The sequence below is a fragment of the Halobellus ordinarius genome (genome assembly GCF_031823395.1).
Taxonomy (GTDB): domain Archaea; phylum Halobacteriota; class Halobacteria; order Halobacteriales; family Haloferacaceae; genus Haloquadratum; species Haloquadratum ordinarius.
The window spans coordinates 276,355-329,962 of record NZ_JAVQKJ010000005.1; the positions used below are offsets into that span (position 1 = coordinate 276,355).

General features: G+C 63.0%; 63 protein-coding genes, 1 tRNA gene and 3 pseudogenes (2 of these 67 running past the window's edge). 43 read left to right on the top strand and 24 right to left on the bottom strand.

Annotation, left to right across the window (positions count from 1 at the left end; translation table 11 throughout):
* Positions 1-1,343 carry the 5' portion of an ABC transporter substrate-binding protein gene (locus RJT48_RS08000; RefSeq protein ID WP_311171744.1) on the bottom strand. The gene continues 67 nt to the left of window position 1, outside the view, so only the first 1,343 of its 1,410 coding nucleotides appear in the window; it begins with the start codon at positions 1,341-1,343; its stop codon lies beyond the left edge, outside the window.
* Between the two features lie 275 nt (positions 1,344-1,618).
* On the opposite strand from RJT48_RS08000, the gene udk reads away from it, so the two are divergent.
* Positions 1,619-2,311 (top strand): uridine kinase, encoded by a 693-nt coding sequence (udk, locus tag RJT48_RS08005; RefSeq protein ID WP_311171745.1) that lies wholly within the window; start codon positions 1,619-1,621, stop codon positions 2,309-2,311.
* A 67-nt stretch (positions 2,312-2,378) separates the two neighbouring features.
* Entirely contained in the window at positions 2,379-3,404 is a 1,026-nt protein-coding gene (locus RJT48_RS08010; RefSeq protein WP_311171746.1) for an AIR synthase family protein, read from the top strand.
* Between the two features lie 45 nt (positions 3,405-3,449).
* Here RJT48_RS08010 and RJT48_RS08015 read toward each other — a convergent pair whose 3' ends face one another.
* Complete coding sequence (locus tag RJT48_RS08015; protein ID WP_311171747.1) at positions 3,450-3,944, bottom strand: DUF309 domain-containing protein; 495 nt, start codon at positions 3,942-3,944, stop codon at positions 3,450-3,452.
* A 62-nt stretch (positions 3,945-4,006) separates the two neighbouring features.
* Here RJT48_RS08015 and RJT48_RS08020 point away from each other — a divergent pair, with 62 nt between their 5' ends.
* The 5 genes from RJT48_RS08020 (at position 4,007) to RJT48_RS08040 (ending at position 7,473) form a co-directional block, all read left to right on the top strand.
* Positions 4,007-4,825, top strand: coding sequence for a M14 family metallopeptidase (locus RJT48_RS08020; RefSeq protein ID WP_311171748.1), 819 nt, complete (start codon positions 4,007-4,009; stop codon positions 4,823-4,825).
* 139 nt (positions 4,826-4,964) lie between these two features.
* Complete coding sequence (locus tag RJT48_RS08025) at positions 4,965-5,540, top strand: pyridoxamine 5'-phosphate oxidase family protein (protein ID WP_311171749.1); 576 nt, start codon at positions 4,965-4,967, stop codon at positions 5,538-5,540.
* A gap of 179 nt (positions 5,541-5,719) precedes the next feature.
* Positions 5,720-6,070, top strand: coding sequence for a DUF8159 domain-containing protein (locus tag RJT48_RS08030; protein ID WP_311171750.1), 351 nt, complete (start codon positions 5,720-5,722; stop codon positions 6,068-6,070).
* Positions 6,067-7,041 carry an alpha/beta hydrolase gene (locus RJT48_RS08035; RefSeq protein ID WP_311171751.1) on the top strand — a complete coding sequence of 325 codons (975 nt, stop codon included), beginning with the start codon at positions 6,067-6,069 and terminating at the stop codon, positions 7,039-7,041. The genes RJT48_RS08030 and RJT48_RS08035 overlap by 4 nt, the downstream gene beginning before the upstream one ends.
* Before the next feature lie 156 nt (positions 7,042-7,197).
* Entirely contained in the window at positions 7,198-7,473 is a 276-nt protein-coding gene (locus RJT48_RS08040; RefSeq protein ID WP_311171752.1) for an HPr family phosphocarrier protein, read from the top strand.
* 3 nt (positions 7,474-7,476) lie between these two features.
* Here the strand turns inward: RJT48_RS08040 and RJT48_RS08045 are convergent, their stop codons facing one another.
* The 7 genes from RJT48_RS08045 to RJT48_RS08075 form a co-directional block, all read right to left on the bottom strand.
* On the bottom strand, positions 7,477-7,929 hold the full coding sequence (locus RJT48_RS08045) for a PTS sugar transporter subunit IIA (RefSeq protein WP_311171753.1): 453 nt from the start codon (positions 7,927-7,929) through the stop codon (positions 7,477-7,479).
* A 27-nt stretch (positions 7,930-7,956) separates the two neighbouring features.
* Positions 7,957-9,492 (bottom strand): PTS galactitol transporter subunit IIC, encoded by a 1,536-nt coding sequence (locus RJT48_RS08050; RefSeq protein WP_311171754.1) that lies wholly within the window; start codon positions 9,490-9,492, stop codon positions 7,957-7,959.
* 217 nt (positions 9,493-9,709) lie between these two features.
* Positions 9,710-10,012 carry a PTS sugar transporter subunit IIB gene (locus tag RJT48_RS08055; protein ID WP_311171755.1) on the bottom strand — a complete coding sequence of 101 codons (303 nt, stop codon included), beginning with the start codon at positions 10,010-10,012 and terminating at the stop codon, positions 9,710-9,712.
* 67 nt (positions 10,013-10,079) lie between these two features.
* Positions 10,080-10,757, bottom strand: a complete 678-nt coding sequence (locus tag RJT48_RS08060) for a triose-phosphate isomerase (protein WP_311171756.1) — start codon at positions 10,755-10,757, stop codon at positions 10,080-10,082.
* A gap of 3 nt (positions 10,758-10,760) precedes the next feature.
* Positions 10,761-11,546 (bottom strand): class I fructose-bisphosphate aldolase, encoded by a 786-nt coding sequence (locus RJT48_RS08065; RefSeq protein WP_311171757.1) that lies wholly within the window; start codon positions 11,544-11,546, stop codon positions 10,761-10,763.
* Between the two features lie 46 nt (positions 11,547-11,592).
* The gene (locus RJT48_RS08070; protein WP_311171758.1) at positions 11,593-12,018 is read right to left on the bottom strand and encodes a secondary thiamine-phosphate synthase enzyme YjbQ; all 426 of its coding nucleotides are present in this window, start codon (positions 12,016-12,018) and stop codon (positions 11,593-11,595) included.
* A 151-nt stretch (positions 12,019-12,169) separates the two neighbouring features.
* The gene (locus RJT48_RS08075; RefSeq protein ID WP_311171759.1) at positions 12,170-12,574 is read right to left on the bottom strand and encodes a universal stress protein; all 405 of its coding nucleotides are present in this window, start codon (positions 12,572-12,574) and stop codon (positions 12,170-12,172) included.
* A 104-nt stretch (positions 12,575-12,678) separates the two neighbouring features.
* Here RJT48_RS08075 and RJT48_RS08080 point away from each other — a divergent pair, with 104 nt between their 5' ends.
* Both RJT48_RS08080 and RJT48_RS08085 read left to right on the top strand, forming a co-directional pair.
* Entirely contained in the window at positions 12,679-13,995 is a 1,317-nt protein-coding gene (locus tag RJT48_RS08080) for a phosphoribosylamine--glycine ligase (protein ID WP_311171760.1), read from the top strand.
* Between the two features lie 145 nt (positions 13,996-14,140).
* Positions 14,141-14,695 carry a DoxX family protein gene (locus RJT48_RS08085; RefSeq protein ID WP_311171761.1) on the top strand — a complete coding sequence of 185 codons (555 nt, stop codon included), beginning with the start codon at positions 14,141-14,143 and terminating at the stop codon, positions 14,693-14,695.
* Between the two features lie 280 nt (positions 14,696-14,975).
* Here the strand turns inward: RJT48_RS08085 and RJT48_RS08090 are convergent, their stop codons facing one another.
* From RJT48_RS08090 to RJT48_RS08100, 3 genes are all read right to left on the bottom strand, one after another.
* Positions 14,976-15,335: a DUF8147 domain-containing protein gene (locus RJT48_RS08090; protein ID WP_311171762.1), complete on the bottom strand. Its 360-nt coding sequence runs from the start codon at positions 15,333-15,335 to the stop codon at positions 14,976-14,978.
* A 68-nt stretch (positions 15,336-15,403) separates the two neighbouring features.
* Complete coding sequence (locus RJT48_RS08095) at positions 15,404-16,234, bottom strand: ZIP family metal transporter (RefSeq protein WP_345784738.1); 831 nt, start codon at positions 16,232-16,234, stop codon at positions 15,404-15,406.
* A gap of 190 nt (positions 16,235-16,424) precedes the next feature.
* Positions 16,425-17,207 (bottom strand): SDR family NAD(P)-dependent oxidoreductase, encoded by a 783-nt coding sequence (locus RJT48_RS08100; RefSeq protein ID WP_311171763.1) that lies wholly within the window; start codon positions 17,205-17,207, stop codon positions 16,425-16,427.
* Positions 17,208-17,384: 177 nt separating this feature from the next.
* Here RJT48_RS08100 and RJT48_RS08105 point away from each other — a divergent pair, with 177 nt between their 5' ends.
* Genes RJT48_RS08105 through cruF form a run of 3 tightly spaced genes read left to right on the top strand, consistent with a single transcriptional unit; the run spans position 17,385 to position 20,600 of the window.
* A complete protein-coding gene (locus tag RJT48_RS08105) occupies positions 17,385-18,887 on the top strand; it encodes a phytoene desaturase family protein (RefSeq protein WP_311171764.1) in 1,503 nt (500 codons plus the stop codon).
* A 2-nt stretch (positions 18,888-18,889) separates the two neighbouring features.
* Complete coding sequence (locus tag RJT48_RS08110) at positions 18,890-19,726, top strand: prenyltransferase (RefSeq protein ID WP_311171765.1); 837 nt, start codon at positions 18,890-18,892, stop codon at positions 19,724-19,726.
* Positions 19,719-20,600 carry a bisanhydrobacterioruberin hydratase gene (cruF, locus tag RJT48_RS08115; RefSeq protein WP_311171766.1) on the top strand — a complete coding sequence of 294 codons (882 nt, stop codon included), beginning with the start codon at positions 19,719-19,721 and terminating at the stop codon, positions 20,598-20,600. Before RJT48_RS08110 ends, cruF begins: the two co-directional genes overlap by 8 nt.
* Before the next feature lie 54 nt (positions 20,601-20,654).
* Here the strand turns inward: cruF and RJT48_RS08120 are convergent, their stop codons facing one another.
* Complete coding sequence (locus RJT48_RS08120) at positions 20,655-21,677, bottom strand: phytoene/squalene synthase family protein (protein ID WP_311171767.1); 1,023 nt, start codon at positions 21,675-21,677, stop codon at positions 20,655-20,657.
* A 241-nt stretch (positions 21,678-21,918) separates the two neighbouring features.
* Positions 21,919-22,065, bottom strand: coding sequence for an HVO_2523 family zinc finger protein (locus RJT48_RS08125; RefSeq protein WP_311171768.1), 147 nt, complete (start codon positions 22,063-22,065; stop codon positions 21,919-21,921).
* Positions 22,066-22,191: 126 nt separating this feature from the next.
* On the opposite strand from RJT48_RS08125, the gene RJT48_RS08130 reads away from it, so the two are divergent.
* Positions 22,192-23,181, top strand: coding sequence for a hypothetical protein (locus RJT48_RS08130; RefSeq protein WP_311171769.1), 990 nt, complete (start codon positions 22,192-22,194; stop codon positions 23,179-23,181).
* Position 23,182: 1 nt separating this feature from the next.
* Positions 23,183-23,857 (top strand): hypothetical protein, encoded by a 675-nt coding sequence (locus RJT48_RS08135; RefSeq protein WP_311171770.1) that lies wholly within the window; start codon positions 23,183-23,185, stop codon positions 23,855-23,857.
* An 81-nt stretch (positions 23,858-23,938) separates the two neighbouring features.
* On the opposite strand, the pseudogene RJT48_RS08140 reads toward RJT48_RS08135, so the two are convergent.
* From RJT48_RS08140 to RJT48_RS08145, 3 pseudogenes are all read right to left on the bottom strand, one after another.
* Positions 23,939-26,539, bottom strand: a pseudogene (locus RJT48_RS08140) (adenosylcobalamin-dependent ribonucleoside-diphosphate reductase); the annotation flags it as partial.
* Between the two features lie 24 nt (positions 26,540-26,563).
* Positions 26,564-27,241: pseudogene (locus RJT48_RS20765) on the bottom strand (LAGLIDADG family homing endonuclease); the annotation flags it as partial.
* A 792-nt stretch (positions 27,242-28,033) separates the two neighbouring features.
* Positions 28,034-29,794 (bottom strand): annotated as a pseudogene (locus tag RJT48_RS08145) (LAGLIDADG family homing endonuclease); the annotation flags it as partial.
* A gap of 500 nt (positions 29,795-30,294) precedes the next feature.
* Here RJT48_RS08145 and RJT48_RS08155 point away from each other — a divergent pair.
* Complete coding sequence (locus RJT48_RS08155; protein WP_311171771.1) at positions 30,295-30,519, top strand: DUF8029 family protein; 225 nt, start codon at positions 30,295-30,297, stop codon at positions 30,517-30,519.
* A gap of 55 nt (positions 30,520-30,574) precedes the next feature.
* Here RJT48_RS08155 and RJT48_RS08160 read toward each other — a convergent pair whose 3' ends face one another.
* Genes RJT48_RS08160 through trpD form a run of 4 tightly spaced genes read right to left on the bottom strand, consistent with a single transcriptional unit; the run spans position 30,575 to position 34,764 of the window.
* Complete coding sequence (locus tag RJT48_RS08160) at positions 30,575-31,294, bottom strand: aminodeoxychorismate/anthranilate synthase component II (protein WP_311171772.1); 720 nt, start codon at positions 31,292-31,294, stop codon at positions 30,575-30,577.
* Positions 31,291-33,051: an anthranilate synthase component I gene (gene trpE / locus RJT48_RS08165; protein ID WP_311171773.1), complete on the bottom strand. Its 1,761-nt coding sequence runs from the start codon at positions 33,049-33,051 to the stop codon at positions 31,291-31,293. Before trpE ends, RJT48_RS08160 begins: the two co-directional genes overlap by 4 nt.
* On the bottom strand, positions 33,048-33,737 hold the full coding sequence (locus RJT48_RS08170) for a phosphoribosylanthranilate isomerase (RefSeq protein ID WP_311171974.1): 690 nt from the start codon (positions 33,735-33,737) through the stop codon (positions 33,048-33,050). The genes trpE and RJT48_RS08170 overlap by 4 nt, the downstream gene beginning before the upstream one ends.
* 4 nt (positions 33,738-33,741) lie before the next feature.
* Positions 33,742-34,764, bottom strand: a complete 1,023-nt coding sequence (trpD, locus tag RJT48_RS08175) for an anthranilate phosphoribosyltransferase (RefSeq protein ID WP_311171975.1) — start codon at positions 34,762-34,764, stop codon at positions 33,742-33,744.
* 256 nt (positions 34,765-35,020) lie between these two features.
* Between trpD and RJT48_RS08180 the strand changes: the two genes are divergently transcribed.
* From RJT48_RS08180 to RJT48_RS08230, 11 genes are all read left to right on the top strand, one after another.
* Positions 35,021-35,095: transfer RNA gene (locus RJT48_RS08180), tRNA-Val, on the top strand.
* Between the two features lie 199 nt (positions 35,096-35,294).
* Positions 35,295-35,693: a hypothetical protein gene (locus RJT48_RS08185; RefSeq protein WP_311171774.1), complete on the top strand. Its 399-nt coding sequence runs from the start codon at positions 35,295-35,297 to the stop codon at positions 35,691-35,693.
* A gap of 262 nt (positions 35,694-35,955) precedes the next feature.
* Entirely contained in the window at positions 35,956-36,879 is a 924-nt protein-coding gene (locus RJT48_RS08190; RefSeq protein ID WP_311171775.1) for a ribbon-helix-helix protein, CopG family, read from the top strand.
* Positions 36,872-37,345 carry a hypothetical protein gene (locus RJT48_RS08195; protein ID WP_311171776.1) on the top strand — a complete coding sequence of 158 codons (474 nt, stop codon included), beginning with the start codon at positions 36,872-36,874 and terminating at the stop codon, positions 37,343-37,345. Before RJT48_RS08190 ends, RJT48_RS08195 begins: the two co-directional genes overlap by 8 nt.
* Positions 37,338-39,092 carry a DNA cytosine methyltransferase gene (locus RJT48_RS08200; protein WP_311171777.1) on the top strand — a complete coding sequence of 585 codons (1,755 nt, stop codon included), beginning with the start codon at positions 37,338-37,340 and terminating at the stop codon, positions 39,090-39,092. The genes RJT48_RS08195 and RJT48_RS08200 overlap by 8 nt, the downstream gene beginning before the upstream one ends.
* Positions 39,085-39,522, top strand: a complete 438-nt coding sequence (locus RJT48_RS08205; RefSeq protein ID WP_311171778.1) for a hypothetical protein — start codon at positions 39,085-39,087, stop codon at positions 39,520-39,522. Before RJT48_RS08200 ends, RJT48_RS08205 begins: the two co-directional genes overlap by 8 nt.
* Positions 39,519-40,145 carry a J domain-containing protein gene (locus RJT48_RS08210; protein WP_311171779.1) on the top strand — a complete coding sequence of 209 codons (627 nt, stop codon included), beginning with the start codon at positions 39,519-39,521 and terminating at the stop codon, positions 40,143-40,145. The genes RJT48_RS08205 and RJT48_RS08210 overlap by 4 nt, the downstream gene beginning before the upstream one ends.
* Positions 40,142-40,414, top strand: coding sequence for a hypothetical protein (locus tag RJT48_RS08215; protein WP_311171780.1), 273 nt, complete (start codon positions 40,142-40,144; stop codon positions 40,412-40,414). Before RJT48_RS08210 ends, RJT48_RS08215 begins: the two co-directional genes overlap by 4 nt.
* A complete protein-coding gene (locus tag RJT48_RS08220) occupies positions 40,411-41,145 on the top strand; it encodes a DUF6884 domain-containing protein (RefSeq protein WP_311171781.1) in 735 nt (244 codons plus the stop codon). Before RJT48_RS08215 ends, RJT48_RS08220 begins: the two co-directional genes overlap by 4 nt.
* Positions 41,142-41,396 carry a hypothetical protein gene (locus RJT48_RS08225; RefSeq protein WP_311171782.1) on the top strand — a complete coding sequence of 85 codons (255 nt, stop codon included), beginning with the start codon at positions 41,142-41,144 and terminating at the stop codon, positions 41,394-41,396. Before RJT48_RS08220 ends, RJT48_RS08225 begins: the two co-directional genes overlap by 4 nt.
* Positions 41,397-41,399: 3 nt before the next feature.
* A complete protein-coding gene (locus RJT48_RS08230) occupies positions 41,400-41,522 on the top strand; it encodes a hypothetical protein (protein ID WP_311171783.1) in 123 nt (40 codons plus the stop codon).
* Between the two features lie 44 nt (positions 41,523-41,566).
* Here RJT48_RS08230 and RJT48_RS08235 read toward each other — a convergent pair whose 3' ends face one another.
* Together RJT48_RS08235 and RJT48_RS08240 are read right to left on the bottom strand one after the other, a co-directional pair.
* A complete protein-coding gene (locus tag RJT48_RS08235) occupies positions 41,567-42,844 on the bottom strand; it encodes a hypothetical protein (protein WP_311171784.1) in 1,278 nt (425 codons plus the stop codon).
* 103 nt (positions 42,845-42,947) lie between these two features.
* Positions 42,948-43,220, bottom strand: coding sequence for a hypothetical protein (locus RJT48_RS08240; RefSeq protein WP_311171785.1), 273 nt, complete (start codon positions 43,218-43,220; stop codon positions 42,948-42,950).
* Positions 43,221-43,334: 114 nt separating this feature from the next.
* On the opposite strand from RJT48_RS08240, the gene RJT48_RS08245 reads away from it, so the two are divergent.
* The 9 genes from RJT48_RS08245 (at position 43,335) to RJT48_RS08285 (ending at position 49,604) form a co-directional block, all read left to right on the top strand.
* A complete protein-coding gene (locus RJT48_RS08245) occupies positions 43,335-43,523 on the top strand; it encodes a hypothetical protein (RefSeq protein ID WP_311171786.1) in 189 nt (62 codons plus the stop codon).
* Between the two features lie 9 nt (positions 43,524-43,532).
* The gene (locus tag RJT48_RS08250; RefSeq protein ID WP_311171787.1) at positions 43,533-43,766 is read left to right on the top strand and encodes a hypothetical protein; all 234 of its coding nucleotides are present in this window, start codon (positions 43,533-43,535) and stop codon (positions 43,764-43,766) included.
* Positions 43,767-43,909: 143 nt separating this feature from the next.
* Positions 43,910-44,548 carry a rhomboid family intramembrane serine protease gene (locus RJT48_RS08255; protein ID WP_311171788.1) on the top strand — a complete coding sequence of 213 codons (639 nt, stop codon included), beginning with the start codon at positions 43,910-43,912 and terminating at the stop codon, positions 44,546-44,548.
* 87 nt (positions 44,549-44,635) lie between these two features.
* Positions 44,636-46,081, top strand: a complete 1,446-nt coding sequence (locus RJT48_RS08260) for a lamin tail domain-containing protein (RefSeq protein ID WP_311171789.1) — start codon at positions 44,636-44,638, stop codon at positions 46,079-46,081.
* Positions 46,081-46,383, top strand: a complete 303-nt coding sequence (locus RJT48_RS08265) for a DUF3006 domain-containing protein (protein ID WP_311171790.1) — start codon at positions 46,081-46,083, stop codon at positions 46,381-46,383. Before RJT48_RS08260 ends, RJT48_RS08265 begins: the two co-directional genes overlap by 1 nt.
* A gap of 550 nt (positions 46,384-46,933) precedes the next feature.
* Positions 46,934-47,539, top strand: a complete 606-nt coding sequence (locus tag RJT48_RS08270; protein ID WP_311171791.1) for a site-specific integrase — start codon at positions 46,934-46,936, stop codon at positions 47,537-47,539.
* 48 nt (positions 47,540-47,587) lie between these two features.
* Entirely contained in the window at positions 47,588-48,040 is a 453-nt protein-coding gene (locus tag RJT48_RS08275; RefSeq protein ID WP_311171792.1) for a hypothetical protein, read from the top strand.
* A gap of 29 nt (positions 48,041-48,069) precedes the next feature.
* Positions 48,070-48,729 carry a hypothetical protein gene (locus RJT48_RS08280; RefSeq protein ID WP_311171793.1) on the top strand — a complete coding sequence of 220 codons (660 nt, stop codon included), beginning with the start codon at positions 48,070-48,072 and terminating at the stop codon, positions 48,727-48,729.
* A gap of 302 nt (positions 48,730-49,031) precedes the next feature.
* Entirely contained in the window at positions 49,032-49,604 is a 573-nt protein-coding gene (locus RJT48_RS08285; RefSeq protein WP_311171794.1) for a DUF7093 family protein, read from the top strand.
* Between the two features lie 15 nt (positions 49,605-49,619).
* Here RJT48_RS08285 and RJT48_RS08290 read toward each other — a convergent pair whose 3' ends face one another.
* Positions 49,620-49,811 (bottom strand): AbrB/MazE/SpoVT family DNA-binding domain-containing protein, encoded by a 192-nt coding sequence (locus RJT48_RS08290; RefSeq protein ID WP_311171795.1) that lies wholly within the window; start codon positions 49,809-49,811, stop codon positions 49,620-49,622.
* Positions 49,812-50,093: 282 nt separating this feature from the next.
* Here RJT48_RS08290 and RJT48_RS08295 point away from each other — a divergent pair, with 282 nt between their 5' ends.
* From RJT48_RS08295 to RJT48_RS08330, 8 genes are all read left to right on the top strand, one after another.
* The gene (locus RJT48_RS08295) at positions 50,094-50,237 is read left to right on the top strand and encodes a hypothetical protein (protein ID WP_311171796.1); all 144 of its coding nucleotides are present in this window, start codon (positions 50,094-50,096) and stop codon (positions 50,235-50,237) included.
* Positions 50,234-50,383, top strand: a complete 150-nt coding sequence (locus tag RJT48_RS08300; RefSeq protein ID WP_311171797.1) for a hypothetical protein — start codon at positions 50,234-50,236, stop codon at positions 50,381-50,383. Before RJT48_RS08295 ends, RJT48_RS08300 begins: the two co-directional genes overlap by 4 nt.
* Complete coding sequence (locus RJT48_RS08305; RefSeq protein ID WP_311171798.1) at positions 50,380-50,778, top strand: hypothetical protein; 399 nt, start codon at positions 50,380-50,382, stop codon at positions 50,776-50,778. The genes RJT48_RS08300 and RJT48_RS08305 overlap by 4 nt, the downstream gene beginning before the upstream one ends.
* Positions 50,778-51,020 carry a hypothetical protein gene (locus RJT48_RS08310; RefSeq protein ID WP_311171799.1) on the top strand — a complete coding sequence of 81 codons (243 nt, stop codon included), beginning with the start codon at positions 50,778-50,780 and terminating at the stop codon, positions 51,018-51,020. Before RJT48_RS08305 ends, RJT48_RS08310 begins: the two co-directional genes overlap by 1 nt.
* A gap of 109 nt (positions 51,021-51,129) precedes the next feature.
* Entirely contained in the window at positions 51,130-52,572 is a 1,443-nt protein-coding gene (locus RJT48_RS08315) for a hypothetical protein (RefSeq protein WP_311171800.1), read from the top strand.
* Between the two features lie 4 nt (positions 52,573-52,576).
* The gene (locus RJT48_RS08320; protein ID WP_311171801.1) at positions 52,577-53,005 is read left to right on the top strand and encodes a hypothetical protein; all 429 of its coding nucleotides are present in this window, start codon (positions 52,577-52,579) and stop codon (positions 53,003-53,005) included.
* Positions 53,006-53,049: 44 nt separating this feature from the next.
* Positions 53,050-53,391 carry a hypothetical protein gene (locus RJT48_RS08325; protein WP_311171802.1) on the top strand — a complete coding sequence of 114 codons (342 nt, stop codon included), beginning with the start codon at positions 53,050-53,052 and terminating at the stop codon, positions 53,389-53,391.
* Positions 53,384-53,608, top strand: the start of a protein-coding gene (locus tag RJT48_RS08330; protein WP_311171803.1) for a hypothetical protein. The gene runs 264 nt beyond the window's last position; 225 of the gene's 489 nt are visible here — the first part of the coding sequence; it begins with the start codon at positions 53,384-53,386; its stop codon lies off the right edge, out of view. The genes RJT48_RS08325 and RJT48_RS08330 overlap by 8 nt, the downstream gene beginning before the upstream one ends.

Here is a 53,608-nt window from a genome sequence, read left to right on the forward strand (position 1 = left end):
GCCTCCTGGCGGTAGACCTCGCCGTCGAACTCGTCGGCAAAGACGTTGCTGAAGCGCTCGGAGAGCTGCTGGCCGTAGTCGTTGTTGACGTACAGCGTCGAGACGGTGCTGACGCCGAGCCGTTCGGACATCACCTGCGCCATCACGCGCCCCTGCAGGATGTCGGACGGAGCCGTCCGGAAGATGTAGTCGTTGTCTTCGAGGTTCGACACCGACAGCGCGGTCGAGGAGGGCGAACAGCCGACGACCTCGTTCGGGATGAACACTTCCTGGGAGACAGGGACGTTCACGCCCGACGACGCCGACCCACAGACGCTGGGAACGCCGGCGCTCACGAGCGACTGCGCGGCCGACGTCCCGGCGCTCGGGGAGGTCTGGGTGTCCTCCAGTTGCGCGTTGACCGACAACCCGGCCGGGTTCGCGTCGTTGACCTGCGTTACCGGCAACTCGGCGGCCTGGATCATCGGTGCCCCCACCGAAGCCAGGTCACCCGTCTCCGGCAGGAGGATGCCGACCGACATCTCGCGGTCGCTTCCGCCGGGACTGCTGTCGGCCGAGGGACCGGCACCGTCGGGGTTCTCGCCCTCGAAGTTCTGCACCTCGACGTTCTCCGCGGCTCCCTCGTCGGCGTTGAACTCCCAGATGGCGTACGCCGCCGAGGCCGGGTCGCCGTCCTCGTTGAAGTTCGTCGCCGAAGACGCACCCTGGTAGTTCACGTCCTCGCCGTTGGCCGCCGCCTCGATGCCCTCGACGAGGTTGTCGGGAGTGACCTCCATTCCTCCGGGGTTCGCGACTCGGCGCATCTGATCGCGGATCGCCGTGCCGTCGTTCTCCCCGGCCGCGGCGTTCGCGAGCAACTGGATCGCCACCGAGTCGTACGACTGGGAGGTGAACACGCCCGGCGAGGCATCGTACTCCTCTTGGAACAGTGAGTTGAACGCCTCCTGGTTCGGACCGCCCGCCGCCGGCGCGGTGCCGGTGACGTTTTCCATGTCGTTTCCGACCTGTCCCGGCATCGAGCCGTCCCGGAGACCGTCGGGAACGAGGATCTCCTCGCTGCCGTCCGACTGGCTGTAGTAATCGCGGAACAGCTGGATCCCACTTTCGGGGTAGCCGATCACGACGAGCCCCTCCGGCCCCTCGCCGGAGGAACCGCCGCTGTCCATATCGGTGCTGCCGCCGCTGTCACCGCTGTCTCCGTCGCTGTCTCCGTCGCTGTCCCCGCCGCTGTCGCCCTCCTCTTCGTCTGGGCTGCCGATACAGCCAGCCAGTCCACTCGCTCCGATCGCTCCTGCCGCGCCGACGCGCTTTATAAAGTCACGCCGGACGATATCACGTGCCATATGGGTTGGATTGTGTCTCCTCATTATAAATGTATCCGTTACGACACTGGCCGTTCAGGAATCTCCAACGGTCGATAACCGACGTTATCAGACGACCGTCGACCCTCGCTCAGCATCTCCGGGACCCGTCACGATCAGCTCCACACCCCATTACGTCGAGCATCTGGCAATTCTTGTTTCGACAGATCGGAGTCGGAATATCTCGACGGTCGTGCGGGACGGTTCGATCGACCGAATCGCCACGCTGAAGCGCTCCGAGGTATCTCCTCTACTGGATGACCATCCCCTCGTTCGTCATCGGCATCGCCGGGGGAACCGGCGCGGGGAAGACCACCGTCGCACGCCTCATCACGCGGAACGTCGGCGACGCGGTCACCCGCATCCCCCTGGACAACTACTACGAGGACCTGAGTCACCTGACGCTCGAAGAGCGCGAGGAGGTGAACTACGATCACCCCTCGGCGTTCGAGTGGGAACTGCTGCGGGAGCAGCTCTCGACGTTGCTGTCCGGACAGCCCATCGAGATGCCGACCTACGACTTCGAGATCCACAACCGGACGGACGACCCTGAACGGGTCGAACCCACCGACGTCGTCATCGTCGAGGGGATTCTCGCGCTCTACGACGAGGAGATCAACGAGATGCTCGACCTCCGCCTGTACGTCGAGACCGATGCGGACGTGCGGATCCTCCGGCGCATCCAGCGGGACGTCATCGAGCGCGACCGCGATCTGGAGGGCGTCATCGAGCAGTATCTCTCGACAGTCAAACCGATGCACGAGCAGTTCGTCGAACCGACCAAGCGACACGCCGATCTCATCGTCCCCGAAGGAGCAAACAGCGTGGCGGTGAACCTCCTCGAGGAGAAGATCAAAGCCGAGGTCGCGAGTTCGGACCGCCGCAACTGGGAGCGGGAGACGGTCGAGGACGATCTGCTGGATGAGCTATCGGCCGAGATTGACGAATAGGGATCGTCTGCGCTCACACTCGCAGGCAGGGCGTTATGTTAAAATCGACCGGCCGAGACGATCCTCTATGGCGGAACTCGGCAAGGTCGACCGGTCCTTTTTCGAGCGGCACGTCTTCCCCCGACTCGGTGCCGACCGCGACGACGTGACGCTCGGACCGACGCACGGCGTCGACTTCGGACTCCTGAATCTCGACGGAACGGCCGTGGCGATCGCGACGGACCCGGTCTCGATCCTCCCGGACCTCGGATTTGCCCGCGCCGGCCGGTTCGCGCTCGATTTCGTCCTCGCGGACGTCGCCGTCTCGGGGCTCGCCCCGTCGCATCTGGCGATCTCCTTTACGTTTCCGCCCGACCTCTCGGAGGACTCCTTCGCGACGCTGTGGGAGGCGATGCACGAGGAAGCCGAAGACCTGGGCGTCGCCATCGTGACCGGCCACACCGCGCGGTACGACGGCTGTTCGTTCCCCTGGGTCGGCGGCGCGACCGCGCTGGCCGTCGGCGACCCGGCGGACGTCATCCGCCCGGACGGCGCCCGGGTCGGCGACGACCTGCTCGTGACGAAGGGGCCGGCCGTGGAGACGGCCGGGCTTCTGACGACGCTTTTCCCGGATGCGTTCGACCTGCCCCCCGAAACGCTCTCGACCGCCCAGGAGCGACTCGACGAGGCCGCCTGCGTGCGCGATGCGATGACCGCGAGCGCGGTCGGCGGCGTCCACGCGATGCACGACGCCACGGAAGGCGGCCTCTTCGGCGCGCTCGTCGAGATGGCCGAGGGGTCGGGCGTCCGGTTCGACGTCGACACCGATCGGATTCCGGTTCGACCGGGCGTCCGGGCGGTCTGCGAGGAACTGGGGATCGACCCCTGGACGTCGACCACCGGCGGCACGCTCGTCATCGCTGTCAGTCCGGACCGCACCGACGACGTCGTGACGGCGCTGGAAGCCGAGGGAACGCCCGTCGGCGTCGCCGGCACCGTCGAGTCGGGATCGGGCGTCGCCGTCGACGGCGCGGAGATCGCCCATCCCGAGGTCGATTCCTCCTGGGCGGCCTACGCGGAACTCGCCGCACAGGCCGACAGCGAGGAAGAGTGAGCGACGCGACGACGGACGGACTGTGTCGCCGACCGCTCCGTCTCCTTATTCCAGCCCCGCCGCGTACTCGCGGTCCAGTCGATCCGCTTCCGGCCGTGCGCCGTCGAGTTCGATCCGCCACCCGCTGAGAGCGTCTGGATCGTCGATCGCGACGGCGAGCCGGTCGCGAACCTCGACAACGTCGACGCCGTAGTAGTCGTCGGGCACCCCCCTGAGATACTGCAGTGCGGTTCGAAACAGCGATCGCATCCCGTCGTCGTCCTCGAAGTCGAAGTGCTTGTACGCGCCCGCTGCGACCTGCACCATCCCGTGGAGAAAGGCGCTCTCGGTCGTCCCGGCGCCGTAGTTGTACCACTCGATCTCGAAGCAGTCGTGCGCTTCGTGGAACGCACCCGCGTTGTACAGGCGAACGCCGTGGACCGTCGCGCGCCGGAGGGTCCCGTGTTCCCACCCGTTCGACGCCGCTCGTTCGGGATCCCAGCCGGTGGGCTGGCCAGTGGTCGGCGGGCCGACGGCGTCGTCGCGGGTGTGATCGGTCACTACTAGGGAGTACGAGCCGCACAAATAAAGAGATTTGACCCTCCGTCGTCTGACACCAGATAATGCGAATCTACGAACTCGGGGAGGGGACACCCGAGGTCGCCGTCGTCGGATCGATCCACGGGGACGAACCCTGTGGGGAGCGGGCGATCGAGCGGCTGTTGGCTGACGAACCCACCGTCGAGCGACCGGTCAAACTCATCGTCGCGAACGAGGAAGCGCTCGATGCGGGTGTTCGGTACCTCGATGAGGATCTCAATCGGGCGTTCCCGGGCGATCCGAACGCGGAGACGCACGAAGGCCGGCTGGCACACGACCTGCTCCGCGAGGTTCGCGGAACGACGGTGCTGTCGCTGCACTCGACGCAGTCGTACGCTGAGCCCTTCGCGCTGATCGACGAGGTCGACGCCGTGTCGCGGTCGGTCTGTCCGCACCTGCCGATCGAACACCTCGTCGAGACCGGGAAGTTCTCCCGCGGACGGCTCATCGAGCACGCCCACACCATCGAGGTCGAGTGCGGCCTCCAGCGGAGCGACGAGGCGGCGACGAACGCCTATTGGATCGCCCGGGCGTTCCTGGCGGCGACCGGAGTGCTCGCCGCCCCCATCGAGGGCGACGCCGAACCGCCGCTGTCGCTGCACCGCCGCGACGCGGACGAGGTGACCGTCTTCCGCCTGCTCGATCAGATCCCGAAGGCGCCCGCAGAGCGCTATGAGGTGTTCGTGAACAACTTCCAGCGGGTCCGGCGGGGCGATCCCGTCGCCGCCGCCGACAGCGACACGTACAGCGCCGACAGCGAGTTCTATCCCGTGTTGCTCTCGGCGAACGGGTACGAGGACGTCTTCGGCTACGCCGCCGATCGCGTCGGCACGCTGGCCTGAGGACGGGGCGCGTCCGGTCGCCTCGACCACGGCGGACCACGGGGAGCCCCGAATCGAGACGGAGAGGCCATCGGGGCCTCGTCCGGAGTTCGACGTCAGCAATGCGTACCGTTATAGTTCCATTGGTACTCTGTGGCATATGGGCGGGACTCCACCCGAGGACGTGTCCGACTCGATCCGGTATCAGGGAAAGGCGGTTCGCGATTCGAGCTGGATCCCCGAATTCCTCACAGACCAGGAGTCGGGGGTGCTCGGTCTCGTCGACGGCGACACGCCGCACCTCGTGACACAGCTCTTCGTCTACGACGGCGACGAGGGGGCGATCTTTATGCACGGCGCGCAGGCGGGACGAGCGCACGGCCTCGTTGCGGACGGCGACCAGCCGCGAGCCACCTTCACGACCAGCGAAAAAGGACGGTATATCCCGGCCGAGGAGCCAGTGAACTTCACCGTCGAGTATTCCAGCGTGGTCGCGTACGGAACTATCGGCCTCCTCGGCGACGACAAGCGGAAACGACACATCCTCCACCAGTTTATGGAGAAGTTCGCGCCGCAGTTGACCGAGGGGGAGGATTACGAGGCGATGACCGACGAGTCGGTCGACCGGACGGCCGTCTACCGTCTCGACGTTGAATCCTGGAGCGGCAAACGCGGCTGGAAGGACCCCGAACGACAAGGTGCCTACGACCTCGATTCGGTCTCGAAGTCGGAGTGATCCCCCAGTGATACTGATTACGCTCACTGTTTACCGCCGAGCGCCACCCCCGGTGGCGGCGCTCGGCGGTAAGAGACGAGAGTAATCATTATTAGGCGACACCGTGGGTGCCGGGCACCGGACAGATCTACCCGGTTGCCGCGGCAACTGTTTACTCCCTCCGTGTCGAACAGGCAGGTATGCCCGGCGTCATCTCCGGACTCGAAGGAGAGCTCAGGTCTAACGGGGTCAACGTCGAATCGATCGATCTCGACGGCGACACCGTCGAGTTGATCTACCTCACGGCGTTTCCCGACGTCGACGTGAACCACCAAGAGATGGGACGCGCGCTGAACACCTTCATCGCCGCCGCCGAGGAGGACGAGTGGGAGCCCGTACGCGTCGAAGCGACCGTGCTCCGGCACCAGGAGGACGTTCAGGGGACCTGGTACGCCGAACCGGAGTGGTTCCGGCAGTACATCGAGTACGACATCAGCGCCGAGGAGTTCTCGGCGCGCGTCATCGACACGCTCTCGGAGGACGAGCCGTGACGTCGCCGCCGTCGGTGGGAACCACTGCGAGCGGCGAAAGCGCGGAGCGAAGCGGTCGGAAGACTCGATACGGCCGCCCGTCCCGCGATGCGTTTTCGACCGTCACGCTGACCTTCCGGAGTGACGGCGTCAAGTGTGTTGGCCGGCTCTACCGTCCGGACCGGCCGGCCGATCCCGCCCTCGTCGTACTCTCCGGCGGGCCGCTCGGCGTGGGAGCAGCCACCCTCGAACCGTACGCCGAACGGCTCGCGGCGGCGGGCTACGCTGTCTTCCTCTTCGACGGTCGCCATCTGGGCGAAAGCGAGGGGGAACCGCGGAACCTCCTTTCGCCGACGCGGGGCCGGGCCGACTGGGAGGCGGCACTCGCCGGGCTTCGCGCTCGCCGGGACGTCGCCACCGATCGGGTCGTTCTCTGGGGCGTCGGCCTCGCCGGCGGGATCGCACTCGACGTCGCGGCCGACGATTCGCGCGTCCGCGGCGTCGTCGCACAGACGCCGATCCGGTCCGGGCGGGCGTTCCTCCGTTCGCGCGGCCTCGGGACCTTCACGAGAGGCCTCCTGGCCGGCGTCCGCGACGTGGCCCAGTCGCCGCTGTTCGGTACACATACGGTGCCCGTTGTCGACGAGGGGGAGGGCGGTCCGGCGCTGGTTTCGGCGCCCGCCGCAGCCCATCGGTATCGGGATCTCGCTGGCGGAGACTGGGAGAATCGAACGCCTGCGCGGTCGTTTCTCGCGCTCGCCCGGCACACGGGCGGCGACCGGGACACGCGGCTGACCTGTCCCGTCCTCGTCGTCGGCGGGACGCGCGACGACGTCGTTCCCGTCGAATCGGTCGAGACAGTTGCCGATTCGATACCGAATGCGACGCTCGTTCGGCTCCCCGTCGATCACTTCGATCCGTACGACGGCGCCGGGGTCGCCCGGACGGTGGGGCACGGGCTCGCGTTCCTCGACAGCGCCGTCGACAAGTGAGTCCGGACGAGGAGGCGGGACGCTCGATCCGGTCAGTCACCGCCGATTGTCCCGCGTATGCAACGCAAACGGGTAGCGAGCCTTCCGAGCAACGGCGGAACGACCGATCCGGGAGGGAGAAGGTTTACTATCGCGTCGGCGGAGTTGGCAAGCGAGATGGCAACGGCAGAAGGAAGCGTCGTCGTTCACCACGAGACAGGGCTCCACGCACGCCCGGCGTCGAAGTTCGTCCAGACCGCATCGCAGTTCGAGAGCGAGATACAGATCCGAAAGGACGGCGAGGAGGCCAACGCCAAAAGTAGCATCGCCGTCATTTCGCTCGGTGTCGGACCGGGCGAGGAGATACAGATCACCGCAGAGGGCGACGACAGCGAGGCAGCCATCGAGCGCCTCGTCGAACTCGTCGAATCGGACTTCGAGCTCGACTCGTAGGCGTCAGGTCGAGTCGAGACAGCGGTCGGTGATGAGGTCCAGGAGGGCGTCGCCGTCGCGTTCGCGTGCGAGGCGGACGAACTCATCGTCCTGGAACAGTTTAGTCAGACTCGAGAGGAACGTCGTATAGCCCTCGGTTTCGGTGACCAAGAGGAGAATGACGACGTCGACGTCGACTGTCTTGTCGGGGTCGTCCATACTCTGGAACGTGAGCGTGTCCTCGGGAAACCCGACGATGACAGCCTGTTCGGAGACGTACTCCGGGTCGGCGTGCGGGATGGCGAGTCCGAACTCCGCCGTCGGAATGTCCAGACCCGTGGGATACGACGCCTCGCGTTCGAGCAGCGCGTCGACGTACTCGGATTCGGCGTACCCTCTCTCGACGACGTACGCGCCCAGTTCTTCGAGTGCTCGTTCGTGCGACGCTCCGGTGAGTGTGAGGTGTTCGGTGTGCATCGAATGACAAAAAGGCGCAGACAGCCGTTAGTCGTCGGTGGCCGGTTCGTCTTCGGGTTCTGGTTCGGGTTCGACGATCTCGGGCTCCCCGCCGATCTTGTTGGGCAGGATACCCGCAGAGGGGCCACTGTGCCGGATACGAACCGTCTCTTGGGCTTTCTCCTCGGACGCGCCGGCGACCATGTACATCCGCTTGGGCCACGTCCGGAGTGCGAGCCAGCACGCAAGCGTGACGACGAGGCCGGCGATGAGACCGGCAGGTTCACCGAGCATCAGGAGTCCAGTCGCTGGGGACCCCGGGTCGCTCCCGGCCGTGATGAGGTTGTTACCGCCCAGATCGAATCCGGCCTGGCCAGCTGCTCGCGTCATAGCCGGGGCAACCTGACTCGCGACGTAGTGGAGCGGTATGAGGAGGACGGTCATCGAGATGACCATCTTGACTACGTTCCCGTCCATAATGGGCACCATCAGAGCGAGCAGGAACGGGAAGGTAGCGAGGTCGACTCCCCACAGCATATCGTTGAAGGGGAGGATGATCGACATCACGATGGCGATGGGGACCATAATGAGACTCGCGGCGATGGTCGACTCGTGGCCGATGAGGATGGCCGAGTCCAGACCGATAGCGAAGTCCCGCCCCTCGAACCGGGAAGTCATGTAATCGCGGATGGACTCCGAGAGCGGCGTCAGTCCCTCCATCAGGATGCCGACCATCATCGGCAGGATGTACATCACGGCGGCGAACGCGACACCGGCACCGAGGATGGTGTACCAACTGCTCGCCTCAAACAGCGCGTTGCTGTAGGCGGCGATTCCGAGGAGGATACCGAGGATGAGGCCGACGAAGATCGGTTCGCCGAACAGGCCGAGTTTGTCCTGGACCGAGTCGGGGTCGGCGTCGACGTTACCGAGCGGCGTCTGGTCGATCACCCAGTTTATCGGAATCGCAGCGATCGCGAAGGGGACGGACCCGCCGTGTGGAATGGAGATTCCCTCGGTGTCGAACGTCTCCTCTACCGCCGGTTGCGTCCAGTCGGCCGCCACGAGGACGAACAGACCGAGCGTCAGCCCCGTCGCGAACGAGTAGAGAAGCGAGTCCGTCACCATATAGACGAGGCCGGCGATGAACGCGAAGTGCCAGTAGTTCCAGATGTCCACGTCGAGCGTGAACGTGAACCCGATGGCGAACAGGGCGAGGTTCAAGACCACGAAGACGGGGATCATCCACACGCCGATCTCTGCGATCCCGAAGGCAATGGCGGCCGCGGCGGGCCACCCGACGTCGACGGCGGGCAAAGAGATGCCCGTGACCTCCACCATCCGCTGTGCGAGTGGACTGATGTTGTCCGAGAAGAGACCCAGTACGAGGAATATCCCCTGAAAGCCGACACCGATGAGGACGGACGAACGGACGGCCCGTCCCAACGGGACGCGAAACACCATCGCGATGACGAAGATAATGATGGGCAACAGGACAGTCGGTCCGAGCCCCTGAATTACGTCGTTGACTGTGTTTAGAATCGAGCTCAACCCCGCTTGCATCGCCACGCTTTGTAGTGCCATGGGTATTGCCACCCAATTTCAATATCCATAAACATATGTGATAAACATTACCACTGAATCCGGGAGTATGTGTCATTTCTGATACGCGAACGGCGCCGGTGTCGGATGGCGGATCAGTGGCTTGGAACGCCGCTGACGTGGGGTTCCTCGTCCCCTTTGACCCTCGAATCGGCAGGCGCCCCTACCGACACGCCCCGAAGAACAGAGCAGTAGCCGACTACGAGTTCTTGAGGGCCTCTGCGATGTTGTCCAGTTCCTCGTCTTCCCCGATTCCCGTCATAAACGCCGTCGTGTGGATGATCGGGATGTCGAATTTATCTTCGTTGAGCGACGTCGTCGTGACGATGAGATCGAAGTTGCCGGAGGAGACTTTCCCCCGGGCTTCGGTGGCTTTGGCCTTCACGATGTTTCCGATTTCGACCCCCCGATCCGGCAGTTTGTTCTTCAGAGCCTCTTTGACGACGGTCGACGTTGCGACTGAGGTACCACAGACGACGAGGATATTCTTCTTGTCGGGCATACTTCACGCTCATTGTTATCGTATACCGCGAAAAAGATTGCGTCGGTACACCCCGGGCGGGAACCTGCTACGGAAAGACGTTCCCGATCTCGGTCAAAAGCGTCTCGGGGTCGTCCGCGAGTGAGACGGCCGAGGCGGCGCCGGTGGCGTCTGCCCCCTGTTCGAAGGCGAGGCGGACGTCGTCGGCCGATCCGATGCCCCCGCCGACGAGCACTTTCGTCCGTTCGTTCTCCGAGGCCATCACATCGATGAACTCCCGGACGAGGTCCGGATGGGTCTGCGTGATGGCGCGGTCCGTCGAGATGTCCTCCGGTTTCTCGAAGACCACGGAGTCGGGGTCGAACGGCGCGACGGCCTCGCCCATCGCGATGCTGTCGACACAGACAATGGAGTCGAGGCCGACCTCCCGACAGCGCTCGATCTTTCGGGCGAGATCCGCGAGCGTCTCTCGGTTTTCGGCGTGGTTGATGACGACGCCCTCCGCACCCGCCTCCCGAATGGTCTCCGGGAGGATACGCCCCATCCCGCGGCCGGGTTCGACGGCGTCCATATAGGGCGCGGTCACCGTGAGGTCCGTCTCCTCGGCGATGAGTCTGATGTCGGGGATCTGTGGTGTCAACACGAAGTTCGCGCCCGTCTCCCGTTCGACGCGTTCGATGAGACGGGCGAATTCGAGGCCGTCCTCGCCGGTCGTGCCGGGGTACACCTTGAAATTGATCTGGAAGTAGGGGTACTCGAGGTTCATGGATTACTCCGTGAGGTGAGTCGCCGCGTCGTCGACTGTCGCGTCGTCGTGGACGATGGCTTTGAGAGCGTCGATGATGGCCGAGGGGTCATCACGTTGCCAGACGTTGCGGCCGAACATCACGCCGCGCGACCCGGCGTCGACGGCCCCGCGTACCATCTCCAGTACCTCGACGTCCGTCTCGACAGGGGGACCGCCCGCGATGTAGACGGGCAGCGGCGCGTTCTCGACGATCGGATCGAACGCTCCTTCGCCCGGGTACGGACTCTTGAGGATGTGGGCGCCGAGTTCGAACGCGATCCGGTTGGCGTCGGCGAGATACGACGGGTCGAGTTCGTCGTCGGCCCGTTGGCCCCACAGAGTCGGTTCGACGACCAGTGGAATCCCGAGTTCCTCGCCGCGTTCGGCCGCATCAGCGACGAACTGAACGTTCTCTTCGAGGACGCCGACGTCCTCGCGGCCGTAGACGAGCGCGACTTTCATCGCGTCGGCACCGAGTTCGGCCGCGGCATCGACGCTGAACACCTGGCGGTGGATCTCCTGGTCCTCGTGGTCGCCCGGAAGCGTCGAGTCGTGGAGCAAATCGAGCGTCGCGATCGTCGCGACGTCGTAGTCGTTTATCGTTTCCTCGAACCGACGCAGGAACGGAACGCTCGCCAGGATTCCGTCCGGGCCGCTCTCGAGGACGAGCTCGAGCGTTTCCTCCGGGTTCTCGAAGCCCTCGAAGACGCCCCAGTGGAGGCCGTGGTCGATCGCAACGACGACGGAATCGCCGAATCGTGTGAACATATCTCAGGGGTAACTGCACGGGCAGGAAAAGAAAAGCTATCGGTGCTCAGCGAAGTACTGCGACGTCGACGGTGCGAGTGCGCGGGCCACACAGCTCGTAGAACATCACTTCCTCCCACGTGCCGAGATCGAGTTCACCGTCCCGGAGCATCAGGAGGACGGGCCGCTTTATCATCGCCGAGAGGATGTGGGCGTGGGCGTTGGGTTGTTCGTCGCGTTCGTAGTGGTCGACGTCGTGGGCGTATCCCGCATCCGGGGGTGCGAGTTCCTCGAAGAAATCGATCATATCGTAGAGCAACTTCGTCTCGTACTCGTTCGTCGAGAGGGCGGCCGACGTGTGCGGCGTCGAAACGTACACGAGGCCGTCTTCCGCGCCGGTGTCTTCGACGACTGCCTCGACCTGTGGCGTGACGTTCTGGATGTCGAAGACGTCGTCCGTCTCGATCTCGAAGCTCCCTTCTGTGATTTGCATACACACTCTACAACCGAGGACTGGACCTTAGATGTTACCCGTCGACGGGACACCATCGCTGGGTTCGTTACGGTGCGACCGACCGGGCGCCGTCGCCCACCAGTGAGCGGGAAGACGGCGTCAGTCGATCTCTTCGAGCGGGAAGACGGCGTCAGTCGATCTCTTCGAGCGGGATGACGACGATGGGTCGATCGGAGTGCAGCAGCGTCCGTTGGGCGGTGCTACCGAAGACGACCTTCGCGGTCGGGTTGCGCTTGCGGATGCCGATGACCAGTTCGTCGGCGTCGACGTCGTCGGCCTTCGCGAGGATGTCCTCGTAGGGATCTTTGCCCCGAACGAACTGGTGGGTCTCGACCGTCGTGAGCGCGCCGAGACGCGACGAGACCACGGTCAGCGCCTCCTCGCCGTCCCGGACGTCCTGGCTGTCGGTGTCGTCGCCGCCGGGCAGGGAGTTGACCGCGTGGACGGTGTCGCTCCGGGAGACGCGGTCGACCAGGTAATCACACACCCGGGCGCTGGTGTCGACGTGGTTCGTCGCGAGTACGTAGGTCGTCATACTACGAGGGGCGCGTGGCGAGACCAAAAAGCCACCCCCATCCGACCGGTACTTCCCTCCCTCTCCCGGATCATACTCAAGGCACTTCCGGCCGAAAGACCAGTATGGAACCGAAGCACTTCCTGTTCGTCTCCGCCGACGCGGCTCTCATCACCGACCTCGCGTGGCAAGTCCACCGGGAAGGTCACGACGTGAGATACTACATCGAGGCCGAACGCGACCGGGAGATCGGAGACGGGTTCGTCCCGAAGACTGGCGACTGGCGCGCGGACGTCGAGTGGGCCGACGTGATCGTCTTCGACGACATCTGGGTCGGCGACGACGTCGGGACGGGTCGACTCGCTCGGGAGCTCCGCGAGCGAGGAAACGCCGTCGTCGGCGGCACGCCGAACACCGACCGCCTCGAAGAGGACCGCGGCTACGCGATGGAGATGCTCGAAGCACACGGTGTGAATACCGTCGAACACCACGTTTTCCACGACTTCGACGCCGCTATCCAGCACGTTCAGGAGAACCCTGCTCCGTACGTGATCAAACCGCTCGGCGAAGTCCAGAACGTCAAGCGCCTGCTGTACGTCGGAAACGAGGACGACGGCAGCGACGTCGTCGACGTCCTGACGGCGTACAAGAAGGCGTGGGGTCACCGGATGAAGGGGTTCCAGCTGCAACGCAAAGTCGAGGGTGTCGAAGTCGCCATCTGCGGGTTCTTCGACGGTCAGCGGTTTATCGACCGGGTCAATTTCAATTTCGAGCACAAGAAATTGTTCCCGGGAAACATCGGCCCCTCGACCGGCGAGATGGGGACTTCGATGTTCTGGGCGGGCCAGAACAGGCTGTTCGAAGAAACCCTGGGTAAACTCGAAGACTGGCTCGCCGACGAAGGCTACGTCGGGAGCATCGACCTCAACTGCATCGTGAACGAAAACGGGATCTACCCGCTGGAGTTCACGCCGCGGTTCGGGTACCCCACGATTGCGCTGCAGGAGGAGTCGATCGAATCGTCCACCGGCGAGTTCCTCTCCGATCTCGCCCGCGGCAACGACTCCGAGTTAGAAGTTCACAACGGCTACCAGATCGCCGTTCGGGTCGTCCTGCCGCCGTTCCCGTTCGACGACGAGAAGACCTACGACGAGAACTCCCGGAACGCGGCGGTGGTTTTCGAGACCGACAGCCGCGAGGGGATTCACATCGAGGACGCGAAGAACGTCGACGGCCAGTGGCGGGCCGCGGGCGAAAGCGGGATGCCGCTCGTGGTCACCGGAAAGGGGGAAACGATGCGGGACGCCAGAGAACAGTGCTACGCGCGGGTCGACGACATCGTCGTCCCCAACTGCTATTACCGCGACGACATCGGCGAACGGTGGATCGCGGGTGACGGCGACCGGCTCCAGGCGTGGGGATATCTCGGTGCAGGCTCGTAAGCCACCGTGCCCCGAATAGTTTCAAATTTTCATCAAAACACAAATGGGTGTGTTTACCACTCTCAGGCAGTCTTCCGACGGTTATCAAAATACAATAAATATACGATATACTTTTGAAAGGGGGACGACAAGGGACACTCACATTATGGCAGCACAAGAAATCCGTCTCAAGAGTACGGTCGGCGGCTTCACGGCGAACGGCAGGCTCCACTCCCTGAGCGTCTGGTTTATCCTCGCGCTCCGGCTGATGATGGGAATCGCCTTCTTCCAGAGCGGAATCGACAAGGTCCTCTCTGGGAGTTTCAGCGCGGCGGGCTACCTGCAGAACGCCCCACCGTCGAACGGCAGCCCCGTCGCCGACCTGTTCGTCGCGATGGGTCAGACGCCGTGGTTCGTCGACTTCGTGAACATCGCTGTGCCCTGGGGCGAACTGTTCATCGGCCTCGGGCTCCTCTTCGGAGCCTTCTCGCGTCTCGCCGCGTTCTGGGGCGCGTTTATGATGCTCATGTTCTACCTCGGCAACTGGTCGGTCTCCCACGGCTACATCAACGGCGACTTCGCGTACATGCTCGTGTTCCTCTCCGTCGCTGCGTTCGGTGCGGGACGGATTATGGGCCTCGACGCCTACATCGAGCAGTACGAGGTCGGCGGCACGCCGCTGATCGAACGCTACCCGTGGATGCGCTACCTCCTCGGGTGAGCACCGGCAGGAGCGTTTGCGACTCGTCGCTCATCCCTTGACATAACCGCGTGCGATCGGACGAGCACTCTGTTGCAAACGCTGCTATCGCGGGGACGTCGCGTCCCCGATAAAGACCATCGGCAGCAACGACTATTCTCAACGGTTCGTCACCTGATCCATACTGATTACTCTCACGTTTCCCGCGGAGGCTCACCCCCGTTGACGGCGCTCGGCGGGAAGAGCCGAGAGTAATCAGTATCAGGCGACCGCCGGATCTCGCCACCTCAGGGCGAGTCCGTCAGGGCCGCGAACCGGAGAGCAAGAACATCGCGATTCCGGCCACGATCCCCAACGCGACACCGGCGACCGACCCAGCGAGGATGCTGGTCCGCGGGCCGGCGAGGACGACGCCGACAGCCAAGACCGCGAGAAAGACGACCACGAACGCCGCGAGCGAGCGGCCCAGCCGGCGGGATTCCTCGCCGGATCGTAACAACACGGCCGCGGCGACGGCGACGCCGACCGCGATACCGGCCGGCAGCCCGACGAGCACGGAGAACTCGACGGTCGGCAGCAGGAGCTCCGTGACGGCGACCACTGTCACCAGAAACGCGGCGATGCCCGCCGCTGCCGCGGAGGCGAGTGTTCTGGACTCCATACCGGCAAAACGCCGCTGGCCGGCATAGGTGTACCTGTCAATCTCAGTTTGCGATGATCAGTCAACGGTCACGCGATCACGAGCCACGCGAAAAGCACCGCGAGGCCCCCCATCGACGTCGAGGCGACCGCGTGGAGGCGAAGGCGATCGAGGAGGGCGTGGGCGTCGCCCGAGACCGACAGCAGCCCGTGGATCTCGCTGCCGATCTCACACCGCGGCAGGAAGTCCATCGCCACGTGGAGGAAGACGCCGGCCGCGAACCCGAAGACGATTCCACGGGTCGATCCCGTCGCCGGCAGCGCGATCAGCGACGTCACGATCGCGCCGATTCCGACACCCGTCGCCGGCAGCAACAACACCGACGGATCGCGGCCCGCGTTCGCGAGTCGTCGCGCGGCGGCGTAGCCGGCCGGCCCCTTGTGGGAAACGATGGCCAGCCCCAGAAGCGGACCGAGCGCCGGCATGTTCCCGTAGATGATGCCGATGATCGCCCCCGCGGAGAACGCGTGGGCGGTCAGTTCCGCGACCGTCCGATCCATCGGGAGATCCAGATGCGACAGCCGATGGCCGATGCTGTGGGACGCAAAGCCCGCAAGCAGACCGAACGCGATGCCGAATCCGCCCCACTGCGGATGTTGGCCGATCGCCTGGGGCACCAGAAAGACGGCAGCGCTCGTCACCATCGCGCCCGCGGCCAGCCCGTATCCCCACACGAGCGTCCCCGCGCTGTCGTCGTCAGAGCGCGCACCAAACGGCGCTGCCAGCGCCATCGCGAGAAACGCGACCCACGAGATTCCGACAAGTTTTCCCGCACTGGCCGTCCCCACGCGGAGGGCGAGTGCGGACAACACGACGAGCGTCAGGGTCGCGACGACCCCGACGCGAGAGATTCGGGTCACAATATGAACTCGATACTCTTGGTTAATAACATTCGCGTTATTATCTGAGTGGGGATTTTACAGATGGTCGAGGCGAATGCCCCGGGGCTTGACCCCGAGGCGATTCACTACTAGATCTCCCACGACAGGCAAAAGGCCACCTCTGTCGCGAGCCGCACCTATCGCGAGTCGCCTCTATAACAAGCCGCACCTATCGCGAGCGCGTCGCCTGCTTCCACAGCCGGAGATCGACGCGCTCGCCGTCGATTTCTCCGCCCGCTGCCTCGCTTGCGGCCCAGACGAACATCGGGGCGACGTCGTCAGGGCTGCGGCCGCCCGATCCACTCAGGTCGGTGTCGACGAGTCCCGGATCGACGACGGCGGCCGTCTGCTCGGCGTCGACGGCCAGTTGCCGAACGAGCGTTTCGACGGCGCCTTTCGAGACGGCGTACGCGCCCATCCCGGCTTTCGGATCGACCGCGATCGACCCCGAGGGCACGAGGATGCGACCCTCGGGCGGCATCCGCTCGATTGCTTCTTTCGCGGTGGCGAAGACGCCGCGCAGGTTCGTCGCGAGCGTGTCGTCGAAGCAGTCGTACGGCTCCTCGTGGATCGGCGACTCGCCCGAGGCGCCGAGTTTGACGCCCGCGTTGGCGACCAGCACGTCGATCCCGTCGGTGTCGCCAGCCGCGTCGGCGGTCTCCATCAGGCGGCCGACAGCGACCTCGTTTCTGACGTCGGCGGTGACTCCCTGCACTGTCGGCGGTCCGTCGTCGGCCGCGTCGCTGTCGGCGGGTTCGGCAGCAACGTCTTCGTCGGATTCGCCAGCAACGTCCTCGTCGGATTCGGCCGCAGAGACCGCCGCTGCCAACGCCTCGGTGTCGCGCGCACAACCGACCACGGTCGCACCCTGGGCGGCGAACGCCGAGAGCAGTGCCCGTCCGATCCCGCGGCTCGCGCCGGTCACAACGACCGTCGCGTCGGTGAGTTCCATACCAGTCGTTTGGGACCGATTGCGCCTAAAGATTCTTGCCGGTGCGGCGGTTGGCTTCCGGAGGATGCCCCCGGCGGCGACCAGTTCTCGAAACCCCTGCAGTCGGTGGCCGCCGTCGCCGGAACTGTGGAACGCTCGGTCAGTCGTTTTATATTTTTCACGCCCCTACCGACCGATATGGACTCTCCGGCGGATCTCCGCTCGCTCGCCGATACCGACGTGACCGTGATCGGCGGCGGGTTCGGTGGACTCTCGACTGCGTGTTACCTGGCCGACGTGGGCGCGAACGTGACACTCCTGGAAAAGAACGACCAACTCGGCGGCCGAGCCAGCCGCCTCGAAGTCGACGGATTCCGGTTCGATATGGGCCCCTCCTGGTATCTGATGCCCGATGTCTTCGAGCGATTCTTCGGGCACTTCGACCACGAGCCGTCCGACTACTACGACCTGACGCGGCTCGATCCGCACTACCGGATCTTCTTCAAAGACAACGACAGCGTGGATATGGTGCCGGACAGAGAGCGGAACAAGGAAATCTTCGAGTCCTACGAACCCGGCGCCGGCGAGCGCTTCGAGGACTACCTGGAGAAGTCCCGGGAGAACTACGAGATCGGGATGGAACATTTCGTCTACGAGGACCGCACGTCGCTGTCGGACTACCTCGATTGGAACGTGGCCAGACACGCCCGGGGGCTCTCGCTGCTCGGCTCGATGCAGGACCACGTCGAGAGGTACTTCGATCACCCCAAACTGCAGCAGATAATGCAGTACACGCTGGTGTTTCTCGGCGGCGCGCCGAACAACACGCCGGCGCTGTACAACCTGATGAGCCACGTCGATTTCAATATGGGCGTCTACTACCCCGAGGGCGGCCTCGGCGGCGTCGTCGACGGCATCGCCGACCTCGGAGAGGAGCTGGGAGTGGACTTCCGAACCGACACGCCGGTCTCGGAGATCCGCGGCCGCGAGGGCGCCTTCGTCACGCGGACAGAGGACGGACAGGAGTTTTATTCGGATTCCGTCGTCAGCAACGCCGACTACCGCCACACCGAGATGGAACTACTCCCGCCGGAAAAACGCCAGTACGACGCCGACTACTGGGAGTCGCGGACGTACGCACCGTCGGCGTTTCTCCTGTATCTCGGCGTGGAGGGCGACGTCGACCCGCTGGAACACCACACGCTGATACTCCCGACCGACTGGGACGACCACTTCGAGCGGATCTTCGAGAACCCCTCCTGGCCCGAGGATCCGGCGTACTACCTCTGTGTTCCCTCCGAAACCGACGACACCGTCGCGCCCGACGGCCACTCGAACCTGTTCGCCTTGGTCCCGATCGCCGCGGGGCTGGAAGACACCCCCGAGCGCCGCGAGCAGTTCCGTGATCTCGTCTTGGACGACATCGAAGCGAACACGGGTGTGGACCTCCGCGATCGGATCGTCGTCGAGGAGTCCTTCTGCGTGAACGACTTCGCCGACCGGTACAACAGCACGAAGGGGACCGCGCTCGGCCTCGCACACACCCTGCGGCAGACGGCGCTGTTCCGGCCGCCGCACCACTCCTCGGCCGTCGACGGGCTCTACTTCACCGGCGCCTTTACCACGCCGGGCATCGGCGTGCCGATGTGCCTCATCAGTGGGCAGCTGACCGCCGAAGCGATGGCCGAACGGGCGACGTAGGGATGTTCGGTCGCCTCCGCTATCTGCTGACGCTGTCGCGGCCGCGCTTCTGGCTGTATCTGGCCGGTCCAGTCGTCGTCGGCGTCGCGTACGGCGCGGGGACGACCGCAGACCTGTTCACGGAAACGACGATTCCCCTCTTTGCGTACTTTCTGCTCCCGGCGAACGTCTTCCTGTACGGCATCAACGACGTCTTCGACGCCGACGTCGACACCGACAACCCGAAGAAGGAAGCAAAAGAGGCCCGCTGGCAGGGAGACCCCATCGTCGCGGTCGTCATCGTGGCGTCGACGCTCCTTGGCGCGGTCGCGTTCGCGCTCACCCCGAAGGTCGCCTGGCCGTACCTCGCGGGCTTTTTCCTCCTGGGGTTTCAGTACTCGGCGCCGCCGCTGCGGTTCAAGACCACCCCGGTGCTCGACTCGCTTTCGAACGGTCTGTACGTCCTTCCGGGAGCGGCCGCCTACGCCGCCGTCGCAGGGTCGCAGCCGCCCCTTGCCGCGCTCGCCGGCGCGTGGCTGTGGACGATGGGGATGCACACCTTCTCGGCGATCCCCGACATCGAACCCGACCGGGCCGCGGGCATCCGGACGACAGCGACGATGCTCGGCGAGTCCCGAACGCTCGCGTACTGCTTCGGCTGCTGGCTCGCCGCCGCGGTCGTCTTCGGCCTCGTGGACGTCCGTCTGGGACTGGCCCTCGCCGCGTACCCGCTGATGGTGCTCGGCGTCGGGGTGTCGGCTGTCGCCGTCGACCGCGCGTACTGGTGGTTCCCCGCGCTCAACACCGCAGTCGGAACGCTCCTGACGCTCGGGGCGCTCTGGAGGCTCGTCCATGCGTGACCGCGGCGAAGCCGCCGCAACGGCCTCGCTGCGACGGCGACTGCCCCGAACGCGCGCGGAGTGGGAGACGCGGCTGGAGCGGCTGGTTCGCGAGAACCGCTTTACCATCTCGGTGTTCTTCCCGCTGAACGGCATCGTGCTGTTGCTCGCGAGCGCCGAGGGACTGCTCCCCGCGCCGCTCGCGTTCAACGGGTTCCTGATTCTTCTGGGGACGGCAGTGATGCGCTCGCCGCTCGTCGTCGGCGTGCTCCCGCTGACCGACCGCCGGGCGGCCGCCTGGGTCGGCGCACTGACGCTGTACGCGTACGGAATCGAGTATCTGGGCGTTCATACGGGCGTCCCCTACGGCGAGTTCTTCTACGGCGTCGATCTCGGGCCGATCGTCGCCGGCGTCCCGCTGGGACTCCCAATCTTCTTCATCCCGCTCGTGATGAACGCCTATCTCCTCTGTCTGCTGCTGCTCGGCGACCGGGCTGTGCAGGCGGCGGTTCGCCTCTCTGCAGTCATCGCTGCCGTGCTGGCGATGGACGTCGTTTTGGATCCCGGCGCGGTCGCGCTCGGCTTCTGGGTGTATCCGGCGGGCGGGGCGTTCTACGGCGTGCCGCTCTCGAACTACGCCGGCTGGGTGGTCTCGGCGACGGTCGCCGTCCTCGCGCTCGATCAGGGGTACGACGGCCAGGCGCTGGTAGCCAGACTCGACGAGTGTGAGTTCCTCCTCGACGATCTGGTCTCCTTTGTCATCCTCTGGGGCGGGATCAACGCGTGGTTCGGCAACTGGCTGCCGGTCGCGGTCGCCGGACTGTTCGGTATCGGACTGCTGTGGACGGATCGGTTCGACACGCCGCTGGACGAGTTTCCGCGGCTCTGGCAGTAAGGAAAGTACCTGGTTCAACTCCGTCGGCGAGGAAAATCGGCTGGCTCGGCTCCGTTATTCGCTGCGGGTGGCACTCCGGAGCAAGCCGGAGACCCACCCGCCGAACCGCCGGACGCCCGTCCGTTCCGTCGTCGGTCCCGAGTGGCCGGGGCCGTGCGTGGCTTCACTCTCCTCGGGGTATGGAACGACGCTGACCCGCCGGAACACCGCGACCGGATCCCGCTCGATCGCCCAGAACATCCGGGTTTTCGCCAGGAGGGACAGTTTTCGCGTGGTCGAAAGCGACGGCGTCGTCGAGAGGACGTCGCAGTCGAGACGGCGGATCTCGCGGTGATGATCCGCGTAGAGCACCGCCGCGAGCAGGACGGCGAACTGGCAGTCATCGGGGAGGTATCTGATTCCCTCGACGCCCTCGCGGTAGAGCGACTCCGCCCGCCGGATCTCCGCCTCCATCGCGGCACGGAAGTTCTCGTCGTACTCGAAGTTCGCCACCTGCGCTTCGGTGACGCCGTGTTCGCGGAGGGTCTCCTGTGGGAGGTAGATCCGGTCGCGCTCGACGACGTCCTCGCGGACGTCGCGGAGGAAATTCGAAAGCTGGAACGCCTCGCCGAGCGCCGTGGCGTGCGGCAGCGCCTCCTCGGTCCGCTCGGTCTCCATAATCTCGGTCATCATCCGGCCGACGGCGGCGGCGGAGCCGTCCATATACGCCGCCAGATCCTCGTAGGTCTCGTAGCGATCCGTCTCGATGTCCGCGAGCATCGCGTCGATGAACGCGTCGACGTCGGAGTCGGGGATACCGTGTCGCTCACGAACCTCAGCGAAGGCCGAAAGGACGGGATCGTCGGTCGACTCGCGGCCGAGCGCCTGCCGGCGAAGCGTCTCCAGACGCTGCCGCTGTTCGTCGGGCGGGGCCGTGTCTTCTGCGTCCACGACCTCGTCGGCAACCCGGAAGAACGCATACAACACGTACGTGTCGTGTCGGACGCGCTCGGGGAGGACGCGCGTCGCAAGGTGGAACGTCTTTCCGGTCTGCCGCTGGATCGCCTTGCTCTGTCGGATCTGTTCCTGTTTGACCATCGTCACCTATGGGGAATCAGGGCGTCTCGTCGCCGTGCCGTCGGGCCACTCATCTCTCACCAGAGTGGACGGACCGAAGTCATATAATCCTTCTCGCCGTCCCGCGACCAACTCACACAGCGGCAGCGAGATCGGCCAAAAGATTCATTTGGGGTCGTTTTCCCCGCGGACGCGCTGCCGGGAGATCACGGGGGGAGTGCCGAATTCGTTATCTTTGTGCGCGGGGCAGTCCGACGAGCGGTCACCAGAACGTATCGCTGCAGTCGTATACTACGCCGTGTTCGGGACAGACGTATTTGCAGTGACGATGGGCCATCGGCCGCTCGCAGAGCGGGCACGGGCGACCCGGCGGTGTCTCGGTGTCGGCTCTCTTTTCGCCCCCGTCCATACGGGAATCGGCGGGTCCGGTCGACAAGAAGGTTCGCGTTGCGGAGCTAGGGTGTGATAGAGCTCTTGCCGGGTGTTTATTTCACGGTCTTAAGAACTAAATCAGCTGTTAGAATCTGCGTGCGCAATGTTCAATTTCATAGTTAGTTTCATAGCCCCCTCCCACAAATTCCTTGATGAGAAACTAATGACTGAAAGTGCCGAGGGGAAAGCGGATTTTGATCTCGGCCCTCCAGAATATCTCGTCTATCGAGTTCTTTGGGAGTTGCGGGAAAATACGGGCGGTGAGACTGGCCGAACGAAGTTTCATAAGCTGTGCATCTTAGCAGACAAGAAATTAAACGAAAAATACGACCGGGATATCGGGCTTCCACAGTACTGGTACAAATATGGGAAAACCCTCGCGGAGTCCGAGATTGATGATGCGGTAACATTCACCCCCCATTCGAATCACCGAAGAGGGTTTGCGTACTACCCTGCCGAACAGGTTAGTGAGAGCGATTTTGATCACTTGGACGAAGATCTAAAGGACGATATCTTTCAAGCGACGATTGAGATAGTTGACGAACACGGAGAGAAGAATTACAAGGAGTTAGAGAAATATCAGTACGAGAATTTCCCTCCTCATAAGTTCGTCACTGCTTATGGCAACTTCCGATGGTACTTATCCTCGATTTCTCTCGATCGGGATCAAAAGACGATCGAACACTTTACCGATCCATCGGAGAAGTCCACAATCGAAGAGTTATTAGACGAAATGCTGGTTTCGTTTGATGAAAGGGAGTTTGAGGAGATCTACGACCTTTATTTGGACTGGGACGATACAGTTCGCCTTCTTAACGAGGAAGGTGCCAGCGCTCGTGAATTGCTGGATTTCACTGAGACGTTCATAGAAGCAATTGCTAAAGCTGTTTTGAGATTCAAAGATCGATCGCACATCTCAGAAGATCGCCTTTCAAAATGGGAAGAAGAGAAAGAGAAGGTGCTGAAGGATTTGGAATCAAAAATACAGCGGAGGCGGGAGTCCGCCCTTTCGGGTCGTTCAATGTCCAGGGAATTGCGGAACATATCCGACTCATATAACGAAACTATTTCCGACGAGTTAGAAGATCTCTAAGATGGCGGATAGCGCATTCCTAGACAAGGGAATCATTCTTGGATATTGTTTTTATACTGATACACACTATGTCAAATGTAAGGATTACATCGAATCTACTGATGCGGAACTCTACGCTACGAAGCAAGTAGAAGACATCTTCCAAAGAAAAAAGGACAATATTATTAAAAAACATAGGAGAGCGATAACAGATTTCATCCGCTGGGTGAAGCAGGAATATTCTGGAAATTTGAATTCAGAGGATATTGCAGAGATTCAGAAAAATATCAACCGTGAAGAAAATCCAGTATGGCGATATCTACTAGATTATTTCGAGGATAAATCTGGCAAGGAAGTTTATCCAGTCACGAAAAACCTCAGACAAATTGCGCGGGATCTCGAACAATTGGCTGAAGAGCGTAACGAGGAGCTCCAGCCAAAGGTTCTTGGATGGATTCGCTTGGCGAGCTATCCTGAGTTGAAGGATAATCTAAGTTCGATATTCGAGAAAGACGAAGAAGACTATTGGATTGCAGTTGATGCCCACGACTTAGGCTGTAACGTCGACGGAACGACTGAATTAGCCACAAACAACCCGAGCGACTTTGACGACGATGCGGTTCGAGATGAGATATTGACACACACGGCTATTGATGAGATCAACCTCGTATTCGTTTCTCGTTCTTATTCTCCCTAGTTCCTGAACTGAGCGATTCGATCTGTGACAATTGGAGGGTATAAAACCGTTCTATGACTCCCGCGTGGCGGGAGTACTATCTCAGCACTCCGACCAGCCGCAGGACTCGCAGGTCTTGCAGCCCTCCGAGTAGTACAGCGACATCCCGCCGCATTCGGGGCACTCGGGGCTCTCGCCGGCCGCGAGGAGGTCGTGCATCGCGTCGGCGGCGTCGCCGGGGGCGTCGGTGACGTCCGACTCCCCGACTTCGGGTTGGTTCGGTTCGACGCCGACGTCTGCGTCCTCGACGTCGACGGCCGAACCGCCGTCAGTCTCGCGGCCGGGCGCTGCTTCGGCCTCTTCGGAGAGTTCCGTGAGGTTCTGCTGCTGAGGGTAGCCCTTCTCGATCTCGCCGTCGAGATACCGGCGCATCGCGGTCCCGATAGCGTCCGGGATGGAGTTGATCTGTTCACCCTTGTCCCAGGCAACTTTCGGGCTGCGGATGCCCTGCAGTTCGCTCGCGATCTCGCTCGGGTCGACGCCCGACCGGAGCGCCGTCGAGATGGTCTTCGCCAGCGCCTCGGTGAAGGAGGCGGTGAAGCCGCCGGAGTTGCCGATGTTCGCGAAGAGCTCGAAGGGCTGGCCGTGCTCGTCCTCGTTGATGTTGACGTACAGTTTGCCGTAGCCCGTGTCGATCCGCTGGGTCACGCCGTAGAGGACGTCCGGCCGCGGGCGCTTCTTGCCGAGGTCGGTCTCGCCGTCGGCCGCCGACAGCAGGCGCTCGACCTCCCGGTCGAGGGCGTCCTGCACGGCGTCGTTCTCGAGGAAGCCGTCGATGCCGCCGAAGACCTCTTCCATCTGCTCGACGAGCGCCTCGGCGGCCTCGTTCTCGTCGGCGAAGTCGGTGTTCTGTGCGCGGGTGGTGAGGACCTGCTTCGAGCGCGTACCGTCCCGGTAGACGGTGACGCCCTTCCCGCCGTTCTCGTAGATGTAGCGGTAGACCTCGTCCATGTCCTCCTTCGTCGCGGTGTTCGGGAAGTTGCAGGTCTTCGAGATGGCGGAGTCGACACCCTCCTGGGTCGCACACTGCACCGCGGCGTGCTGTTTGCCCGAGAGGTCGCCGGTGACGACGAACAGCTCGGAGATGGCGTCCGGCACGGTCGAAAGCGAGGAGACTCCGTCGAACTCGTTTTCGGCCATCTGCTCCTGCGCCTCTTCCTTCACGGCCGCGACGTCGATGTCGTTGTCCTCCAGGACGCGGAGGAAGTAGTCGTCGAACTCGACGAGCATCTCGTCGCCCTGGACGTCGTCGGAGACGTTCTTGTAGTAGGCGACGTTGTAGATGGGCTCGATCCCGCCCGTCGTGTTCCCGACCATCGAGGTGGTGCCGGTCGGCGCCACGGTGGTCGTGTTGTGGTTCCGGATGGGGAACCCCTCTGCCCACTCGTCGGCGTCGAGGCCGGTGTGATGCTCGAACCACTCGCGGTACCTGGTCGGGTCGGCGTACTTCGAGTCCTCCCAGTCGGCGAAGGTGCCGCGTTTCTGTGCGAGTTCGTGGCTGGTCCACTTCGACTCGTGGTTGATGTGGGTCATCAACTGGCGGGCGACCTCGTTGCCCGCTTCGGTCCCGTACTGGATGCCGAGCTGGATGTACAGCTGTGCCAGTCCCATCACGCCGAGGCCGATCTTCCGCATCTCGCGGACCTTCTGTTCGATCTCCGGGACCGGGAAGTCCGACATCGTGACGACGTTCTCCAGGAACTGCGTCCCGCGTGCGATTCGGTAGTCGAACTCCTCCCAGTCGATCGCCTCCGCGAGGAACGCGTCGACGGCCTCGCCGAACTCGTCGTACTCGTCGCCGTTGTTGTCGTACCAGACGCGCCAGTCCGGGGCGTCGAAGTCGACGAGCGTCGAGAGGTTGATGTGGCCGAGGTTGCAGGCCTCGTACTCCTCGAGCGGCTGCTCGCCGCAGGGGTTCGTCGCGAGGATCCGATGCTCCGGATGCTCGTCGACGTTGAAGGAGTGCTGCTTGTTCACCCGTTCGAGGTAGATGACGCCCGGTTCGCCGTTCTCGTGGGCGCCGTCGACGATCTGATCCCAGAGCTTTTCGGCGGGGATCGAAAGCTCCTCGCCGACCTCGACGTGCTCCCCGAGGCCGAACATATCGTACAGTTCCTTGGTCTCGGGCGTGGCGACGTGCGGTTCCTCCGTCCGGGGGTTCGTGAACGTGAACTCCTCGCCGGCTTCCAGCGCGTCCATAAACTCGTCCGTGATCCCCACGGAGATGTTGAAGTTCGAGAGGTGCCCCTCGACGGCGTTCCGGAGGTGCTTGGGGACGCGCCCCTCGTCGTCGATGAGTTCCCGCGCCTCCTCGAGTGCGTCCGCGAAGGAGTTGTGCGTGAAGTCGTCGGGGTCGTTGAGACGGAGCGTGTGCGCAAGCGAGACGTCCTTGTTCTTCGCGTGGAGGAACTGGATGACGTCGGGGTGGCTGACCCGCATTACGCCCATCTGGGCGCCGCGGCGCGCGCCGCCCTGTGCGATCGTCTCACACAGCTGGTCGTACGTCCGCATAAACGTGATCGGCCCGGAGGCGATGCCGCCGGTCGAACCGACAGGGTCGCCATAGGGGCGGAGTCGCCAGAAGGCATACCCCATTCCACCGCCGCTGTTGTGCGAGACGACGCCGTTTGCGACGTACTCGTGGTTTCCGGCGACGGTGACGTCGTAGACGGTTTCGGGCCGGGCGTCCTCGACGGCGACGACCTCCTGTTCCCAGGTGTGGTCGTCGACGACGGTGCCGCACTGGGTCGGTCCCGGCGGCGTCTCCGAGAGCGACGCCGACAGTTCCGTCGAGCGGGTGTCGACGTAGCCCACGTCGGCCGCGAAGCGTTCGAGGCCGGTCGAATCGGTCGGGGCCACGCTGAAGTACTCGCGGTCGTCGTTCTCCCACTCCCACTTCGTCGCCGGGATGCCGACGCCGAGGAGTAACTGCAGCGTCTCCTCGATGAGTTCCTCGGAGGCGCTGTAGAGCCGCGGGTAGCGTCCCTTCGTGAGCGTCCCGTCGGTCGAGAACAGCCCGCGGAGGAACGCGCAGACGCGCTCGTGGTCCGTCTGCCGGATGGAGTCGGGGACGCGCGCCTCCGCCGAGGAGGGTTTGGCGTCGCCGAAGTTCCGGAGCCAGAAGCGCTTGATCTCGTGGCTGTGGATCACGGCCTCATAGCAGCCGTCGGACCAGGTGTAGTCGATCCCGGCGTCGAAGAGGTCACGCGAGAGCGTGTCGATGTGGTTGAGCACGTCCTCGCGGTTGACGTGGAAGCGGATGCCGTCCTGGTGGACCGACCCGTCGCCGATCCAGATTCCGAGCAGTTCCGCGAGGCCGGCGGTCAGCTCCTCGGGCTGCGTCACCGTCTTGACCGGCTGTCCGTTGGGCTCTAAGCTCCGGGCGCTCCGATGCTGCTGGATCGTCGCGGGACTGACATCCAGCGCCGCGGCGATCTCGCTGTCCGAACCTCCCTCGTCGTAGAGCGTGTCGAACGCGCCCTCGTCGAAGCTCGCGCCGGCGGGTCGGCCGCCGCTCCCGTTCGCCGGCAGGTCGAGTTCGTTCGCGCGACGGCGCTGGACGGTCGAAGGCGAGCAGTCGAGCGCCGCGGCGATCTCGTAGTCGCTGTGTCCGTCGGCGTGAAGCTCCGCGATCGCCTCGTTCGAGACGGTCCGGGCGTTCTCCCACTGGCCGCCCGCCGCGACGGTTTCCAGCGATTCCGTTGCGTCCTCGTCCGTGAGCCAGCCGAGCCTGAGCGAGAGCGTCTCACCCGGTTCGACGTCGTCGATCTCGCGCCATTCGTCGTCGACCAGGAGCCGGTGGTTCGGCGTTCCCCGGACCGAGATACCGCCCTCTGTGACGAGCCGTTTCGTCGGCGCGTCGTCGTAGGCGTGAACCTCCTCGACGGTTCGGACGCGGTGGCCGTCGGCGTCCCGCTGAACGATCCGATCGCCCGGTTCGACGTCGGCGATAGAGACGATCCCTTTCTCCTCGACGGCGACCGTCGCCTCCTCGGTCAGACACTGGAAGACCTGTGCGGCCTCCTTTGCGGTCTGGTGGATGTCGTCGATGTCGTCTTCCGGCGAGTCGACGAAACACGCCGAGAGCTGCTGGAGCTCGTCGCCGGCGTTCATCAGCGTCGGACTGTTGTGGCTCACGAACCCCTCGACGACGTAGGTGTTCCGTCGGGGAACCTGCATATCTTCCACGGCCATCGTCCCGACGTCTCTGATCTCGGAAACGGGCTCGTAGAACTGATCGCGCCGGACGAACTCGGCGACGGGGGAGTCCCACAGTTCCGGGTACTCCTCGGCGTAGCGACGGAAAATCCCCTCTCCGATCTCCTGGTGGTTATCGGAGTCGGGATCGATCAGGAACTGGGAGAGACCCCGGTACGCGTCGAGTCCCAGATCGCTGCCCTGGAACCACTCGTGGAACCGTTCGGTCTGATTGGGGATCTTCACCGACGAGGCGTTGTCGGCGACGGTCTCGAACCGCGTCGCGTCGCTGCGCTTCCGCTCGGAGGCGAACCCGACCCGTTCGACGAACCGCTTTCCGCAGACGTTCTTGCGAACGGAGATGCGATACCCCTCGCTCTTTTCGCTGCGCGACGACCGGACGCCGAGACCGAGCAGCAGCTTCTGCACCTGATCGGCCAGCGCTTCGCTGTGGGTGTACAGTTCGATGCTCCGCTCGCCGACCGTCCCGTCGGCCTCGAACAGTCCTCGGAGGAACCGGGCGATACAGCTCCGTCCCGACTGCAACACCGGCTCGGGGATCGTGGCAGTGCTCGATGTCTCTTTCAGCAACCCGTTTCGGTCGAGGAACTCATAGAGGGCGCGGCGGCCCGCCTGTCCGACGACGCAGGCCGCGTCGTTTCGCGTCCGACTCGTCGGCTCGAAGCCGAACACGGATTCGGTCAGTCGATGCCAGTGCTCGACGAGATCGTCGTCCTGTTCGTCGAACGCGACCCTGACGCCGCTTTCGCGTGCGGTCCCGTCGCCGAGATAGAGGCCGAGCCACTCCGCGAACTCCGGCGTCATCGCGTCCGGCGTCTCGATGGTCTCCCGCGGGCGACCCCCTGTCGCGGCGATCGTCCCTCCGTCGGCGGCGCCGTTCGGTCGAAGATCGGCCGCCGGGCCCTCGTCGTCGAGAAAGTTCTTCTGCAGGGCGATCACGTCCGTCGGTCGGAGGTCCGTTACCTGTCGCCACTCGTACTCCCCCTCCTCGGAGATCACGCGGAAGTAGTGCTCCGGCGTGGCACGGACCGTGTATCCGGAGGCGGTTTCGATCTCACGAACCGCCTTCTCCCCGTTCTCGAACTTCGATTCGACGACAGCGTCGTCGACCTCGTCGTCGTAAACCCGGTCGCCGGGCTCGACGTCGGTCAGCGGCGTGAGTCCGCCCCCGGAGGCCACGAGCGAATCCGGCGGGACGCAGTTCGGCATGAAGGAAAGCGAGTCCATCAGCGACTCGAACTCCTCCCGGGTGGTCTCGACCGTCTCGCGGACGTCCTCGGGGAGTTCCGGGACGATTGTGTCGTAGGCGAACTTGTTGACGTTGTACACCGAAAGCGCCGTCTCGGCGTCGGCGTCGGCGGTGACGCCCTTGCCGAACACCTCCTCGGCGAGTTCGTCCCGTCGGGGGTGATCGGGTTTGAGCTGATCGGGCGTGACGGTGATCTCGACGTCCTCCTTTTCGGCCTCGAAGACGGCTTCGGCGAGGGCGACGTTCTTCGCGACGCGCGGGAAGAGGTCCTCCTGGGACTCGATCGGTTCGCCCTCGGCGTCCTTGCGGAGGTACCGCGCCGGCAGAATATTGTGGTAGGCGTTCGCGGTGAGTCGCTCCTCGAGTGTGTCCCCGTCGGTCCGCTTGACGGGGAGCGTCAGGTCGTCGGCTCTCGCGGGCGTTTCGCTCATCGGCTGTTCCTCCGGCCCAGTGTGGTCACACCGGGCGATGTCGGCGTGGTCGCTGTGACGATTCCGGTCATTTGTAACGATGGCTTGTGAGTGTGGCAGGTGGGTTAAGGCTTCGGGATGCGGGTTTTGGCTCGATAAGTGTCAGCTCCGATATCCCTCCCCCCACCGGCTGCGCCACGCGTGTGACGTGACGGGGCATTGTTGGAGTTGGCGGATTATCAAGGTATCCAGACCGAAGTGAAAGTGGAAAATTGCCCCGGGAAGATGCCCGCAGTCTTCCGATATCCAACCGAACCGGAGGGGTCACGACGGACGGCGAGGTCGTGGTCATCGGCTCGTTCCCGGCTGGCGGCCGTGGAAGCAGCGCCACTCGCAGCCCGGATCGAGGGCTCAAATCATCACACTGCTTATTGATTCGCGAATAGCACTCGATCAAATCACCGAACGCAACGCCGGCGACCCCCCACAGACTTATGCCTCTGTCCGGCAGTAGCAGGGGTATGGTATCCCTACTCGGGTCAGCCGCGGCGTCGCTCGCGCCTCTGCAACTCGGCGGGCTTCTGTCGGAGCCACTCGGACAGGCCCTCGCTGTCATCGTCGCGATCGCGGTCGTCGTGTTGGTCGGTCGCGTCGCACTGAAGATCGCGTGGCGGCTCGTCACCATCGCGGCCATCGTGGTTGGGGCGCTGCTGCTGCTTTCGTTCTTCGGCATCAACGTACTGTAGCGGGGCGATTTCGCCTCGCTTCTGCTTGAAGCGGACGCTACCGAGCGTCTCCGTCTCAGATCTCGACGGTCTCGCCGACCGATCGCCCGAGCACCCACTCGTCGATGAAGTTCCGGACGATGTCGTGACCGACGCCCGTGAGCACCGACTCGGGGTGGAACTGGACCGCCTCGATCGGGTACTCGCGGTGCCGGATGCCCATCACGAGTTCCGTCGCCGCCGCGTCGGTCTCCCCGGCCGCGACGTCGTCTGTTGGATCATCACTGGCAGCCTCGCCTCCCGAGTCGGCGTCGTCCGACACGGCGTGTGACGTCGTCGCCGACACCTCGAAGCAGTCCGGGACGGTCGTCGCGATCAGGGAGTGATAGCGGCCGCCCTGGAAGCCGTCGTCGAGTCCCGCGAACACGCCGCGCCCGTCGTGGTCGACGGGGTAGGCCTTGCCGTGGATCGGTTCGGGCGCGTGGCCGATCTCGCCGCCGTAGGCGTAGACGGCCGCTTCGAGGCCGAGGCAGACGCCGAGTGTCGGGATCGTCTGCGAGAGGGTCTGCAACACCTCGGTCGTCACGCCGACGTCCCGTTCGTTCTTCGGATGGCCGGGACCGGGGCTGATGACGATCGCGTCGGGGTCGATCTCTCGGAGGTCTTCGAGCGAGGCGGTGTTCTTCCGGACGACCACCTCGACGCGCTCGCCGCCGACGCGCTGCTCGGAGAAGTACTCCACGAGGTTGTACGTGAAGGAGTCGAAGTTGTCGACGACGAGGAGTGTGAGCGTCATCGGAGCACCTCCTCGGAGGCGGCCTGCTGGCCGGATTCAGTGGCCCGATCGTCGGATTCGGTGCCCCCCTCGGACGCATCCTCGGCACCGTCGCGGTCGGCCTCGATCCGCTCGATCGCCGACAGGACGCCGTCCATCTTCTGTTCGGTCTCCTCGTACTCGGATTCGGGGTCGCTGTCGGCGACGATGCCGGCGCCCGCGCGGATCGAGACGACGTCCTCGTCGCCGTCGTGGGCGATCGTCGCCGTCCGGATCACGATCGCGAAGTCGGCGTCGCCGGACCACGAGTAGTAGCCGACGCCGCCGCCGTAGACGCCCCGCGGGACCGTCTCGAGTTCGTCGATGATCTCCATCGCCCGGACCTTCGGGGCCCCGGTCAGCGTCCCAGCCGGGAACGTCGCCCGGGTCGCGTCGAAAGCGTCCGCCCCCTTTTCCGAGGCGGTCGTCCCGGCGTTGGCGCCGTTTTCGCTCCCCGCGAGCGTCCCCGTCACGGTCGATTCAATGTGCTGAACGTGGCTGTACTTCAGGACGTTCATGAACTCCTCGACGCGGACGCTACCCGGCGCTGAGACCCGCCGGACGTCGTTGCGCGCGAGATCCACGAGCATCGTGTGCTCGGCCCGCTCTTTGCCGTCCGCGAGCATCTCGCCGGCGAGGCGGCGGTCCTCGACGGGGCTCGTGCCGCGCGGACACGTGCCCGCGATCGGGTTCGAGACGATCCGGTCCCCAGTGACGGAGACGAGCGTTTCGGGGCTCGCGCCGACGATGTGCCGGTCGTCGTGCCGGAGCAGGTACATATACGGCGAGGGGTTGATCTCCCGGAGCGCCTCGTAGAGGCCGACCGGATCGATCTCGCCGCGGAGTTCGCGGACGCGGGAGATGACGCCCTGGTAGATGTCGCCGTCGAGGACGTGCTCTTTCGTCGCCCGGACGGCCGCCTCGTACTCGTCTTTCGGGCCGGCCGACTCGCTCGTGCGGACGAATCCGCCGGTCTCGGGGGCGGACGCTGCCGCGAGCGTGGCCGCAACGCCGTCGGCCTCCGCCTGCAGGTCGTCGTAGACCGCGCCGGGGTCGTCGCCAGGGGCGATGACAGGTGTCAGCACGAGCGAGACCGACGAGCGCGCGTGATCGAACGAGAGCGTCTTCGTGGTGAGGACGAACTGTGCGTCGGGCGTGTCGGTCTCCGGGCGTTCGACGCCGACCTCCGAGAGCCAGAGGTCGTAGACGGCGTCGTACGCGAGGAAGCCGACCAGTCCGCCGCGGAGTTGCTGGCGGTCGTCGGTCGGGAATCCAACCCGAGGGAGCGTCGGGAACGCCCCGCGGAGTCGATCGAGGACGTCCGGGTCGGCGGCTTCGTCGTCCGCTGCCTCAGCGTCTTTGGCCGCCTCACCGACGCCGCCCGCATACTCGGCCGCCCAGCCGCCGAGCCGATCGATCTCGACGCCGTCGGGATCGACCGTGACGACCGCGTCGGGGTCGTAGCCGACGAACGAAAAGCGGGCGTGCCGATCCGTCGTCGCGTGCTCCGGCGCGAACGCTCCCGCCGGATCGCTGGACGGCGTCTTCTCGGCGCTTTCGAGCAGGAACCCGTAGTCGCTCTGGCCCGAGAGCGCTGCATAGGCAGTGAGCGGCGTGACGTTCGGGAGTTCCGCCGTCACGTGGGCGACGACCGGGCCATCGGTGTCGTCGGTGGCCGCGTCGACCTCCTCGACGAACCCCGCCCGGGATTGTGAGAGCGGTTCCTCGATGTCGGTCACGACGACACCCCTTCGGCGGCCGCTGGATCAGATTTCTCCGACTCACTCGAATCGACCGCGTCGGTCGCGTTGGCGACGAACGCGCGGACGGCGTCGGGGTCTTTCACCCCGCCGCTGCGCTCGACGCCGCTGGCGACGTCGACGGCGAACGGCCGAACCGTCGAGACCGCCTCCGCGACGTTGTCGGGGGTCAGCCCGCCGGCCAGAACCACGGGCACGTCGAGCGTCGCCGTCACCTCGGCGGTCGCCGCCCAGTCGTGCGTCTCGCCGGTGCCGCCGGCGCCCGCGTCGTCGATCGAATCGACGAGGACTGCATCGACCGCTGGAGCGATCGAACGAGCGCGGTCGGCTTTTGCGGCGTCGACGACGGCCACGACGTCGGCCGTGACGGCGTCGCGGATCGAACGCAGTTCCGCGGGTGAAAAGTTGCCGTGGAGTTGGAGCACGTCGGGCCCGACTCGTTCGGCCGCGCTGATGGCATCGTCGGGCGTCTCGGGCATCGTCACGAGCGTGCCCGCGATGAAGGGCGGAGCGGCAGCGACTAACTCCGCTGCCGTCTCCATCGACACCTCCCGTGGCGTCTCGACGGGAACGTCGGCAATCACACCGAAGGCGTCCGCGCCCGCCGCTTCGACAGTCCGCAGGTCCGACTCGGTCGTGACGCCGCAGATCTTCACCCGGACCATCGGCTCAGCGCTCCACCGCGGCGTCTGCCGGGCCACAGAGCGCCGAGAACGTCGTGGCCGCGTTGCCCTCGTCGATTGCGTTCGCGGCCACTTCGGCGCCCTCCTCGATGCTGTCTGCGATCCCGGCGACGTAGAGCGCCGCCCCCGCGTTCGCGAGGATGATATCCCGCTTCGGGCCGTCGGTCTCGCCGGTCACGATCCCGCGGAGATCCGCCGCGTTCTCTTCGGGTGACCCCCCGGCGACGGCGTCGATCGGGGCCGAACTGAGACCGATCTCCTCGGGCGTGAGCGTGTACTCCTCGGTGTCGTCGCCGTCGACCTCCGCGACGCGCGTCTCGTCGTGGAGCGCGATCTCGTCCATCCCGGACCCGTGGACGACGAGCGCGCGGTCGACCGACATCTGCGCGAGGGCGTCGGCGAGGACGGGCACGAGATCTGGGTCGTAGACGCCGACGACCTGCGCGTCCGCGCCGGCCGGGTTCGTCAGCGGCCCGAGGACGTTGAAGACCGTCCGCATCCCGAGTTCCTTCCGCGGGCCGATGACCGCCTTCATCGCGGGGTGGAACACGGGTGCGAGCATAAATCCGATCCCGTCGCGCTCGATGGCTTCTTCGACTGCCGGCGGTTCGGCCTCGACGTCGGCGCCGGCGACTTCGAGGACGTCCGCGCTGCCGGACGACGAGGAGACGGAGTAGTTGCCGTGTTTCGCGACCGCGGCGCCCGCGCCCGCGGCGACGATGGCGCTCGTCGTCGAGACGTTGATGGTGTCGTAGTCGTCGCCGCCGGTCCCGCAGGTGTCGACGAGCGGATCGCGGTCCGGTTCGATCCGCCGCGCCGCGTCGCGCATCCCCTGGGCGAAGCCGGCGATTTCGGTCTCGGTTTCGCCCTTGGCCCGGAGCGCCGCGAGCAGCGCGCCGATCTGCGCCTCTGTCGCCTCCTCGAAGACGAGGCGGGCCGCCTCGCGGGATTCTGTCTGGGTCAGGTCGCCGCCGTCGGTCGCGCGTTCGATGTAATCCTGGAGTGTCATCGTGGTCACCGATGTACTATTTCGGGTTGTATTGAACAAATCCGTTCATCTGTATAAGGTTGTCGGAGCGGGGAATCGTCGGATACGAGCCGGTCTGTCCTGACGGACCCGGGCGTCGTACCGAGCAGGCCAGGACAGTGAGATGACCGCGAGAGGGGAGAAATCGAACGACAGCGTCGGTCGCACCGAAGCGAAACCTTCAATTACGTCCCCGCGGAAGCAGGTAATGCGTCGAGACGACGCAAGCAAACAGGTCGGGTTGGTGGTCTAGGTTGGTTATGACACCTCCTTGACATGGAGGAGGCCGGCGGTTCAAATCCGCCCCAACCCATACCGTTTTAAGTAGAATCGCACCACGTAGCCACCGCTTTAAGACAGCCGTTTTCGCAGGGGGTGGTGATCGTGAGTAGTGACGCGCAGTCGTCGCCAGCCGTCGAGAGCGACGATGTGCGGGCCGTTTGCGACTTCTGCGGCGGTCGCTTCGAAGAGGGCGACAAGTGCCCTGCACGGGATAAAGGGAGGTGCCGCCCATGACGCCGCTGGACTTCGCCGCGAAGCGCGACGGCGACTCGGCGAGCTGGGAGCGGGCCGACCCGACGGGCGCACTGATCGAGCGCATCGCCTGGAATACGTGGCTCGTGACGCTGCCGGACTCGGAAACCACGTACGAAGTCGAACTCGCGACCGAACACGGCGCCTACGTCGGCGACTGCACGGTTCGCGACAGCGGCGAGCAGTGCCCGGCCCGGAAGTTCAACGACCGCGACGAGCCCTGTGCTCACCTCTGCACGCTTCGGAAAGCGGCGTTCCTCGGCATCGACGACGACCGCGGAGAGTCGATCGATGTTTTCGAGCGCGACGACGCCGCGATCGCGGCGGCCGACGCCCACATCGAGACCGCGATGGCCGACGGAGGTGTTCGCCGATGAGTGCGAACCTCCGTTTCGAGTGGATCAACTGGAACCGCTCTTGTGTTACAACCCCGAATCTTGTAACACAGCCGGTTTCGCCTCCTCAGCCGCTCACGGAGTCAAAAACAGCGGATCAGGATCTTGTGTTACAACCCCCCCACCCCTGCCTCCGAAGCCCTATTGGCACACGCACGGCGCCTACTCGCGCTTTTGGCTATCGGCGCGCGATGGGGGCGGGCGAGCCCGCGTCTGCGTTGGCCGGCTCGAAGGAGGTGGCACAATGAGCGAGCACGTCACGGTCCGGATCGACGACCCGGAGCTGGCGGCGGCAATCGAAGAGGCCGAAGCCGAGCACGGGTCGCGGTCGGAGGTACTCCGCGAGGCCATCCGCCGGGCATACCTGGATGACGACGCCACGGCGACGACTGACGACCACACCGGGCTTCCGAAGGCGGCTCGCGAGGGATACGCCGCGCTGCGGGAACACGCGAACCACGGCGAACGGCTCGCCATCGGCGCCGCGGAGTCGATTATCGCCCAGCGCGTCCAACTCCGGAAAGAGACGGTCCGGTCGTCGGTGATCCGGAAACTGCACGGCGCCGGCTGGATCGCCGTCGAGCAGGGTATCCACGAGGTCGGCGTCGTGCTCCGCCCGCAGACGGCCTCCGACGGCGGCCAGACGCCAGACGATCGCGACGACGACCCGTTCGATGGCGGCGACGACGCCGACGCAATCGACGTCGGCGCGGAGTTCGACCGCCTGGAAGGCGCAGAGATCGACCGCGGCGAGGGCGTCGCGACGGACGGCGGCGAGTGGCCCACGACTACAGACGAGGATCTACTTCGCGTCATCACCGACCGCGACCCGTCGGAGATGAGCCACTACGAACTCTACTACGAGTGGCACGAGGCCGCGGAAGCGGCCCGCAAGGCCACCGATGCGGAGGTACAGCAGGAACTCCACGACCGCCAACGCGACCTCTGGAGTGAGATGGAGAGCCGGGTCGACGCGGAACCGCCGGAATGCCCGGAGTGCGGCGGGGCGTCGTGGTCCCAAACCCTCGGTGAACCGAAGACGTGCGATCGGTGTGGTCTCATTCTCGGGTTTGGACACGAGGACCTGATTGACCGCGTCGACGCCTACTGGGACGCCGTGCGGGCACCGGGTCTCCGCCCGCCCGAAGGGGGTGAGTCGGATGACTGACGGCGACACCGCAGTCCCGAGCGACTACGACACCGATGACGGCTGGACGGACGACGGACTCGAACAGTGTCCGCACTGCGAGACGACACTCGCACCACAGACGGGCAAACACGCGCCAGTCTACGACGGCCGCGGTCGGAAGTTCGACACCATCTACGATACCGATCCGAACAACGGGCCATTCTACTGTGCGGACTGCTGGCCGGAACTCGAAGCGAACCAGAAGGCTTCGGAAAATCAGTCGCTGGGCCGGTTCGCGACCGACGGCGGCGAAGTGATCGCGGTTTCGCCGCTGACGGGCGTCATCTACGCCGCCAGCGAGTACAGCGAGGCTGGCGACTGGCAGATCATCGCCGAGGACAAGCGCCCGCTCCCGCGAGCGGAGATCGCGGAACGACTTGACGAGGTCCACGGGCCGGTGCGTCTGTACTACGAGGAACATCTGGGAGGTGACAGCGATGACTGACGACCGCGAGATCGTCGCTGTCGACCTCTTCTGCGGCGCCGGTGGCTTCAGCGAAGGACTTCGACAGGCCTGCGAAGACCTCGGCTACGACCTTCGGGAGGCAGCGATCAACCACTGGGAACCGGCGATCCAGACTCACGAGGCGAACCATCCTGACGCCGATCAGTACCACTCGAAGGTCGAACAACTCCACCCGCCAGACGTCGTCCGAGAACTCACGGGCGCAGAGCGGCCGGACGTCGACCTGCTCGTCGGCGGGCCGGAGTGCACGCACTTCAGCCGTGCTCGTGGCGGCAAACCCGTCAGCGAGCAAAAACGGATGTCGCCGTGGCACATTCTCGATTGGCTGGAGAAACTGAACGTCGACGCGTTCGTGATCGAGAACGTCCCGGAGATCCAAGACTGGGGGCCGGTCGAAGACGGCCAGCCGGTGCGTGACGGCTCGATCTTCGATGCGTGGGTGAATGCGCTCAACCAACTCGGCTACGCGGTCGACTGGACGCAGCTGGTCGCCGCCGACTACGGGGACCCGACGACGCGAGAGCGGTTCTTCATCATCGGACGGCAGGCCGGCAGCGTCACGTTCCCGGAGCCGACCCACAGCGACGCCGACGACGAACTGGCGGACTACCGGACGGCCGCCGACGTCATCGACTGGTCGGATCTCGGCGGGTCGATCTGGACGCGCGACCTCGACGACGGCCGGAAGACGCCGCCGAAGAACTCCACGATGCAGCGGATCGCGGAGGGACTCCGGCGCCACTGCGGCGACGCGCTGGCGCCGTTCGCGGACGTTCTCGAAACGCTGGGCCGCGACGAGATTCGCCGGCTTCGCGACGAGCGGGTCATCCCGCAACGGCACGCTGCGACGGTCGCTGACGCCGTCGACGAACCGTTCCTGGTCCCGGTTGAATCGCCGACGACAGCGACGCCGTGGATCCAGAAGCACAAGAAGAACAGTCCGTCGCAGGCTGTCGAGACGCCGCTCCACACGGTTCACGCGAACGGGAACCACTTCGCGCTGGGGACAGTGACGACGCACCTCCTGCGACAGCAGGATGGCGCTCACCCGATCGACATCAAGGAGGTGCCAGTTCCGACGATCGCAACGCGGGGCGCTCACGCAATCGCGACTGCCGAAACAGTGTCGCTCGTCGAGCCGAAGAACGGCTGGCATCGCGGGCTCCACAGCAACCCGCTGTATCCGGCTGACGGCCGACCGATCCACACGATCACGGCGGATCCGCGGGCGAAGGTCGTGACGCCGTCCTTGGTCCGCTACTCCCACGGCGGCGCGAGCCTCGCCGTCGACGAGCCGATGCCGACGATCGCAACCGAGAAAGGCGGCGTCTTCGCGCTTTCGGCGCCACTCGTGCGGCCGTTCATCGACGACTACGAAGGGCCGGCGAAGGCGATCTCGCAGCCGCTCGGCACGGTCACGAGCCGCGACCGGTTCGCGCTGGTGGTCCCGGAGCTGTGGCCGTGGGGCCTGGACATCCGGTATCGGATGCTCCAGCCGCGCGAACTGAAGCAGGCACAGGGGTTCCCGGCGGACTACGAACTTTGCGGGAACAAGACCGACCGCACGTCGCAGATCGGCAACGCGGTGCCGGTGAACCTCGCGAAGGCGCTGTGCAAACACGTGCTGACGGCGACGGACCCGAGCCTCGCGACGTTCGACGGCGGGCTGAGCGAGCAACCCGATGCGGAAGTCCCGTCTTACGAGGAGGTGGCCGGCGATGACTGACGTCGACGGCGCGCTGCTCGACGAGCTGGAAGCGATCCTCGCCGATCGCGGCCGATCGGACGCAATCACGTCAGCCGAACTCGCCGAACGGCTCGACATCGACGACGGGGAGGCGTCGCCGGAGACACGGGCGGCGGTCCGGGCGCTCCTCTTCGAGCGCAACGTCCCCGTGAGAAGCGGCAACGTCGGCTACTGGGTCTGCCAATCAGAGGCGGAAGCCGAGGAGTACGAGTCGGACCTGGAGGGCCGCATTGAGGGCATCGAACAGCGCCTGACGGCGTTCCGAACGGCGTGGCAGGAGTGGAACCGCGCGAAGATCCCGAAGGCGGCTCGCGAGAAGATCAAAGCCGATCCGGTGCTGGAGATCGACGACTTCGAGCCGGCGGACTTCCGGCCCGACGTGCGGGCTGACGGCGGTGATCCGCGATGAACTCGAAGACCGACCGGACGGCCGGTGCCGTCGACTGGCCGGAGTTCGTCGACCGTACGCCGCCGCGAGAACGGAAGCGCACCTCGAAGTACTCGGTCACGAAGACGCAGGCGACCAAGCGGCTCCGCCGGGAACTGCTCGAACGCGTCGACGCCGACGACTGGCGGCTCTCGACGGCGTCGCCACACCGGAAGCGCGACGGCCTACCCTACGCCGACAGCAACCCGGACGATCCGGCGGCGGTCGTCCGGTGGTCGAAAGACGGCGAACAGTTCGCCGTCGCCTGCGACCACTACACCGACGTCCGAGACAACATCCGCACGCTCGGCCTCTACATCGAGGAGAAGCGGAAGATGTCGAACCGGCCGGTGAAGACCGGACAGGACGAGTTCGCGACGGCACGACTCCCGCCTGCTGACGACGAAGAGGCGATTGTTGCGAGCGGTGAGGTGAAAGAACCGCACGAGATCCTGGGAGTCGACCCAGAAGCGCCCGACGCGGTCGTGAAAGGCGCGTTCCGAGAACTCGTCAAGGAGGCCCACGCCGACCACGGCGGTGACAGTAAACACTCCGTGAGTGAACTGAAAGACGCTCGTGACGCGCTGCTGGGGGAATCGCGATGACGACGACGCTCCGAGACTTCGACGGCGGCCTCGACAGCGCCGAGTGGACGGGTCTCGTCACGGAGCAGTCACGCTCGGGTTACCTGATCGACATCGCCGCCGAAAACGAAGTCAACGACGCCCAGCGGCTCAAACTCCTCCGCTGTCCAGCCTGCGGGGCATCCTTCGACCGCTTCTGGCGGAGCGCCCGGAACGACCCGCTGGCAGAACACATCGCCGCCGAACACGACCCGGCGGACTTCGGGCTCTCGAAACGGGGCGAACGATGAACGGAACGTTCGTTCTGGTCGGCTGCGGCGCCGCAAAAGCCGACGAACCACGGCCGGCTGGCGAACTCTACACCTCGAACTACTTCGCGCTGAAGCGACGGTACGCGGAGGCAGCGACGGCCTGGGCCGGCGACAAGCAGTCGTCGGCGTGGGCGATCCTCTCGGCGGAACACGGCGTTATCGCGCCAACGATCGAAACCGAACCCTACGACACGACGGTCGACGATCTCGACGGTGACGATCTGGACGCGTGGGCCGACCGCGTTCGATCCGGGCTGACCGGGTGGCTCAACTGGCCGTTCGCGTCGGATAACGACCCGCGAGAGTCGCCCTGTGGCCGCCTCGTCGTGCTCGCTGGCGAGCGCTACGTCGAACCGCTGGAAGCCCGCGACGCCTTCCGTGGGAACGTCGGCGGCGGAGCAGGGAACTCTCGACCTGGCCTGCCGTGCGTCCCTGAGTTTCCGTTCCGCGAGCACGACTTCGACGGCATCGGCGAGCAGATGGCGTGGCTCAAAGAGCGCGCTGCAGCGATCGACGCTCCGACCGAAGCCGACACCCTGGCGTCGGTCGGCGGCGGCTACGAGCGCCAGCGAGCGAAGTGGCGGCTCGACGTCCGACCGATCAACATCGAGAAGTCGGAACAGGCGTCGCTGCAGCAGTTTGAGGACGTTCCGGATAGCGTCATCGCGACTGAACAGCAGACGCTTGTGGCTGACGGAGGCGACCGATGAGCCGCGCTGAGGAGACGGCCGTCGGGGCGGCACCGAACGTCGACCTCCGCGGCCCGACCGACCCGACACCGTTCGACCGCGACACCGATGCGCGGCGGATCATCGACTGTGAGTGCCTCACCTGCGACGCCGCCGAGACGATCTACGCGGAGGCGGGCCGGACGCGACGCTGGGAGCACGACATCGGGAATCCATCGCACGTCGTGGAGTATCGGCGCGAAACCGACGCGACAGCGACCCAGGAGGGCTAACCAATGGCAACGACACAATCTCACGACAGCGGAGCATCGAGCGGCAAAACCATCGGCTGTGCGAACTGCGGCAACATCCATCCGACCGATGCGGCCTGTAAGCCGTGGGGTGACGAAGATGTCTGAAAACAAAGATGTGAGACCCGGACGAGCAGTCTAAAATATCAAACTTAACTCATATGCTGATAGATATGGGTTCCTTTGTAATCATTCACAAGGTTGGAGTCAGCATTTGGGTTTTCAATCCACAACGATTTCGATGGGCCATCTTCCATCATTATCACCCCGACCAGCTCCGGTATAGAGTACTGCTTGAGTGTTTCTTGTATTTCGTCTTTGATCTTTTCTTGTTGACCTCTACCAAGAGGCTGATCGTTTGATTCTGTATAACCACGAGCGAGCCAGTGTGTAGCACTTATCATCAATAGGTTCGCTTCACTTGGCTCTCTTTGTGCTTTTTTGATTTTATCCTCAAGTTTATGTTCTCTGACTCTTCGTAAGAAGCGTTCCTCTTGATGAGTTGCAGCAGAAGAAGGTGAATGCATTTCTGAATGGAGTTCCACCAATCCGCTTTTTGCATCACCCATTAATGCCGAAACGATTGGCCCTTCAAATTCCTTAGCTTGGGTTTGGAGCGGCCTACTAAACTGAGGTTTGTTCAGTATACCATTCCAGTTCTGACCGAACGTGCCGTGCGTTCCGAATTTTACAGCATCCTCAATTATTTTTTGTAGGGTCCAGTCAGACGGCATCGACTGAATATCCCGAAGTCGAAGTGCGTCCCTATGTTGTAGAAGTTTGAGAAGATGAGTACGTTGTACTTGGTTCAGTATTTCCCATTTTGACCCCTTTTTGTCGAGTGGACTGCCGCTCCAATCCAATTCTGTGGTGTTTATATCAAGTCTCAGATATTTATTCCGGGGTAGTTGTTTGCTTATTTCCTCGGCGGCGGACTGGTAAACGTCTTCTATAGCCCGTTCAGTTTTCGCGGTACCAAGTCGTGTGATCTCAATATAAACCGGGCAAGTATCATCGACTCGCAAGTCCGTATTTCTGTTAACAGACAATGAAGGCTCAGGCATAACAGATGGTCCCTGACTGCTGAAATATTGGTAACAAACCAACTCAGTCACTCTCGACATCACCTTATTCCCGTCTGGAGAACACAATTCACTGTGAAGATCTTGGATATCACTCGAACTCAGTTTTGATGTCGCTGAGTCTATCGCATCTTCCACAGTAGATAACCAAGCAACGTCATCCCCTCTCCTCCGTTCTCTGCTTAGTTGGAGAATTATCGGATTTTCCTGAAGAGTCTTATCCGACTGCCAAGAAAGACTGCCGAAAACACTCTGTAATGATGGGTACTGCTGTAGTCGTGTATTGGCTTCTTTGAACCGTTCCTTGTAGTATGACTGCTTATTTACGATATGGCTACCATAGGTCATACTCTCGTGTAATATGGCGTTCGTATTATGAATAATGTATGTTGACAGCGGAGATCTTGATAGAGCCGTGAACGGCGTCTCGAATTACAGCTACGCGGCTGTCTCACTCGTCGGCTGACGCCCACGCCCGCCAACACTCGTCGGAACAGAACACGGCAGAGAAATGCACGGCACCGGCGGGCGAATCGCGCTTCCCGCGAGCCCAGATGTGGGGTTCGGAAAGCGCAACGGGCCCGCCGCACTGCTGACACGCTTTCGACTGTTCGCTGACTCGCCGCTCGTCGACGCGATCGCACTCGACTTCCAGGATCTTACCGAAGTCCGGATCGGGGGCGCTGTCGAGTCGCGGTTCCTTCGGGAGGACGAACTCGTCCATACCGACCGGTCGCATTTGGGGAGGCTTAGCAGTCGGCCAAGCGCGGTGAAAGTAGCGGTTCACTTTCACTCCGGACGGCTGACGCTTTTCTTTCGACCGATCGTCGACCAACGTATGCCGGATCCCAACCACTACCATTGTCGCGACTGCGACGACACCTGGACGGCGGGCGAGGACACCGACCGGTGCCCGGTATGCACGTCGACGAACATCCACGAGGTAGAGTTCGACGAGGACACTGGCGTCGCGAAGTGGCGCCTCGAGAAATATGAGAACGACCGAGCCGCAGCTCTTCGAGGTTGAGAATGGTCTATGGCCGATCTACCAATTAAAGAACTCTGGAATGCGATTGGAGGAGTGGCTATTATGGCCTTTGTAGCTGTAGTCGGTCTCACGTGGGCATTCCGAAATATTTCGGGTGGTACGTTTTCCGATCTCCTGCCCAAAATCTCAACAATTGGTTTTCTTTCACTGATTATTGTCGGCGGCGGTGTGCTGGCGGCTGTTTCTTGGTTACTCGGGTATCGTCCTGGTGATGGATTTTGAAGAGGTTGATCTGGGACAATTCTTGATTGAGAAGTAAGGTTCTCAGCCGCGTTTCTGGGAGTGACGACTTGATACACGAGTTGGAAACGAAAACCGCTAATTCAACCTCCGAACTTTGTGGTTAAATACAAAGATGATCCCGAATGGGTACTGAAGGCAAGAAGGACCGAAAGTTGGTCACGAAATTTCGGGAATTGGAAATACCGGTGACGCTTTCGTTAGTCTCTATCATACTACTCATATACATAGGACAGCTCGTCAGTGCTCTACTATTGGAGGAACCTATCCCGGTTTTAGTGAGCTATCTGTTTGTGGAATATACTGCAGTAGCCTGGATATTGTCTCCCTTGCTCCACTACGGGGGATTGCACTTTATTTTCAATTTCGTCGTCATCTGGGGTATAGGGGCAGTAGTGGAACAAACGCTTTCGAGGAAAAAATATATCCTGTTTATAATACTCGCAGCGGTGGGCTCGACCATTGGGGCCTATCTTGCGAAAATTCCGTTCGTTGCTGATCAAATCATAGCCTATGGCTCAAGTGGGATAGCCTACGCTCTCGCAACGTATTCAATCACCATCGCATCAAAAAAGAGCGTATCACGCATCCGAGATCTTGCCTCGATCAGGATCATAGCGTGTCTTGCTGGGATCGTGGCGGTGTTGATCGTCGCATATGACGTGTTGACTGGCCCTTATTTTACCGCGGAGTGGTTCAACGGAAGTCATCTTGGTGGAGCAGTTATTGGTCTCATCGCCGGAAGGTTACTGAATTCTAAGTGATTGTCCCGGGATTGCATTGCTTGCGGAACAGGGCTAATCACGCTGCGAGCGAACACGCTTTACTACGGGGACCACTTTGCCCACGATATGTCCTCGCGGTCTCGGTCCCAGCTCATCCTTATTGTTGCTGTCGCCGGACTGGTCGTTTTCGCAGGGTGCAGTGGAGCCGATCCCGGCGACGCACCAACTTCGAATACAACTGAGACTCCCATAGGTGACACTCAAAGGTCGACGACCACAGCGGGACCGTCGATAAACGGCACACTTGAGGTCCACTTTATCAATGTCGGACAGTCCGTGAGTACGCTGGTGGTAAGCCCGAGTGGGGAGACGATGCTCGTCGACACTGGCCACTACCAAGACGACGGCGAGTACGTGTTGCAGTACCTGCAGGCACACGGAATCGAGCGCATCGATCACCTCGTGGTCTCGCACAATGACGCCGACCATATCGGCGGGAACGCTGCGATAATCGAATACTACGAAACCTCTGCGGACGGCATCGGCGCCGTGTATGACCCAGGGATTGCCGCCAGCACCCAGACATACGGCGAGTATCTTGATGCTGTCGAGGAACACGAGGTAACGCTCTACGAAACGCGGGAGGGCGACAACGTCGCCTTCGAAGGTGTAGACGTCCAAGTTCTCGGTCCGCCAGAGCCGTACTTGGAAAGCGAAGCCCGCAACGAGAACAGTATCGTTCTTAAGCTCAGCTACGGGGAGACGAGCTTCTTGCTGTCTGGTGATGCAGAAGACGATCAGGAAGCGTACCTCGTCGAGGAATACGGCTCCCAACTCGAATCCACGGTCCTGAAAGCTGGCCATCACGGATCCTCGAGTTCCACAAGTGGCCGGTTCCTCGATACGGTGAAGCCCGACGCAGTCATCATTTCCAGTGCCTACGATTCCCAGTACGATCACCCGACAGAAGCTGTGCTGCAACGACTCAGTGACCGGTCGATTCCGGCGTACTGGACAGCCACTCACGGGGATATCGTGCTGGTCAGCGACGGCCGTGCCGTGTCGGTTCGGACTCAAAACGCAGCACCTACGGATCCTTCGACGATTCGCGATGCTGACCCCGCGACCGTGGGTGTTTCCGGTGAGGTCACGGAACGCGAAGTTCTCGCTGGCGACACCGTAGCCACGCAGACCGAGGCAGTCGCAACCGATGGTGGGACACCAACACTAACCGCGTCGCCGGCGGCACTGGCCGTCACGGAAGTCAACGCCGACGCAGAGGGTGACGATCGGGAGAATCTCAACGATGAGTACGTGGTATTTGAGAATACTGGCAACGACCCGCTTGAACTCTCAGGGTGGACTGTCGAAGACGAGGCGGGGCGGACTTACACCTTCCCCGAGGGATACACGCTTGACTCCGGCGCTACGGTGACATTGCACACTGGCAGCGGTTCCGATACCGAGACTGATGTGTACTGGGGGTCGGGGTCACCGATCTGGAATAACGACGGCGATACCGTTATTGTGCGTACCTCGGATGGTACTACCGTGTTGGAGGAGTCCTACTGATGAGCAATCTTGAGGCACTCGATGACGGGCAGTATACTGCTGTTGTCGACACGATTGAGGACGGTCTCGCTACGATCTTCTTCGAACAGGACGGTGACGAAGTGGGTGACGCCATAATAGATGCGAATACATTGCCGGCCGATGCCCGTCACGCCGACGCAATCCTCACGGTGGAGATCGCTGCTGCTGAGATCAATCAAATGGACTACGAACCTGAGCGGACCGAGACACGCAAGCAGAGTGCACAAGATCGGTTCGATCGGCTATCGTCTCGGCCGCCGCGCGACGACGATTCGTCCTGACTCACTACTCAGATCAGTTCTGCGGGCATCTACTAACTACGCCAAGGGTAGGGAGTAGATGCTGGTGTTATTTCCAGCTCTTTCCACAGTCGTCGCAGCTTTTCATACCGTGCGTTCGGGTGACGTTGCTGCTACCGCATCTGGGGCACTTCGGGCTGAAGAGTCCCATACCCACCGTAACGGTATTATAGTGACATAAAATTAATTGAATCTGTGACATATTGAACCTTGACGTGTATCATATCATCTGGCAAATATCGTAGCTTGCTACAAACCACGAAGTTTCCTCAAATTCCATCTGGCGGGGACTACTGACTACACGCTCTATATTCAGCAGCTTGTTTCCGACAAATACTGAGGAGATGACGACCTGTACAGCATTCGTCTGTAATGAGCGATTCCTGTTGTGGTGTGGGAAGTTTCTAAGACACCCTCGAAAATGCCGACTTGATGGACAAGTCGGAAACGAACCCGGCGAATCCCGCTCGATCAGGGCGGATCACACGCCGCGTCTGACTGTTTTAGTGCAAGGTTCTTCTAAGAAGTCGGTATGCGACTCGAAGCGACTTCGAAGCCGGACCAGTACAAGGTCTGGATGACCGACGACGAGCTCGAGGAACTCCGGCGGGCCGCCGCGACCCACCGCGACGACCTCGTGATCCAACTCGGGGGCTACGTCGGCCTCCGGGCCTTCGAGATCCCGCAGGTCTGCCCGAAGCATGTGAAGCGAACCGACGACGGCGACCACTACCGTATCCGGGTTCCCGAGGGAAAGGACACGACCGGCAACGGCGGGAAGCCCCGCGATGCCTACCTGCCGGCAGACGTCGAGGGCGACATCCACCGCTACCGCAACGCTGCAGACATCGACCGCTCAGAACCACTTGTCGATCTCTCCGAACGCGGCATCAGAGACGTGGTCAAACGTACTGCCGAGCAGGCGGCCGAGCAGACGGGCGACGACGACTTCCGTCACGTCAGCTCCCACGATCTTCGCCGCCGCTTCGCCCAGCGACTTCTCGTCGACGAGCAGGTGAACCCGCGAGTGGTGATGCAGGTCGGGGGATGGGATTCGTTCCAGGCGATCGAGCCCTATCTTAATGCGCCGACGCCGGACGTGGTCAACGAGGCCTTCGAAGAAGCGGGCCTCGGCTGAAGAACAAGCTACGGCAACACTATTTTGGATCGGTGAATATGGTGTCGTATGGTTGAACCTTCATCACTCGCAGCGGCGACCAGCGTGATCTCAAAGGCAAGCGAACTCTCGGATCACATCGAGTACTGGAAGCAATTTGCTGGCGAAGAAATCGATGTCCGCACAGCTGAGGTGGCGCGAAGCTACAGAGACAGTGGAGATGAATACATCGAGACGGTAATAATCATCCGAGGCACCGTCACAGACGTATTGAGTAACCCGGCCGGATTCTTACTGAGCGATGTAGAGGAGATATTACGCACTCGGAAGCTTCAGCGAAGCTACTCTACTGCGGGATATTCAGAAACGATGACTCTCGAAAGCCCCGACCGAAACTTGCGGCGGGTGGATGAGAAATTCGTCGCCTTCTCCGATATCAATCAACTTGAGCTAACAGAGGTAGCTGAGGACGCGGACGAAGAGGTTGAAGACTCCGGTGAAGGCGGATGGCAAAGAGATTGAGTTTTGAACCGATTCTGTGGGACTTCAGTATGCTAAGCTCCAATACCATCGATTTACTGGGTGTAGTGCTGCCCTTCATTGGGACACTAATATTGGCAGCATTATACTGGAGGATGTGGAAGCAACAGCGTAAACAAACCGAGTTTCAGGCGTTATCCTACCTTCCACAGATGGTCATTGAGTCTGAAGAAACAGAGGAAATGATCAGAGATATGGATTCTAAAAACCACTGGTTTGTTATCAGAAACTCGGGCGATGTGCCCTTCGTGACCTCAGTAAGTATCTCCCTTGCTCCGGTTGAGGAAATTAACAAGGACGCAGAACTACTCAATCCTTCTTCAACGTTCGATTCAATCCCAGACGAGCACAAATTCTCCGACGAGTCGTGGAAAAATGATTCTTTGTTTCTCAACCCAGGAGATAACAGGAAATGGAGATTGAATATGTTCCGGCAAGAGGGAAGATCTCAGTATCAGAGCGATGAGCTTGAGAGAATGTACTTCCTGCGCGTCGATGCAGAACTTGAATCCACATTGAATCCATCTCAAGAGAATAAGATCACCCGCTTATTCACCTTGTTTATGCGTCAGCCGTTTAATCTGGTCCCGACAACATTTGAGGAAGCAAACAGAAGAGTGCTCGAAAAGGGGAGTTTGAGTCAAGAATCAAATGAAATGGGTTCGGACTAACCGTAACTCCGCTAAACACATACTGTGACTGACTTATCCGACTCCCTGGGAGAGTCGGACGCGATCAGTCGACTAATCTGGGATGCGCTAACTTGAAGCCGAGTAACATCACGGCAACAATCGCGACGGTCGACCATCGGATAAGACCGTACTCCTCAAGACTCTATTTAGCATCAGCACCGCGAACGTCCACGTAGCGCCAATTAGTTGCGAAAGTCCTCTCTGCAACGAGGAGACAGGGATACGCACCTGTCAGATTCAGGAGGTACATTTTTGACGCTTTGTGCCGGAATGAGGGAGTAATGGGACTCAGGTGCCGTCTTCACGGGCACACGTACGGGGAACCTGAGGTGGAACGGAGCCGGGAAGAAATCGGGAACGAGGTGGTGGTCACGGTTCGTGAAGTGAAGGTGTGTGACCGCTGTGGAGCCGAAGAGACGGTCAGCGAAAACAAGGAAGTGACTGCCCTCCGCTCGCCGTCGGAGCTCGGGCTGGACGAGGGGTCGATCGGTTCCAGCGCGAGCAAGACACCGCCGGAGTCCGAGGGTAAATCGGAGTCGACGCAAACCGCCGTCTATTCCGACGGAGAGATGGGAGACGATGAGCAGACGACGGAGGAAGACTCCGACACGAAAGTGTACCAGGCGGCGGATTCGGACGCCTCCGCCGCCGGGACGGGACAGCCGGATTCCGACAGGGAGGAGTTTGCACAGGCGTCGACCTCGACGAGTACCGGATCGGACGCCACGGACGAGGTGGTCGAATTCTTCTGCCCGAACTGCGGGCGTTCTCGGATCAAAGACACCGCAATGCTCCGTCCCGGCGATATCTGTCCCGAGTGCAAGCAGGGCTACATTGCGGAACGCCGGCCGTAGTCCCAGTAGGGCATCCTACTCGTCGGGCCAGACGTCGTCGGCGGGGCGCATTTTGATTTCGCCGCTGTCATCGGGCCGAAACAAGACTGTATCGCCAGCTTCGACGTCGACATCTTCAGCAACGTCGGCGGGAATCGTCACGCGCTTGCAGCCGTTGCTCTCCTGAACCGTCGCGCTGCGGGTCTTAGGCTCCCGTCCCGTGCTCATATCTTCCGATACGGGAATGACGGGTATAAAATGTCACACGGGAATTCCGGGAACGCTCCCATTGATGGGAATAACGGGCAGATTCTGGGCATTTTCCGATTAACCACCGCTGTCTGAAGAGACGGCCGCACTCCGGTCGCTCCGGAACTCGCGGTCGGATCGGACGATGACCCGAGAACGCGGGGCTTCGACCCCGAAACCCTCCTTTTCAGCAAACGAGGAGGGCCGGACGGAAGACGAATCGACTAATGAGCACCGCGAGCGCGCCGAGTGCCACATCGAGTGGCAACCGAATCTGGAGGCGCCACCGTGAGCGACCTGCTCGACGTCACGCGCCAGCTACGGGAGCGCGTTGAGGCAATCGAGCGCGACCGCGCCGAGGCGATGCTCGCCGTCCCGGGTGAGACCGTGGAGGACCGCCGATGAGCGTCTTCGGCTCGACCGCGTCGACGATCGCGGCCGGAGTCGGGCTGACGGCATTGACGCTGGCGGCTGTGCTACCGCTGCTCGAACTCAGGTATCAACTCCGACTACGCAGACTCCCGCGGTCCACGGGCGGTGATCGGGCGTGACCGACAGCGGCGAGGTTGCGGTCCGTGAGAACGGCAGCGTAACCGCGATCGAAACGACGTCGTTCGGGGAGACGATCTCGATCGACCTCGATAGCTCGCCGCCATCGGTCGGCGTCCCCGAGCAGACGGCGGTCGTCTTCGAGGACGACGGCGCCGAGGATCCTGACGACAACGACGTCCGTGCTGATGGCGGGATGGTCAGCGATCGCGTGACAGTCCGCCAACGCGGCGTCGGACTCAGCGGCGAGAACCGGACGCTCGCGATCGGCGTGATGGTCGCGGCGTATGCCGCATCCGGCTACTTGTTCGCCGTCTCGGAGCAGCTTGCAGGGATCGTGACGTTCGCGGCAGCGGCGCTCGCAACGTACTTCATCCTGTATCGGAGGGCCGAGTGATGACCGGCACGGACCCAGCGATTGGCCCGGAGGCGCTGTATCTCGGCGGGACGATCGCGGGCGGTTTCGCGACGGTCGCCCTGATGCTGGCAATCGCGCTTACAGACTCGTTCACACTCGTGGCAATCGCGGGTCTGCTCCCGATCGTGATCACGATCGCAGCTGCCCACGACTACGGCGGCCGCGAGGCCCTCGATGCCGCACTTCAACCACACGCCGACGAGCCGGAGGTGGAGTCGTGACGGATCGGAAAGACGCGGCTCGAAAGGGCGGCTACGTCCGGCAGCACGGCGCCCGCCGCGGCCGGCTGAAACACACCGTACAGACACTCAAACAGCTACTTTTCAACCGATGAGACACAACAGAATTCGACAGGTGGGCATCCTCGCGCTGCTGGCATTGTTCGTCGCCAGCAGTGTGGCGATGCCCGTGATGGCGCAGAACAGTGCGGTCAACTACGACGCGGACGCGACGCAGTCCCAGTACTACCGCGGCCAGGTGACGATCAACACCTACCAGATGGACTGGGACGGACTCCAGTGGGAGAACGACGCCGGTGAGGTAGAGGACCTCGCGGGCCAGGTGAACGAGTCGGCGGACAACCCCTACTCCTACACCGTCACGCGAGTGAACGTCTCGGACTTCGGCGAGTTCCCCCACCAGAAGGACGGCGTCTCGGCGCTTGACGCGGGCGAGTGGACCACGTCCGGCGCTTCGGTCAGTAACACCGAACCCGCCACGGGCGTCGATGCGGTCGAGATGACACTCGCGCAGGGCGACTCCGCGACGTTCTCGAACTTCTCGATCACGAGCGACGAGTCGAAGAAGTCGCTGATGATGGCGTTCGACGTTGACTCGCTCGACTCGAACGCAGTTATTGAGGTGCGGATCAACGACTCCGACGGCGACTACAAGGTCGCTGAGATCAACGCCAGCGAGTCCTCGGGAGAGAACTGGATGGCGGGCGCGACGGGCGACGGGTTCGTCTTCCAGCGCCAGCTCGGTGAGATGACGACCCAGACGACCAGCGGGTCCGACGGGACGTTCAACGACATCGAAGAAGTCGAGGTCATCGCCCAGACCAACGGCGGCACGATCACGGTCACGGGGCTGAACCTCGACAAGTCCGGCAATTACGTTCTCGGTGACCGCTTGGCGGACACCGACAGCGACGACGAACTCGAAACCGAGACCATCACCGAGGTCAAGGACGGCGGCGCGATCTCCGTGACCGACCTCTCGACGCTCGGTGACACCTTCGACACGGCGACGATCAACGGCCTGACGGTGGACTTCCACCGCTACCCGAGTTCGCTGCCGAGCGCGGACGTCGAGGTGAACTTCTCCGAAGCAGGTGCGTACCCCGGCTTCGACTTCAAGATCGATCTGTACTACCGGATGGGCCTCGACACGGGCTACGACCTGAGCTACTCGAACCTCGATCTCGTCGCCGAGCAGTCCGTCCCGGAGAGCCGATATCAGGCGACCGACATCGTCGAGGGCGCCTCGGACACCGACTTCGATGACCTTTCGTGGGACGACGCGGGCGTGACCTACGGCAGCGTCGGCGACACGATCGTCGTCGAGGACACGGTCCAGCCCTCGCAGAACATCGCGCTGCACTACCAGTACCTCGTCACCGGCGACGAGCGGACGGCGATGCAGCAGACTGGCGGCGCGATAGGGCCGACCGGTGGCTCCGGTGGCGGCATCATCGGGTTCATCACGAGCATCCCTGGGATGATCATCACGACACTGGGCGGCCTGCTCGGTGGCAAATGGTTGATGGGGTAAACCGATGGCTCCAAGCGCCACCGAGCTCCTGAACCGCGCGAAGGGCTCATCCCTGACGAACATCGCCAAGCGTGGGTTCGGAGCGTGGCTGCTGTCGATCTCGGCGGGATTCATCACCGGCACCCAGGCGATCATCGACCTGCTGATCATCACGCCAGCGAATCTCCTGATCGGGCTTGCGGACTCGTCCATCGGCGCGTTCCTGCTCGAACCACTGGGCATCGTGATCGCTGGAAGCCAAGCATCTCAGGAAGGTGTCCGGGCATTCGGATTGTTCGGACTGATCGTCGCTGTGGTGCTTGTATTGGCGACGTTCTGGATCATCATCCAGTACATCAACCGCCAGGACACGACCGACGTGCCGATCCCAGGACTCACGTTCGACGTGATCCCGTTCGTCGGAGCCGACGAGGAGGCAGACGTCGACGACTGAGATGTCCCGAGATCGCCGGATTCCCCGAACCGAGGTGAATGCTGGTGAGTAGCGACGGCCAGTCGCTTCGTGAGACGTTCCTCAAGGACAGCAACGTAAGCTGGGTGGACCTCGGCGAAGCGACGGCTGGAGCAGCTCTCCTTCAGGTATTCAGACTCCTGATCGCAGTCCCACAGGGAATAGCGGCGGCGATCGATTCGTTCACGAGCCGGATTAGTTCCGGCTTCGAATCGGGCATCAATCAGCTGTCGACGACGATAGCTGGCGAGACCGCAGCGGCGTGGGGGCCGATCGACGCAGGCATCTTCTCGATACTGTTGAACATCGTCGCCGTGCTGTTGGCGGTGTTCATCGTCGTCCAGGGCTGGAGGTGGATCAATGCCTAACCCGGGATCCGGGACTGACCCGACCTCTGAGGACGACCCGAACATCTCCTTGCCAGGCTGGATCGACAACCCGGAGCGAAAGATCCGGAACGTCGTGTTCGGGGCGCTTCTGTCGGGGTTTGGCTCGATCCTCAACGAGATCTTCGGTGCCGGTGAACTGCTGGTGCTCGGTAGCAACGCTGGTGTCTTTGGCGCCCGCGGTGAGATCTGGGGGATC

What these genes read in the sequence shown, in the direction of transcription:
- RJT48_RS08160 (WP_311171772.1), bottom strand. Translation starts at nt 31,294, where the DNA reads ATGACGCTCACACTCCTCGTCGTCGACAACTTCGACTCCTTCACGTAC.
- RJT48_RS08215 (WP_311171780.1), top strand. Translation starts at nt 40,142, where the DNA reads ATGACGACGACGCTCCGAGACTTCGACGGCGGCCTCGACAGCGCCGAG.
- RJT48_RS08200 (WP_311171777.1), top strand. Translation starts at nt 37,338, where the DNA reads ATGACTGACGACCGCGAGATCGTCGCTGTCGACCTCTTCTGCGGCGCC.
- RJT48_RS08210 (WP_311171779.1), top strand. Translation starts at nt 39,519, where the DNA reads ATGAACTCGAAGACCGACCGGACGGCCGGTGCCGTCGACTGGCCGGAG.
- RJT48_RS08225 (WP_311171782.1), top strand. Translation starts at nt 41,142, where the DNA reads ATGAGCCGCGCTGAGGAGACGGCCGTCGGGGCGGCACCGAACGTCGAC.
- RJT48_RS08300 (WP_311171797.1), top strand. Translation starts at nt 50,234, where the DNA reads ATGAGCGTCTTCGGCTCGACCGCGTCGACGATCGCGGCCGGAGTCGGG.
- RJT48_RS08100 (WP_311171763.1), bottom strand. Translation starts at nt 17,207, where the DNA reads ATGGAACTCACCGACGCGACGGTCGTTGTGACCGGCGCGAGCCGCGGG.
- udk (WP_311171745.1), top strand. Translation starts at nt 1,619, where the DNA reads ATGACCATCCCCTCGTTCGTCATCGGCATCGCCGGGGGAACCGGCGCG.
- RJT48_RS08080 (WP_311171760.1), top strand. Translation starts at nt 12,679, where the DNA reads ATGGAACCGAAGCACTTCCTGTTCGTCTCCGCCGACGCGGCTCTCATC.
- RJT48_RS08025 (WP_311171749.1), top strand. Translation starts at nt 4,965, where the DNA reads ATGGGCGGGACTCCACCCGAGGACGTGTCCGACTCGATCCGGTATCAG.
- RJT48_RS08185 (WP_311171774.1), top strand. Translation starts at nt 35,295, where the DNA reads ATGACGCCGCTGGACTTCGCCGCGAAGCGCGACGGCGACTCGGCGAGC.
- RJT48_RS08040 (WP_311171752.1), top strand. Translation starts at nt 7,198, where the DNA reads ATGGCAACGGCAGAAGGAAGCGTCGTCGTTCACCACGAGACAGGGCTC.
- RJT48_RS08030 (WP_311171750.1), top strand. Translation starts at nt 5,720, where the DNA reads ATGCCCGGCGTCATCTCCGGACTCGAAGGAGAGCTCAGGTCTAACGGG.
- trpD (WP_311171975.1), bottom strand. Translation starts at nt 34,764, where the DNA reads ATGACACTCCAGGATTACATCGAACGCGCGACCGACGGCGGCGACCTG.
- RJT48_RS08070 (WP_311171758.1), bottom strand. Translation starts at nt 12,018, where the DNA reads ATGCAAATCACAGAAGGGAGCTTCGAGATCGAGACGGACGACGTCTTC.
- RJT48_RS08245 (WP_311171786.1), top strand. Translation starts at nt 43,335, where the DNA reads ATGCCGGATCCCAACCACTACCATTGTCGCGACTGCGACGACACCTGG.
- RJT48_RS08110 (WP_311171765.1), top strand. Translation starts at nt 18,890, where the DNA reads ATGTTCGGTCGCCTCCGCTATCTGCTGACGCTGTCGCGGCCGCGCTTC.
- RJT48_RS08230 (WP_311171783.1), top strand. Translation starts at nt 41,400, where the DNA reads ATGGCAACGACACAATCTCACGACAGCGGAGCATCGAGCGGCAAAACC.
- RJT48_RS08320 (WP_311171801.1), top strand. Translation starts at nt 52,577, where the DNA reads ATGGCTCCAAGCGCCACCGAGCTCCTGAACCGCGCGAAGGGCTCATCC.
- RJT48_RS08310 (WP_311171799.1), top strand. Translation starts at nt 50,778, where the DNA reads ATGACCGGCACGGACCCAGCGATTGGCCCGGAGGCGCTGTATCTCGGC.
- RJT48_RS08010 (WP_311171746.1), top strand. Translation starts at nt 2,379, where the DNA reads ATGGCGGAACTCGGCAAGGTCGACCGGTCCTTTTTCGAGCGGCACGTC.
- RJT48_RS08280 (WP_311171793.1), top strand. Translation starts at nt 48,070, where the DNA reads ATGCTAAGCTCCAATACCATCGATTTACTGGGTGTAGTGCTGCCCTTC.
- RJT48_RS08235 (WP_311171784.1), bottom strand. Translation starts at nt 42,844, where the DNA reads ATGACCTATGGTAGCCATATCGTAAATAAGCAGTCATACTACAAGGAA.
- RJT48_RS08285 (WP_311171794.1), top strand. Translation starts at nt 49,032, where the DNA reads ATGGGACTCAGGTGCCGTCTTCACGGGCACACGTACGGGGAACCTGAG.
- cruF (WP_311171766.1), top strand. Translation starts at nt 19,719, where the DNA reads ATGCGTGACCGCGGCGAAGCCGCCGCAACGGCCTCGCTGCGACGGCGA.
- RJT48_RS08135 (WP_311171770.1), top strand. Translation starts at nt 23,183, where the DNA reads ATGGCGGATAGCGCATTCCTAGACAAGGGAATCATTCTTGGATATTGT.
- RJT48_RS08265 (WP_311171790.1), top strand. Translation starts at nt 46,081, where the DNA reads ATGAGCAATCTTGAGGCACTCGATGACGGGCAGTATACTGCTGTTGTC.
- RJT48_RS08075 (WP_311171759.1), bottom strand. Translation starts at nt 12,574, where the DNA reads ATGACGACCTACGTACTCGCGACGAACCACGTCGACACCAGCGCCCGG.
- RJT48_RS08195 (WP_311171776.1), top strand. Translation starts at nt 36,872, where the DNA reads ATGACTGACGGCGACACCGCAGTCCCGAGCGACTACGACACCGATGAC.
- RJT48_RS08105 (WP_311171764.1), top strand. Translation starts at nt 17,385, where the DNA reads ATGGACTCTCCGGCGGATCTCCGCTCGCTCGCCGATACCGACGTGACC.
- RJT48_RS08220 (WP_311171781.1), top strand. Translation starts at nt 40,411, where the DNA reads ATGAACGGAACGTTCGTTCTGGTCGGCTGCGGCGCCGCAAAAGCCGAC.
- RJT48_RS08090 (WP_311171762.1), bottom strand. Translation starts at nt 15,335, where the DNA reads ATGGAGTCCAGAACACTCGCCTCCGCGGCAGCGGCGGGCATCGCCGCG.
- RJT48_RS08020 (WP_311171748.1), top strand. Translation starts at nt 4,007, where the DNA reads ATGCGAATCTACGAACTCGGGGAGGGGACACCCGAGGTCGCCGTCGTC.
- RJT48_RS08270 (WP_311171791.1), top strand. Translation starts at nt 46,934, where the DNA reads ATGCGACTCGAAGCGACTTCGAAGCCGGACCAGTACAAGGTCTGGATG.
- RJT48_RS08130 (WP_311171769.1), top strand. Translation starts at nt 22,192, where the DNA reads ATGTTCAATTTCATAGTTAGTTTCATAGCCCCCTCCCACAAATTCCTT.
- RJT48_RS08190 (WP_311171775.1), top strand. Translation starts at nt 35,956, where the DNA reads ATGAGCGAGCACGTCACGGTCCGGATCGACGACCCGGAGCTGGCGGCG.
- RJT48_RS08260 (WP_311171789.1), top strand. Translation starts at nt 44,636, where the DNA reads ATGTCCTCGCGGTCTCGGTCCCAGCTCATCCTTATTGTTGCTGTCGCC.
- RJT48_RS08055 (WP_311171755.1), bottom strand. Translation starts at nt 10,012, where the DNA reads ATGCCCGACAAGAAGAATATCCTCGTCGTCTGTGGTACCTCAGTCGCA.
- RJT48_RS08255 (WP_311171788.1), top strand. Translation starts at nt 43,910, where the DNA reads ATGGGTACTGAAGGCAAGAAGGACCGAAAGTTGGTCACGAAATTTCGG.
- RJT48_RS08085 (WP_311171761.1), top strand. Translation starts at nt 14,141, where the DNA reads ATGGCAGCACAAGAAATCCGTCTCAAGAGTACGGTCGGCGGCTTCACG.
- RJT48_RS08170 (WP_311171974.1), bottom strand. Translation starts at nt 33,737, where the DNA reads ATGGTCCGGGTGAAGATCTGCGGCGTCACGACCGAGTCGGACCTGCGG.
- RJT48_RS08065 (WP_311171757.1), bottom strand. Translation starts at nt 11,546, where the DNA reads ATGTTCACACGATTCGGCGATTCCGTCGTCGTTGCGATCGACCACGGC.
- RJT48_RS08205 (WP_311171778.1), top strand. Translation starts at nt 39,085, where the DNA reads ATGACTGACGTCGACGGCGCGCTGCTCGACGAGCTGGAAGCGATCCTC.
- RJT48_RS08060 (WP_311171756.1), bottom strand. Translation starts at nt 10,757, where the DNA reads ATGAACCTCGAGTACCCCTACTTCCAGATCAATTTCAAGGTGTACCCC.
- RJT48_RS08290 (WP_311171795.1), bottom strand. Translation starts at nt 49,811, where the DNA reads ATGAGCACGGGACGGGAGCCTAAGACCCGCAGCGCGACGGTTCAGGAG.
- RJT48_RS08250 (WP_311171787.1), top strand. Translation starts at nt 43,533, where the DNA reads ATGGCCGATCTACCAATTAAAGAACTCTGGAATGCGATTGGAGGAGTG.
- RJT48_RS08315 (WP_311171800.1), top strand. Translation starts at nt 51,130, where the DNA reads ATGAGACACAACAGAATTCGACAGGTGGGCATCCTCGCGCTGCTGGCA.
- RJT48_RS08120 (WP_311171767.1), bottom strand. Translation starts at nt 21,677, where the DNA reads ATGGTCAAACAGGAACAGATCCGACAGAGCAAGGCGATCCAGCGGCAG.
- RJT48_RS08155 (WP_311171771.1), top strand. Translation starts at nt 30,295, where the DNA reads ATGGTATCCCTACTCGGGTCAGCCGCGGCGTCGCTCGCGCCTCTGCAA.
- RJT48_RS08275 (WP_311171792.1), top strand. Translation starts at nt 47,588, where the DNA reads ATGGTTGAACCTTCATCACTCGCAGCGGCGACCAGCGTGATCTCAAAG.
- RJT48_RS08125 (WP_311171768.1), bottom strand. Translation starts at nt 22,065, where the DNA reads ATGGACGGGGGCGAAAAGAGAGCCGACACCGAGACACCGCCGGGTCGC.
- RJT48_RS08045 (WP_311171753.1), bottom strand. Translation starts at nt 7,929, where the DNA reads ATGCACACCGAACACCTCACACTCACCGGAGCGTCGCACGAACGAGCA.
- RJT48_RS08240 (WP_311171785.1), bottom strand. Translation starts at nt 43,220, where the DNA reads ATGGACGAGTTCGTCCTCCCGAAGGAACCGCGACTCGACAGCGCCCCC.
- RJT48_RS08050 (WP_311171754.1), bottom strand. Translation starts at nt 9,492, where the DNA reads ATGGCACTACAAAGCGTGGCGATGCAAGCGGGGTTGAGCTCGATTCTA.